The 54,349-nt window shown below is 58.9% G+C and carries 58 protein-coding genes, 1 tRNA gene, 1 pseudogene and 1 other annotated feature (1 of these 61 cut by a window edge); of the genes and pseudogenes, 34 read left to right on the forward strand and 26 right to left on the reverse strand.

Going from position 1 to position 54,349, the window contains the following annotated elements:
- Positions 1 to 308: 308 nt before the first annotated feature.
- From OKC27_RS02935 to OKC27_RS02955, 5 genes are all read right to left on the reverse strand, one after another.
- A complete protein-coding gene (locus OKC27_RS02935; protein WP_182939012.1) occupies positions 309 to 1,262 on the reverse strand; it encodes a recombination directionality factor in 954 nt (317 codons plus the stop codon).
- Positions 1,259 to 2,248 (reverse strand): YqaJ viral recombinase family nuclease, encoded by a 990-nt coding sequence (locus OKC27_RS02940; RefSeq protein WP_182939013.1) that lies wholly within the window; start codon positions 2,246 to 2,248, stop codon positions 1,259 to 1,261. The genes OKC27_RS02935 and OKC27_RS02940 overlap by 4 nt, the downstream gene beginning before the upstream one ends.
- 94 nt (positions 2,249 to 2,342) lie before the next feature.
- The gene (locus OKC27_RS02945) at positions 2,343 to 3,293 is read right to left on the reverse strand and encodes a DUF932 domain-containing protein (RefSeq protein ID WP_101617129.1); all 951 of its coding nucleotides are present in this window, start codon (positions 3,291 to 3,293) and stop codon (positions 2,343 to 2,345) included.
- A gap of 243 nt (positions 3,294 to 3,536) precedes the next feature.
- Positions 3,537 to 3,613 (reverse strand) — tRNA-Arg (locus OKC27_RS02950).
- 50 nt (positions 3,614 to 3,663) lie between these two features.
- Positions 3,664 to 4,818 carry a flagellar assembly protein FlgT gene (locus tag OKC27_RS02955; protein ID WP_182939014.1) on the reverse strand — a complete coding sequence of 385 codons (1,155 nt, stop codon included), beginning with the start codon at positions 4,816 to 4,818 and terminating at the stop codon, positions 3,664 to 3,666.
- A 207-nt stretch (positions 4,819 to 5,025) separates the two neighbouring features.
- Here OKC27_RS02955 and OKC27_RS02960 point away from each other — a divergent pair, with 207 nt between their 5' ends.
- Complete coding sequence (locus tag OKC27_RS02960; RefSeq protein ID WP_182939015.1) at positions 5,026 to 5,646, forward strand: FlgO family outer membrane protein; 621 nt, start codon at positions 5,026 to 5,028, stop codon at positions 5,644 to 5,646.
- Between the two features lie 10 nt (positions 5,647 to 5,656).
- Entirely contained in the window at positions 5,657 to 6,082 is a 426-nt protein-coding gene (locus OKC27_RS02965; protein WP_005338717.1) for an LPP20 family lipoprotein, read from the forward strand.
- 76 nt (positions 6,083 to 6,158) lie between these two features.
- Here the strand turns inward: OKC27_RS02965 and pheA are convergent, their stop codons facing one another.
- Positions 6,159 to 7,331: a prephenate dehydratase gene (gene pheA / locus OKC27_RS02970; protein WP_182939016.1), complete on the reverse strand. Its 1,173-nt coding sequence runs from the start codon at positions 7,329 to 7,331 to the stop codon at positions 6,159 to 6,161.
- On the opposite strand from pheA, the gene OKC27_RS02975 reads away from it, so the two are divergent.
- The 18 genes from OKC27_RS02975 (at position 7,330) to OKC27_RS03060 (ending at position 20,793) form a co-directional block, all read left to right on the forward strand.
- The gene (locus OKC27_RS02975; RefSeq protein ID WP_182939017.1) at positions 7,330 to 7,569 is read left to right on the forward strand and encodes a hypothetical protein; all 240 of its coding nucleotides are present in this window, start codon (positions 7,330 to 7,332) and stop codon (positions 7,567 to 7,569) included. The two genes, pheA and OKC27_RS02975, sit on opposite strands and share 2 nt — an antisense overlap.
- Positions 7,370 to 7,492: a sequence feature (Phe leader region), on the reverse strand. Its footprint overlaps the gene before it by 123 nt.
- A 94-nt stretch (positions 7,570 to 7,663) precedes the next feature.
- Positions 7,664 to 8,275: an HAD family hydrolase gene (locus tag OKC27_RS02980; protein WP_182939018.1), complete on the forward strand. Its 612-nt coding sequence runs from the start codon at positions 7,664 to 7,666 to the stop codon at positions 8,273 to 8,275.
- Positions 8,276 to 8,293: 18 nt separating this feature from the next.
- Positions 8,294 to 8,572, forward strand: coding sequence for a DUF6482 family protein (locus tag OKC27_RS02985; protein WP_182939019.1), 279 nt, complete (start codon positions 8,294 to 8,296; stop codon positions 8,570 to 8,572).
- A 79-nt stretch (positions 8,573 to 8,651) separates the two neighbouring features.
- A complete protein-coding gene (locus OKC27_RS02990) occupies positions 8,652 to 9,488 on the forward strand; it encodes a hypothetical protein (protein ID WP_182939020.1) in 837 nt (278 codons plus the stop codon).
- A gap of 103 nt (positions 9,489 to 9,591) precedes the next feature.
- A complete protein-coding gene (locus tag OKC27_RS02995) occupies positions 9,592 to 10,164 on the forward strand; it encodes a DUF3157 family protein (protein WP_182939021.1) in 573 nt (190 codons plus the stop codon).
- Between the two features lie 196 nt (positions 10,165 to 10,360).
- Positions 10,361 to 11,011 (forward strand): autotransporter outer membrane beta-barrel domain-containing protein, encoded by a 651-nt coding sequence (locus tag OKC27_RS03000; RefSeq protein WP_182939022.1) that lies wholly within the window; start codon positions 10,361 to 10,363, stop codon positions 11,009 to 11,011.
- A gap of 180 nt (positions 11,012 to 11,191) precedes the next feature.
- Positions 11,192 to 12,139, forward strand: a complete 948-nt coding sequence (locus tag OKC27_RS03005) for a YbgA family protein (protein WP_182939023.1) — start codon at positions 11,192 to 11,194, stop codon at positions 12,137 to 12,139.
- A gap of 146 nt (positions 12,140 to 12,285) precedes the next feature.
- Positions 12,286 to 13,173, forward strand: a complete 888-nt coding sequence (locus OKC27_RS03010) for a MerR family transcriptional regulator (RefSeq protein ID WP_270692953.1) — start codon at positions 12,286 to 12,288, stop codon at positions 13,171 to 13,173.
- Positions 13,170 to 14,591, forward strand: coding sequence for a deoxyribodipyrimidine photo-lyase (gene phrB, locus OKC27_RS03015; RefSeq protein ID WP_182939025.1), 1,422 nt, complete (start codon positions 13,170 to 13,172; stop codon positions 14,589 to 14,591). The genes OKC27_RS03010 and phrB overlap by 4 nt, the downstream gene beginning before the upstream one ends.
- A 1-nt stretch (position 14,592) precedes the next feature.
- The gene (locus tag OKC27_RS03020; protein WP_182939026.1) at positions 14,593 to 15,021 is read left to right on the forward strand and encodes a nuclear transport factor 2 family protein; all 429 of its coding nucleotides are present in this window, start codon (positions 14,593 to 14,595) and stop codon (positions 15,019 to 15,021) included.
- A complete protein-coding gene (locus tag OKC27_RS03025; RefSeq protein WP_182939027.1) occupies positions 15,018 to 15,752 on the forward strand; it encodes an SDR family NAD(P)-dependent oxidoreductase in 735 nt (244 codons plus the stop codon). The genes OKC27_RS03020 and OKC27_RS03025 overlap by 4 nt, the downstream gene beginning before the upstream one ends.
- Positions 15,749 to 17,008 carry an NAD(P)/FAD-dependent oxidoreductase gene (locus tag OKC27_RS03030; RefSeq protein ID WP_182939028.1) on the forward strand — a complete coding sequence of 420 codons (1,260 nt, stop codon included), beginning with the start codon at positions 15,749 to 15,751 and terminating at the stop codon, positions 17,006 to 17,008. Before OKC27_RS03025 ends, OKC27_RS03030 begins: the two co-directional genes overlap by 4 nt.
- Positions 17,005 to 17,787 (forward strand): DUF1365 domain-containing protein, encoded by a 783-nt coding sequence (locus OKC27_RS03035; RefSeq protein ID WP_182939029.1) that lies wholly within the window; start codon positions 17,005 to 17,007, stop codon positions 17,785 to 17,787. The genes OKC27_RS03030 and OKC27_RS03035 overlap by 4 nt, the downstream gene beginning before the upstream one ends.
- Positions 17,787 to 19,043: an SAM-dependent methyltransferase gene (locus tag OKC27_RS03040; protein ID WP_182939030.1), complete on the forward strand. Its 1,257-nt coding sequence runs from the start codon at positions 17,787 to 17,789 to the stop codon at positions 19,041 to 19,043. Before OKC27_RS03035 ends, OKC27_RS03040 begins: the two co-directional genes overlap by 1 nt.
- A gap of 2 nt (positions 19,044 to 19,045) precedes the next feature.
- Positions 19,046 to 19,522, forward strand: a complete 477-nt coding sequence (locus OKC27_RS03045) for a DUF2878 domain-containing protein (protein WP_182939031.1) — start codon at positions 19,046 to 19,048, stop codon at positions 19,520 to 19,522.
- Positions 19,522 to 19,695, forward strand: coding sequence for a TIGR02450 family Trp-rich protein (locus OKC27_RS03050; protein WP_182939713.1), 174 nt, complete (start codon positions 19,522 to 19,524; stop codon positions 19,693 to 19,695). Before OKC27_RS03045 ends, OKC27_RS03050 begins: the two co-directional genes overlap by 1 nt.
- Before the next feature lies 1 nt (position 19,696).
- Positions 19,697 to 20,239, forward strand: coding sequence for a chalcone isomerase family protein (locus OKC27_RS03055; RefSeq protein ID WP_182939032.1), 543 nt, complete (start codon positions 19,697 to 19,699; stop codon positions 20,237 to 20,239).
- A 14-nt stretch (positions 20,240 to 20,253) separates the two neighbouring features.
- Entirely contained in the window at positions 20,254 to 20,793 is a 540-nt protein-coding gene (locus tag OKC27_RS03060) for a DUF3833 domain-containing protein (protein WP_182939033.1), read from the forward strand.
- A gap of 73 nt (positions 20,794 to 20,866) precedes the next feature.
- On the opposite strand, the gene nqrM is transcribed toward OKC27_RS03060, so the two are convergent.
- The 9 genes from nqrM to OKC27_RS03105 form a co-directional block, all read right to left on the reverse strand.
- Complete coding sequence (gene nqrM / locus OKC27_RS03065) at positions 20,867 to 21,091, reverse strand: (Na+)-NQR maturation NqrM (RefSeq protein ID WP_005338668.1); 225 nt, start codon at positions 21,089 to 21,091, stop codon at positions 20,867 to 20,869.
- A 9-nt stretch (positions 21,092 to 21,100) separates the two neighbouring features.
- Positions 21,101 to 22,138, reverse strand: a complete 1,038-nt coding sequence (locus OKC27_RS03070; protein ID WP_270805921.1) for an FAD:protein FMN transferase — start codon at positions 22,136 to 22,138, stop codon at positions 21,101 to 21,103.
- A gap of 3 nt (positions 22,139 to 22,141) precedes the next feature.
- Positions 22,142 to 23,365, reverse strand: coding sequence for an NADH:ubiquinone reductase (Na(+)-transporting) subunit F (gene nqrF, locus OKC27_RS03075; protein ID WP_139707906.1), 1,224 nt, complete (start codon positions 23,363 to 23,365; stop codon positions 22,142 to 22,144).
- A 32-nt stretch (positions 23,366 to 23,397) separates the two neighbouring features.
- Positions 23,398 to 23,994 (reverse strand): NADH:ubiquinone reductase (Na(+)-transporting) subunit E, encoded by a 597-nt coding sequence (gene nqrE / locus OKC27_RS03080; protein ID WP_182939035.1) that lies wholly within the window; start codon positions 23,992 to 23,994, stop codon positions 23,398 to 23,400.
- Between the two features lie 3 nt (positions 23,995 to 23,997).
- Positions 23,998 to 24,630 (reverse strand): NADH:ubiquinone reductase (Na(+)-transporting) subunit D, encoded by a 633-nt coding sequence (locus OKC27_RS03085; RefSeq protein WP_139707908.1) that lies wholly within the window; start codon positions 24,628 to 24,630, stop codon positions 23,998 to 24,000.
- Complete coding sequence (locus OKC27_RS03090) at positions 24,623 to 25,411, reverse strand: Na(+)-translocating NADH-quinone reductase subunit C (RefSeq protein ID WP_182939036.1); 789 nt, start codon at positions 25,409 to 25,411, stop codon at positions 24,623 to 24,625. The genes OKC27_RS03085 and OKC27_RS03090 overlap by 8 nt, the downstream gene beginning before the upstream one ends.
- Positions 25,401 to 26,630, reverse strand: a complete 1,230-nt coding sequence (locus tag OKC27_RS03095) for an NADH:ubiquinone reductase (Na(+)-transporting) subunit B (protein ID WP_042058348.1) — start codon at positions 26,628 to 26,630, stop codon at positions 25,401 to 25,403. Before OKC27_RS03095 ends, OKC27_RS03090 begins: the two co-directional genes overlap by 11 nt.
- 3 nt (positions 26,631 to 26,633) lie before the next feature.
- The gene (locus tag OKC27_RS03100) at positions 26,634 to 27,977 is read right to left on the reverse strand and encodes a Na(+)-translocating NADH-quinone reductase subunit A (RefSeq protein ID WP_075114005.1); all 1,344 of its coding nucleotides are present in this window, start codon (positions 27,975 to 27,977) and stop codon (positions 26,634 to 26,636) included.
- A 434-nt stretch (positions 27,978 to 28,411) separates the two neighbouring features.
- Positions 28,412 to 28,726 (reverse strand): BolA family protein, encoded by a 315-nt coding sequence (locus tag OKC27_RS03105; RefSeq protein ID WP_182939037.1) that lies wholly within the window; start codon positions 28,724 to 28,726, stop codon positions 28,412 to 28,414.
- 204 nt (positions 28,727 to 28,930) lie between these two features.
- On the opposite strand from OKC27_RS03105, the gene OKC27_RS03110 reads away from it, so the two are divergent.
- From OKC27_RS03110 to OKC27_RS03130, 5 genes are all read left to right on the forward strand, one after another.
- A complete protein-coding gene (locus tag OKC27_RS03110) occupies positions 28,931 to 30,064 on the forward strand; it encodes a methyltransferase (protein ID WP_182939038.1) in 1,134 nt (377 codons plus the stop codon).
- A gap of 17 nt (positions 30,065 to 30,081) precedes the next feature.
- Positions 30,082 to 30,666: a YajG family lipoprotein gene (locus tag OKC27_RS03115; RefSeq protein ID WP_005349692.1), complete on the forward strand. Its 585-nt coding sequence runs from the start codon at positions 30,082 to 30,084 to the stop codon at positions 30,664 to 30,666.
- A 2-nt stretch (positions 30,667 to 30,668) separates the two neighbouring features.
- Positions 30,669 to 31,256, forward strand: coding sequence for a peptidylprolyl isomerase (locus OKC27_RS03120; RefSeq protein WP_042657198.1), 588 nt, complete (start codon positions 30,669 to 30,671; stop codon positions 31,254 to 31,256).
- A 173-nt stretch (positions 31,257 to 31,429) separates the two neighbouring features.
- Positions 31,430 to 32,809: an AmpG family muropeptide MFS transporter gene (locus OKC27_RS03125; protein WP_182939039.1), complete on the forward strand. Its 1,380-nt coding sequence runs from the start codon at positions 31,430 to 31,432 to the stop codon at positions 32,807 to 32,809.
- Positions 32,810 to 32,965: 156 nt separating this feature from the next.
- Entirely contained in the window at positions 32,966 to 33,796 is an 831-nt protein-coding gene (locus tag OKC27_RS03130; RefSeq protein ID WP_182939040.1) for a nucleoside-specific channel-forming Tsx family protein, read from the forward strand.
- A 108-nt stretch (positions 33,797 to 33,904) separates the two neighbouring features.
- Here the strand turns inward: OKC27_RS03130 and OKC27_RS03135 are convergent, their stop codons facing one another.
- Entirely contained in the window at positions 33,905 to 34,387 is a 483-nt protein-coding gene (locus OKC27_RS03135) for a YajQ family cyclic di-GMP-binding protein (RefSeq protein WP_182939041.1), read from the reverse strand.
- Between the two features lie 200 nt (positions 34,388 to 34,587).
- Here OKC27_RS03135 and OKC27_RS03140 point away from each other — a divergent pair, with 200 nt between their 5' ends.
- A complete protein-coding gene (locus tag OKC27_RS03140; RefSeq protein ID WP_182939042.1) occupies positions 34,588 to 35,541 on the forward strand; it encodes a ketopantoate reductase family protein in 954 nt (317 codons plus the stop codon).
- Positions 35,542 to 35,578: 37 nt separating this feature from the next.
- Complete coding sequence (locus tag OKC27_RS03145; protein WP_182939043.1) at positions 35,579 to 36,139, forward strand: DJ-1 family glyoxalase III; 561 nt, start codon at positions 35,579 to 35,581, stop codon at positions 36,137 to 36,139.
- Between the two features lie 111 nt (positions 36,140 to 36,250).
- On the opposite strand, the gene OKC27_RS03150 is transcribed toward OKC27_RS03145, so the two are convergent.
- A complete protein-coding gene (locus tag OKC27_RS03150) occupies positions 36,251 to 36,457 on the reverse strand; it encodes a hypothetical protein (protein ID WP_182939044.1) in 207 nt (68 codons plus the stop codon).
- Between the two features lie 131 nt (positions 36,458 to 36,588).
- On the opposite strand from OKC27_RS03150, the pseudogene dinB reads away from it, so the two are divergent.
- From dinB to rlmM, 6 genes and pseudogenes are all read left to right on the forward strand, one after another.
- A pseudogene (gene dinB / locus OKC27_RS03155) lies at positions 36,589 to 37,644 on the forward strand (DNA polymerase IV).
- Positions 37,645 to 37,710: 66 nt separating this feature from the next.
- Positions 37,711 to 39,852, forward strand: coding sequence for a methyl-accepting chemotaxis protein (locus OKC27_RS03160; protein WP_182939045.1), 2,142 nt, complete (start codon positions 37,711 to 37,713; stop codon positions 39,850 to 39,852).
- A gap of 283 nt (positions 39,853 to 40,135) precedes the next feature.
- On the forward strand, positions 40,136 to 41,056 hold the full coding sequence (locus OKC27_RS03165; protein ID WP_042058376.1) for a transcriptional regulator GcvA: 921 nt from the start codon (positions 40,136 to 40,138) through the stop codon (positions 41,054 to 41,056).
- Positions 41,049 to 41,678: an alpha/beta family hydrolase gene (locus OKC27_RS03170; RefSeq protein ID WP_182939046.1), complete on the forward strand. Its 630-nt coding sequence runs from the start codon at positions 41,049 to 41,051 to the stop codon at positions 41,676 to 41,678. Before OKC27_RS03165 ends, OKC27_RS03170 begins: the two co-directional genes overlap by 8 nt.
- 54 nt (positions 41,679 to 41,732) lie before the next feature.
- A complete protein-coding gene (locus OKC27_RS03175) occupies positions 41,733 to 42,119 on the forward strand; it encodes a DUF423 domain-containing protein (protein WP_182939047.1) in 387 nt (128 codons plus the stop codon).
- Positions 42,112 to 43,206 (forward strand): 23S rRNA (cytidine(2498)-2'-O)-methyltransferase RlmM, encoded by a 1,095-nt coding sequence (rlmM, locus tag OKC27_RS03180; protein ID WP_182939048.1) that lies wholly within the window; start codon positions 42,112 to 42,114, stop codon positions 43,204 to 43,206. Before OKC27_RS03175 ends, rlmM begins: the two co-directional genes overlap by 8 nt.
- Before the next feature lie 82 nt (positions 43,207 to 43,288).
- On the opposite strand, the gene OKC27_RS03185 is transcribed toward rlmM, so the two are convergent.
- The 7 genes from OKC27_RS03185 to queF all read right to left on the reverse strand — a co-directional run bounded on the left by OKC27_RS03185 (position 43,289) and on the right by queF (position 52,516).
- The gene (locus tag OKC27_RS03185) at positions 43,289 to 43,747 is read right to left on the reverse strand and encodes a hypothetical protein (protein ID WP_182939049.1); all 459 of its coding nucleotides are present in this window, start codon (positions 43,745 to 43,747) and stop codon (positions 43,289 to 43,291) included.
- 117 nt (positions 43,748 to 43,864) lie between these two features.
- On the reverse strand, positions 43,865 to 44,872 hold the full coding sequence (locus tag OKC27_RS03190) for an isocitrate dehydrogenase (RefSeq protein ID WP_182939050.1): 1,008 nt from the start codon (positions 44,870 to 44,872) through the stop codon (positions 43,865 to 43,867).
- A 159-nt stretch (positions 44,873 to 45,031) separates the two neighbouring features.
- Positions 45,032 to 45,832, reverse strand: a complete 801-nt coding sequence (gene xni / locus OKC27_RS03195) for a flap endonuclease Xni (RefSeq protein ID WP_182939051.1) — start codon at positions 45,830 to 45,832, stop codon at positions 45,032 to 45,034.
- Between the two features lie 139 nt (positions 45,833 to 45,971).
- Complete coding sequence (gene ppnN / locus OKC27_RS03200; RefSeq protein ID WP_182939052.1) at positions 45,972 to 47,327, reverse strand: nucleotide 5'-monophosphate nucleosidase PpnN; 1,356 nt, start codon at positions 47,325 to 47,327, stop codon at positions 45,972 to 45,974.
- Positions 47,328 to 47,475: 148 nt separating this feature from the next.
- Entirely contained in the window at positions 47,476 to 49,092 is a 1,617-nt protein-coding gene (locus OKC27_RS03205) for a GGDEF domain-containing protein (protein ID WP_270805922.1), read from the reverse strand.
- Between the two features lie 84 nt (positions 49,093 to 49,176).
- A complete protein-coding gene (locus tag OKC27_RS03210; protein ID WP_182939054.1) occupies positions 49,177 to 51,456 on the reverse strand; it encodes a tetratricopeptide repeat protein in 2,280 nt (759 codons plus the stop codon).
- Between the two features lie 211 nt (positions 51,457 to 51,667).
- Positions 51,668 to 52,516 (reverse strand): NADPH-dependent 7-cyano-7-deazaguanine reductase QueF, encoded by an 849-nt coding sequence (gene queF, locus OKC27_RS03215; RefSeq protein WP_182939055.1) that lies wholly within the window; start codon positions 52,514 to 52,516, stop codon positions 51,668 to 51,670.
- 204 nt (positions 52,517 to 52,720) lie between these two features.
- Here queF and syd point away from each other — a divergent pair, with 204 nt between their 5' ends.
- Entirely contained in the window at positions 52,721 to 53,269 is a 549-nt protein-coding gene (gene syd, locus OKC27_RS03220) for a SecY-interacting protein (RefSeq protein WP_182939056.1), read from the forward strand.
- 92 nt (positions 53,270 to 53,361) lie between these two features.
- Here syd and OKC27_RS03225 read toward each other — a convergent pair whose 3' ends face one another.
- Entirely contained in the window at positions 53,362 to 54,147 is a 786-nt protein-coding gene (locus OKC27_RS03225; RefSeq protein ID WP_139463048.1) for a Zn-ribbon-containing protein, read from the reverse strand.
- Between the two features lie 3 nt (positions 54,148 to 54,150).
- A protein-coding gene (locus OKC27_RS03230) for a DNA-binding protein (protein ID WP_182939057.1) crosses the window boundary here: on the reverse strand, positions 54,151 to 54,349 show its 3' portion. The gene runs 98 nt beyond the window's last position; only the last 199 of its 297 coding nucleotides appear in the window; its start codon lies off the right edge, out of view — the gene reads right to left on this strand; it ends in the stop codon at positions 54,151 to 54,153.

Here is a 54,349-nt window from a genome sequence, read left to right on the forward strand (position 1 = left end):
CGCTGCCTTGCAGGCGGCCAGTTCTGGCAGTGCAGCCGACTCCTGATATTTCGTGCAGTCGCCTTCTGAAAACGACAACCTTTTTCAGCTATTTCCCACCCTTTTCAGGTCAATAAGGTCTCTTTGAGGCTTTTGACCTGGGGTGTCAGTGTACCTTGATCTATTGACTCAAAACTAGCGATGGGGATAAGAACGGGGCTGTTTTGTGACAGACGCCCCGTCATGAGGTCGTAGCCAGATGTACCGCTACGAGTTGATTTGAAAGGGGTTATCGCGATTCCCGACTCTGAGCGTCGGGAATCGCGGGCTCAGGCGCGAGAGAGTGAAGGATCCGCGCCTTTGCCCAGCTTGTTGGTCAGGGGGGAGGAACGAGGGCGGAGACGTGCTGGCGTCGCTTCCGTTGCCATCGGCGGTGAGGCAGATTGTGCCTCTGTCGTCTCAGTCTCCGGGTAGAACTCCTCCAGCAACAGCGGCACCTCTTCATCCACCTCCTCGAACTGGCCGTTGCGCAGTAGCGCCCGTGCCACCGCTTCCATCTCGCTGATCGTCATCCCTGCCTCCTCGTCCTGCATCGCTTCCTGCCGTGCTTGACCGACCGCCTCGGTCAGCGTCAGCTCGTCGCGCAGGGTCAGGTCCACGTAGTAGACCGGGGTGCGGTAGGACTGGGTGGTGCTCTTGGCCCGCAGCCGCAACGTCAGCGGCAGATAGCGGGTCAGGCCGCCACTCACCGCCTCCAGGTACTTGAGCCGCGCCGCCAGAGTGCGCACCGAGTTGTAGCCGGTGGTGCGAAAGATAAAGCTGCCGAGTTCGTCCCCCTGTCCCTCCACAAACAGGTTCAGTCGCCCATACAGCTTGCAGCCCTGTTGCTGACCGTAGGGGCAGCGTTCCGGGCCGGGACAACCGACCTCTTCCATCCCCTGTGCGCCGACGCGTCTCGCCACCTCCCCATTGCCGACACACAGTGGCCGTCCGGTCTGCCGGTCGAAGGCGCTGTATTCGGCCCGCAGGTTCAGGTCGCTGTCGTTGAACAGCACTCGCACCGGAATGGCGCGGATCTTGGTCTGCTCCTGTCCTTGGCCACTCTTTTGCGATGAGTAGTGTTGGTGCAGGGGATGGAGCAACCATCCCCCTTTTTGTTGTATCTGGGTGGTGAGGGTGAAGCTGTCGTCCTTCTCCGGTACCCACTTATCCTGTTTTTGCACCAGCTTGCCGATGCAGATCCGCCCGATCACGGGCGGGGTTATCGCCAGTCCTTTGATCATGGTGTTTGCCTCAAGGGTTGAATGGTGAAACGGCGCACGCCGGGCACCGGTTTGACGTAACGGGTGAGCAGGTCGGGATGATCTTGCCCGAGCTTATCCAGATCCGGCGCCAGCCGGTCTTTGCTGCGCTTCCAGGTGATCTTGCCATCGGCAAACAGCCCGGCTGTCGCTTCACCCAAGGTCGCTTGCAGCCGCTGTTTGAGTTGTGACTCTTGTTGCTCGACAGCTTCCTTTTGCTGACGCAAGCGCAGTAGCTCCCCAAACAGCTGGTTGAACTCGGGAGAATCGGAGAGATCCACAGTCTGGCCATCGTCACGCGGAAACAGCCAGCTCAGGGCATTGGCGGCATCACTGGAGCCGTCAGGCTCAGGCTGCTGGTCTTGTTGCACCATCTGCCAGAACTGCGCTTCCCGCTCGGTGAGATCCTGGATCTTCTCCTCATCGCGCTCGATGCGGTAAATCCGAAAATCCTGGCCGCCGATCAGCACTGCTACCTCAGCCCAGGCATGGCCAGTGACGGCTAGTTGATGGAGTACCTGACACTGGTAAGCAACCGGCACACCTTCCTCCCACTGGGGGGCGCTGTGATAGCTGGCGGTCTTGATCTCCAGAATGCCCGGCCCATCGGGATGGCCGACCACCTCCCGATCGAGGTTGGCGAGCATGAAGGGTTGCTCGGGATGTTGCAGTACTGCATTGACTCGGCGTACACGAAAGCCGGTGCGTTTGGCATAGACCTGCGCCAGCACAGGTTCCAGCTCAATGCCCCACAGCACAGCTTCCTTATGGGAGATATCCTCCGGCTCCTTGCGGCCGGTCTTCTCCAGCCACAGGCTGAGCGGGCATTTGTAGGGGGATAGTCCCACTGCCACGGCGGCATCGGAGGAGCCAATGCCGAGTTTGCGGATAGCGAGCCACTGCTCGCGGGTTAATTGGGTAGTGGAGGCCAGCCGCAGGGCCTGGCCGTATTTGGATTTTGCTTTCATGACGACTCCTTGTTAACGGCATAAATGGCTACGCCCGGATTGGCTTGCGCCAGTCCGGGTGAGGTCGTTATGCGGTTTGAATGGGGAAGCGGAATTACTGCAGCAGAGTGAGTGCTTGGCTCAGGGCTTGGGATTTGAGTTGGGCGCCCTGACCAAACCAGGCGGAATCGAGCCGGTGATCTTGGCTGCGGGCACGGCGGTGGTGATCCACGTATTCGGTGACAGCATTGACCAACCCCCAGGCTGTATTGCGGGAGCTGGCAAGCTCTGAGCCCATACCTGCGCCCTGATAGAGCTCATGCAGCCGTTGTACCGGCCTTGTGAGAATGATGTTCTCCTCATCCCGCGGTTGCGCCAGCAGGTCGCTGAAAAAGCGCAGTGCCTCTTCGGGGGCCACGGGCCGCTGTGCCAGCGCCTTGGTCTGGACTTTGAACTCATCCCAATGGGAGAGTCCCAGTCCGAGCGACTCTTTGACGGCAGCGGCATCGAACTGAGTGGAGTGGGGCACCTTGATGGCACCGGTAGCACTCCGCAGTGCCATCTGCAGGGTGTTGTTGCAGACCACCCGCAGAGATGTGAACTGCGCCGTGGTGCAGAGCGTGCCGTCGCAGCTGGTCGCCAGCAGCAGATAGGACTTCACCAAATCACCGCCTGCTAGCTTGAGATCCTTACCGGTTTTGGCCAGTGCCCACAGCTTGCGGCCACCTTTGAGCGAGCCTGCAGTCTCCAGCTCAAAGCCACCGGCTTCTACCAAGTCTTGATAGAAGTGCAGTACCTCGTGAGGCTGTACCACGTTGTAGCGGCTTGAGACCACCGATAGGGGGGCAAGGGTATCGGAGCGATAAAGTACCTTGCTGTCGCTGTAGGGGCGGATATGGAGTGCATCGGAGGCGACGTTAAACATCACGTCGCTCTGCTCGATGGTCCAATCCATTCCGGCAGCCTGCAGCCAGATATCGAGAGATTGTTGCGGGGGCAAGACATTGCCAAGGCCATGCCAAGGGGTTTGGCCAGTGTAGGCCATTGTGTCGATCAGGTGAGCCATGGGAGATCTCCAATGAAAAAGGGACTGCATAGAGCAGTCCCTTGGGTAGGTTCATGGAGATAACATATATCTGTAAATTATTGTAATGATAATCATTTGGTATCTAAGGGCGCGTGAATAAGCACCTCTTATCGGTCACTTTTAGTGAGACAATGAACTTCGTTGGAGGGGTACGGAGAGGGGTACGGGGCCAAAAACGACCAAGGGGTTAGCACCGTGAAGATGCCAACCCCTTGTTTTATATGGTGCTCCCGACTGGAGTCGAACCAGTGGCCTGTCCCTTAGGAGGGGACCGCTCTATCCTACTGAGCTACGGGAGCTGTGTGGCGGACATTATACAAGAAGCAACTCCCTTTTAAACCCTTGATTCTTATTCCAATATTGCCAAATCCCCATTCTGGATGTTAAACGGCGAATATTTGTTCTGGCTGCTGATGATGGCGCCATCGTCAAATACCTGCACCACCTCGAACAGGCCGTCGGCCGGATTGCGCATCATGCGCGACTTGCCGTAGGGGTCGATGAAGTCGGCGTTGTGCTGGATGCGGAACTGGTCGCCGAGCTTGACGCCGTTGCGCCGCCCCAGATTGATGTAGGGGCCGCGTTCGTTCTGACCGACCACCCGAGCGGTGACCGGGGCGCAGGTAAGCTGGGCCACCAGATCCTGAGCGGCTTGTTGCAACTGGTAGTTGACCTCCTGGCCATAGCTCGATTGCCAGAACTGGCCGCTGCTGCTGCCCACCTGTTCCCGCTTGTCAAAGGTCCAGGTGGCGCGCCCTTCGTAAACCTTGCGGTTGATCAGGCTGCCGTTGATGCCGTCGAACAGGTAGAGCTGCATGCGAAAGTTGCGCACGGGATCCTCATACCAGCTGGTCAGCTGATTGCCCTGCGGCTCGATGGAGAGATCGTCGATGCTGCCGAGCACTAGATACTGGCTGTCGGTGCGCAGGCTGAGCGCCTTGATCTCCTCGAGGGCGCTGCGATCCCCCTGCTGCAGATGGAGCGGATCGATGCGCAGGTTTTCATCCAGCCACTGGCGCACCGCGACCCCTTGCGGCGCATTGGCGAGAGTTTCGAATAGCCGCCGCGAGAGGTTTTCCGGCATGTCGTCCATGGCGCCATAGCTGGCCTGATCCGGATAGCGCAGCCGTAACCTGACCAGTGTCAAATCCTTGGCGAAGTGCTGGGTCTGGCAGATCTGGCGCTCGGCCTGAATGTCGGCCACCAGGGTGATGTACATGCGACCGTTGCGCACCTCTTCTCGCTTGAGGCGGTATTGGCGAATGTCGCCGCCGGAGCGGATCTGGATCTGCTCGGAGCGCAGGCTGCCATTTTCCAGACGCTGGACGCTGGAAACGGCCGCGCCGCTGGCCAGCAGTGCCTGACGCAGGGCATCGCGGGTCGCCTGCTCGCGGGCGTAGACTTCATCACCCCCCAAAATGGCGGCGCTGCCCTGCGCTTCGATCAGTTCGGCACGGGCGCTCAGGCTGGCCAGCAGCAGGGTCAACAGCAGCGGTAATTTCATAACAGATACCTTGAGTTGGCGGGCAGGCGCGCCATTTTGGAGGAAATGGCGCCCGCTGGCCGACATGGATCACAACACTTACCGGGTGGCAGCGCACGCTGGCGCTGACAATGACCATTAAAAAGCAAGAATCATGCCTCATTCCCGGCTCAAGCTTTGTCCGGCGCGTCCGATAATAAGTCAGGTGCAGATACAGGAAAGGTATCCATGAACAAACTCATCACGGCGTTGGCGTTCGCCCTGGCATTGGCCGGGTGCGGCTCCGACCCTATCAATCGGGATCAGGGTGACCCCCGCCAGGCGGCGCAGGGGATGGAGCTCAACTGGCTGGTGGCGCGTATGACCGATCAGCTGATGGAGCGCAAATCTCTGACCACCCTGACCGAACCCATAGCAGTGGCTTCCTTTGTCGATCTCGATACCCTGCAGGATACCAACTGGATGGGACAGCAGATTGAGGAAAGCTTTATCTACGAGCTCAACCGCCGCGGCGAGGTGGTGGTGGACTTCAAGCTGACCGGCAGCATCAAGGTGACGCCGCAGGGGGATTTCGTGCTGAGCCGCAACTACAAGGATCTCTCCTCCCGTTTGCCCATCTCTCGCATTCTGGTCGGCACTTTCAGCCGCAACAGCAAGGGGATCCTGGTCAACGCCCGTGTTATCGACATGCGCACCAAGATGGTGGAGACCACGGCCCAGAGCCTGCTCCCGCAACAATATCTGTTCGGTGCCAACAACTCGTTTGGCCGGGCATCGATCAATCGCGGTTATCTGATGCGTGACAGTCAGGCCAGACCGGGTGGCCATCTGGTCAACCTGACCCCGTGAGGAGCGAATCATGAAAATCCTGTTTGGTTGCCTGTTGGCACTCTTGCTCACCGGTTGCAGCGGTAACCGGGTGGTGGATTACACCCAGGGTGGCAAGCCCGATGATTTTCCGGTGCTCAAGGCGGTGGGGTATGCGGTGATCGACATCCAGCCCGGCCCCTCCCAGTCTGAGAAGATGTTGCAAGCCATTCGCGCCTCCAAGATGGATGCCTATCGCGAGCTGGCCGAGCAGCTCAATGGCCAGCAGGTGCGCGGCCAGAGTAGCTACCGCGATCTGACCCAGACCTCCAACTCGCTGGATGTGTCTGTGGCGGGCGTGGTGCGCGGTGCGCGGGTGGTTGCCTCCTATCCGCGCGGTAACACCTATGCCACCGAGATGGAGCTCGATACCCGCGCCCTCTACAACATCAACCAGTTGATGGCCGGTCAGTTCTGAGTTGATAGGCAGGGCCTGAAACAGGCATCAAAACAAAAGGCGAGCAGAGTGCTCGCCTTTTGTCGTTGTGGGCTGGTTAACTCCCCATCAGCACCGGCGGTACTGCGGTGGGTTTCACATCCTCGCTCGGGTAGCAGCCCAGCACCTTGATATAGCGGGTGATCTTGGTCAGCTCCACCAGTGCGGCCTGCATCGCCGGGGTCTGCAGGTTGGCGGAGACATCGAGATAAAACATCTCTTCCCACGGGTTGCCCTGCACCGGACGGGACTCCAGTTTGGTCATGTTGATCTCGTGGCTGCGCAGCACCAGCAGCGCCTCGACCAGCGAGCCCGGCTTCTGGGAGGTGGACATGATGAGGGTGGTCTTGGCCGGGATCTGCGGCGCCACGTCGATGGGCTTGCGCGCCACCACGATAAAGCGGCTGTAGTTCTCTTTCTGGTTGGCCAGCTGCTCGGCCAGCACGTCCAGACCATACAGCTCGCCACCGGCGGCGCTGCCGATAGCGGCGGCCTCTGCGCTCGCCAGCTCCTTCACCTTCATCATGGCGCTGGAGGAGGAGTCGCAGATCTCGTGACGGGCCTCTTCCAGCTTGCTCAGATAGTGGGAGCACTGCTGGAACACCTGCGGGTGGGCATAGAAGGTCTTGATGCGGCTTAACTCGGTCGGTACGGCGGTGAGGATGCAGTGCTCGATGGGGTAGGTAAGCTCGCCAACGATGGAGAGGCTGGTGTGCTGCATCACGTCATAGACTTCGTTGATGGAGCCCGAGCTGGTGTTCTCGATGGGCAGCACGCCAAAGGCGGCGCGGCCCGACTCCACCGCATCCAGCACTTCACGGAAATTCTGGCAGTTCACCTCGATCACCTGATCCTTGTAGCGCGCCAGATATTTGCGGGCGGCAAGGCTGGAGTAGGAACCGCGCGGCCCCAGATAGGCGACGCTGGTCATCGGCTCCTGCTGCTCCGGGTTGAGCAGGCTCTGCAGATAGGCCTGCTGGGAGAGCACAGAGTCTTCGATGATGGTGTGGTAGATGCGGGTGATGTACTGGGCATCCAGCCCCAGCACGCGCCCTTTCTGGATCAGGGCGACCAGCAGCTCCTGCTCCCGCTGGTGGTCGCGGATGGGGCGCGGGTTGGCCTGTTTGGCTCGGGCCACCTCGATGCTGAGGGTCTTGCGTTTCGCCAGCAGGGCAAGCAGCTCCTGATCCAACCGGGTGATGTCTTGTCTGATCTCGTCGAGCGTTGCCATGATTGTTCCCTATCCAAGTAATCGATTGATATTAATGCAAAAAAAAGCCTCCGCTAGGGGGAGGCTCGATTCGTCTTTGCTTTCTGGTCACACGACGACAGGCCTTCCCTCAAGCGGGCCGGATAAACGAGAAAGCAAAGAAGAATGTTGGCTGCATGGTCAAAATCCTGATGGTAACGCCCTAACCATTAAGGGATTTGCCGGTCTGATGCAAGTAAAACTTGCCCACGGACGGTGATGGGGGCAGGGTATCCGGTTAAGAAAATGGCGTATGAATGAAGTTCTATTGACGCTGTTTTGACGGCAACCACGCAGTGGAGGAGGTAAAGACGATGACGATTATTTTCGATCTGGGACGGGTGGTGGTGAGCTGGGATCCGGTCGGCATAGTGCGTTCGGTGCGTGGCCCGCAAGGGGCCGAACAGTTGGCGGAACAGCTCTTTAACCACCCGGACTGGCTGGAGGTAGACAGAGGTACCATGTCGCTCCACACCATGGCCCGCGAAGCACAAACGCGCACCGGCCTCTCCGCGGCACAGAATCTGGCCATTTTGCAGGCAGTTCCCGCCTCCCTGCTGCCAGATCCCGCTATGCTAACCCTGATAGCCGAGCTGCACGGGGCGGGGCACACCCTGTATGCCCTCTCCAACATGGGTCATGCCAGTATCGACTGGCTGGAGCAGCATCAGGATTTCTGGCGCTTCTTCAGCGGCAAGGTGGTCTCGGCGCGGGTGCGGATGATGAAGCCGGAGCCGGATATCTATCGCTATCTGCTGGTGTCGTTCGATCTGAAACCGGCAGAGTGCCTCTTCATCGATGACAGTCCCGCCAACATTGCGGCCGCCGAGGCCCTCGGCATCAGGGGGATCGTCTTCACCGATGCGGCAAGTTGCCGTCAGCAGTTGGGTGAGCTGGGCTGTTTGCCCGCCACCGGCAAGGGGTGATGCCCCTGTGGGAGCACTATGGAGCATGGCCGGTTTCGCAACTGGTTGAGTCACTATCCCGAAGCGACCCTGATTATCGCCTGCAAGGATGGCAGCGGTTATCAGCTCTGCATCGAGGCGGAAGGAGAGTGCCTCTGCCTGACCGACAGCGAGGGAGGGCGCCTGACCTTTACCTCGCTGGATCAGGCGCAGGGTTTCTTGCGAGCCCATCTGGTTCATCAGGCAAGATTGCGAATTTATGACGCCCAAAATGAAGATTTAGCAGCAGAATCACAGGAAATAATCATCAAGTTTTAATTTTAACCAGACTCTTTAAGGGTCTATTCAGCTTGTTTCCCGCACAATACTGCACCTGTTCATCATTCGGAGCTGTTTAATGGGTGCCAATGTTGTTGTACTGAATCAGGGATATGATCACTCTTTTCAAGCCAGGGAACAGCTGCTGATTGAGCGACTGGCAAGTTTTGACGAGCTGATTGTCTCTTTTTCGGGACGGTTGGAATCCTGCTACAGCATCGATCTTTGCCGTGCCAGCGGCGTCAAGATCCGCGCCATCACCCTCGATAACCCGACCCGCAGCCGCAGCGAAGTGGCCCGTGCCCGCCGTTATTGCCAGCGTTATGACATCGAGCACTGGATCGTCAAGAGCGACGAGATCGTCTTCTGTGATCGCCTGCCAAATATGGAGGGGCTGATCGACCCGGTTCGCCGCATTGGTGAGCATGTGCAGAGCCGTCCCGAGTGGGCCCACCTGCCCTTGCTGATCCCGGCTGCGGTGGAGGAGCGGGATGACTATCTGGCCCAGTTCGGCTCACTGCCTGCCAATACCATCTGGTTTTTTGCCGACAACGGGGTGATGAGCCGCGATTTTCGCTATGGCTTCAACAAGCGTCAGCTCGGCCGCTGGGGCAAGGGGAGCAACGGTTGCCTGAGCAATCGCTTCACCAATCCACGGCTGCTCAAGCAGCGCTATCTGCGGATGGTGGATCAGGCAGAGCAGATACTGGCCGACATGGGACTGGACGAGGCGCAGGTCTTTTTCCATACCCTGTGCGACTGCTCCACCATCCTGGCCCGGGTGAGTCTGCCCGAGCATCAGCGTGCCCAGGCCTTTGATATGCAATCGGATATTTTGTCTGCTCTCAAGGGAACCGAGTTCGATCTGGTGACCCTGGATATGGCGCAGAAAGAGCGGCACGATCTCGCCATCTAGCTTGCGGGAGGAGCGGGGGGCAAGAACGTGAGTGCTGTCATAGGCAAGGGGTCACGGGACTGTTTATACTGTCGCCCTTTCATCCGTTACCGAGCTTCGCCCTATGAAACCCTTGTCCCGTCTGCTGGTTGCCCTGTGTCTCACTCCCGTGCTGGCACAGGCGGCTCCTCTCTCTCAGGTAACACTGCCCGATGGCCGGCAGGTTCAACTCAACGATGACTTCACCTGGGAGTATCTGGTGGTCAAACCGGCAGACCCCGTGCAGAGCGTGGCTGCCAAGGAGAACTCGGGGGCCGTGGTGGCGGTCGCTGCCCCGGTGCTGACCGATCAGGCCAAGGCCAATCCGGAACTGCTCGCCCAGATGGCACGCGACGGTGTGGTGGTCAAGCTGGACAAGATCGAGGGATCTGACCCGCTGGCGCTGACCTTTATGGTGAGCAATACCGGCAGCCGCAATGTGGTCGGGGTGCGTGGCATGGTGACCCTGTTCAGTGCTGACGGGGTGCAGCTGAGCCGTCAGGAGGCCCGTTTCTGGGTCGCCGAGAACCGCCTGCCGGAGACCTATCTGCGCAAGGGGCAAGCCCGTCCATCGCTCGCCCTCGAGATCCCCCGTCCCGCCGGATTGACCGGTCAGCCGCTGGTGCGGGTCGAAATTGACGAGGTGGTCTTCCGCTGATTTTTTCGCAGATCCGGCCCATGCAAACTGTGTGGGCCGGCAACTTGTTGCCGCTGACACCTCCAGCAATATCTGCTTACATCTGACATGGTTTTGCAACAGCTTGCCGCTCGGCAAGCAGGGAACCTCGCCGCACAATGACTCCATACCTGCTCGTAGCCAGTAGCCACGGGCCCAATCACATGGAGTTATCATCATGAAAAAAGCAACCGTCTCTCTTCTGGTTCTGGCCGGGTTTGCCTCTACTTCCGCCATGGCGCAGGATGCCTTCAGCTACGCCAAGGGTGGCCTGACCTGGGCACACACCAAATCCGACTATCTGAGCCACAACAAGTTTCTGTTCCCCCGTGATGCCAGCAGTGAGGGGACTCGCGATTTTGGCGGTGTAACGCTGGATCTCTCCAAATCGTTCGCCAACAACTTCTACGGCCGTCTGCTCTCCGAGGGCACCTCTGCCCAGCACGGCAATGACAGCATGGGGATTGGCAGTCTGGGTATCGGTGTGTTTACCCCGCTCAGCACCGGCCTGAACCTCTACGGTGAAACCGGTCTGATGGGTTACACCATGGAGCGTGAGCGAGCCTATGACTTCAGGGGTTGGGATACTGTGCTCCGTAAGAGCAGTGGCAGCATGTACGGTGAAGTGGGCCTGCGCTACGACATCGGCGATATCGAGCTCTCCACCGCTTATCGTTACGCCAACATGACCGACGATATGCACGACTTCAAGGTGGGCGGTGCCTACAAGCTCAACCAGAATTGGGCACTGACTGCCGATTACACCTATCGCAACTGGGATCTGCAAAAAGGTTCCATCTCCAGCCTGGGTGTGAAGTACAGCTTCTAATTTTCCTTCCCGTAGTCCGTAGTGTCTTGATTTTTACCCATGGCGTTCGCCATGGGTTTTTTCTTTTTCCGGTGATCCCTTTTTTCTCCTTGTGTCGTATCAGTCGCAAATAGTTATACAACTTTCATTTTTTTGTATAACTGCTATAACTGAATCAAGACTTATACAAGGAGTGTCATCATGTACAAGATTAAAGTCGGTATCAGTGCCTGCCTGCTGGGCCAAGAGGTGCGTTTCGATGGGGGCCACAAGCGCTCCAGCTTCTGCGAACGGGATCTTGGCGCTCACTTTGACTATCACCCCGTCTGTCCCGAGATGGCCATCGGTCTAGGGGCGCCTCGCGCCGCCATCCGGCTGGTCAAGCGCCACGGCGAGATCCGCGCCGAGGCGAGCAACGGCAGCTTCGATGTCACCGAAAAGCTGATTGCCTTCAGCGAGCAGAAGGTACGTCAGCTCGACTTTATCTCCGGTTATATCCTCTGTGCCAAATCACCCAGCTGCGGTATGGAGCGGGTCAAGGTCTATGGCGCCAACAACGAGGGGAGCGCCAAGGAGGGGATTGGCCTCTTTGCCAAGGCGTTGATGGAGGCCAACCCCCTGTTGCCGGTGGAAGAGGATGGCCGCCTGTGCGACCCCATCCTGCGGGAGAACTTTGTGCTGCGGGTCTTCGCTTACCACGACTGGCAGCAGCTCTGCGCCCGCGGCATTACCGCCTCTGCGCTGATCCGCTTCCACTCTCGCTACAAGTATCTGGTGCTCTCCCATGCCACCACCCACTACCGCATCCTCGGCAAGCTGCTCGGCAATCTGGGCAAGTCCACCAATTTGCAGGAGGTGGCCGACAACTACATCAAGGGATTGATGACGGCGCTGACCCTGCGAGCCAACCGCCGCAGCCACACCAATGTGCTGATGCACCTGCAGGGCTACTTCAAGCGAGTGCTGACCCCGGCCCAGAAGCAGGAGCTTGCCGATACCATCGACAAGTACCGCACCGGCATCTTCCCCTTGCTGGTGCCGCTCACCCTGATCCGTCACTACCTGCGCGAGTACCCCAACCCCTATCTCGCCGAGCAGGTTTATCTCAATCCCCATCCCGATACGCTCAAATTGCGCTACGGGCTCTGAGAATGCTGTTTTGTGCGGTCGAGCAGGTCTATCTCGACCTTCACCCCGATACGCTCAAATTGCGTTACGGGCTCTGAATCCGTTCTGTTGCCCCGGCGCATGATTTGCGCCGGGGAGCCTTACCCCTCTGTTTGATGGACGTTGTCATGTCTGATTTATCGCAAGAAGTTGCTCCTCTCGCTGATGAGGGGATCTACCCCATTCGCGAGGTCTCCCGCCTCACCGGCGTCAACGCCGTGACCCTGCGAGCCTGGCAGCGCCGCTACGGGTTGGTACAACCGGCTCGCACTGAAAAGGGCCACCGCCTCTACAGCGAGCAGGATATTCGCCAGATCGGCGAGATCCTGAGCTGGCTGGAGCGGGGGGTGAGTATCGGGCAGGTGAAGGGACTCTTGAGTGAACCCCATTCTGAGCCAGTGAGCGATCACTGGCAGCAGACCCTGGAGCAGTTCAGTCAGGCGTTGCTCGCCTTCAACCAGCGCAAGGCGGAGGCCGAGCTCAACGATCTGCTGGCGAGCTACCCGTTCGAGCTGGTACGCAGCCGTGTACTGCAACCGCTGGTGGAGCGGCTGCTCGGGCTGTGGCGCGAGCGGCCCGATGGCGATCTGCTGCAACAGGTGTGGCTGGGCTGGCTCCATACCCGCTTCGCCCGCCACCTGATCGAGCAGGAGAAGGGCGTGCCGGTCACGTTGGCGAGCTGGGGACAGGTCGGCCCGCTCGATCTGGTGTGGGCCGCTTACGAGCTGATCGGTCAGGGCTATGAGGTGCAACTGCTGGGCGCGGTTGAGCCGCGCCATGCCAGCCTGCTGGAAGGACGCGCCGCCACCCCCTGGCTGGTGCTGCTGGGGGCCGGGCTTGGCAAGCAGGAGCAGGCCGCCGACTGGCCCGCAGGTACGCGCCTGTTTGGCGAGCTGGGGCGCCTCTACGATGATGAGTGGCTTAAAGCCCACGGCTGGCAGGCGAGCCTTGCCGAGCTGATGGTGGACGTGACTGCTGTGGCTGGTGCCAGCGGACGCGGGAGGAAAAAGTCATGAAGCTGGTTTGGTTGCGCAATGATCTGCGCCTTGCCGACAACCCGGCCTTGCGGCATGCCTGCGCTGATGATGAGCCGGTGGCCGCGCTCTTTATCGTCTCCCCCACCCAGTGGCGGCAGCACAAGATGGCCCCCATCCGTCAGCGCTTTATGTTGGCGCAGGTGGATGAATTGGGCCGTGAGCTGGCGGCGCTCGGCATCCCGCTCCATCTGCTGCGAGTGGAGACCTTTGCCGAGGTGCCCGCTGCGTTGGCTGATTTAAGCCGGGAGCTGGGGGTGACCCAGCTCTACGCCAATCAGGCCATCGAGATCGACGAGCAGCGTCGCGACCACGCCGTCAGCGCCGCACTGGCAGAGCAGGCGGTGAGTTGTCACTGGCTCAACGGCTGCTGCGTGTTGCCGCCGGGGCGGGTGCTGACCGGGTCGGGGGAGATGTTCAAGGTCTTCACCCCTTTCAGCCGTGCCTGGCTCAAGGCCCTCGATGAAGATGGTTTTGTCATTCACCGCGCCCCTGCGCCCCGTGGTGAGCCCTTGCCGTGGCAGCCGCTGGCCGAGCGGGAGTGGGTCGATGAGGCGCTCGGCGAGCTGACGGCTGATCCTCGCTGGCCTGTGGGGGAGGCGGAGGCAAGCCGCCGTCTGAATGATTTTCTGGAGCAGGCGGTGCTCGATTATGGCGAGACCCGGGATTTTCCTGCCATCGCGGGCACGTCCGTGCTCTCCCCCTATCTGGCTGCGGGCATTATCAGCCCCCGTCAGTGTGTGGCTGCGCTCCAGCAGCGGCTTGGCTATCGGCCCCAGTCGAAGGCCCTGCCCGGTTTTGTCTGGATCAATGAGCTGGTCTGGCGCGAGTTCTATCGCCACCTGCTGGTACTGATCCCGACCCTCTCCATGAATCGCCCGTTCAAACCCGAGACGGCGGCCTTGCCGTGGAGCTGGGATCCGGATGCCTTCGCTGCCTGGTGCGAGGGCCGTACCGGCTACCCTATCGTCGATGCGGCGATGCGTTGTCTCAACGCCACCGGCTGGATGCACAACCGGCTGCGAATGATAGTGGCGAGCTTTCTCACCAAGGATCTCCACATCCACTGGCGGCTCGGGGAGGACTACTTCATGAGTCAGCTGATTGATGGCGATCTGGCTGCCAACAATGGCGGCTGGCAGTGGGCGGCGGGCACAGGTGCCGATGCGGCACCCTATTTCCGGGTGTTCAACCCCACCACTCAGGGGCAACGATTTGATCCACAAGGGGAGTTCATCCGTACCTGGGTAACTGAACTGGCCGATATTCCCGCCGCTTATGTGCATCAGCCACACGACGTGCTGCGGCTCAAGGGGCGACAGGATTATCCGGCACCCATGGTGGATCACGCCGTTGCACGGGTGAGAGCCATCGAGATGTTTCGCGCTCTGGAGAAATAGGATGAACGAGCCGCTGGCACGCTTTATTGGCCTCTATCAGCAATTGGACAAACAGCAGTTGCACCGCTTGCCCGATGTCTATGCCGAACAGGTAGTCTTCACCGATCCGGCTCACCGCATCGAGGGGTTGGCGGCCCTTGGCGACTATTTTGCTGCCCTCTATCAGCGCCTCGCCTACTGCCGTTTCGTCATCACCAGTCAGCAGCAGCAAGGGCCGCAGGCTTGGCTCGGCTGGACTATGACCTTCTCCCACCCCAGATTGCGCGGTGGTGAGCCGGTGACGGTGGAGGGGGCCACCCGCCTCGAGTTCGACGCGGCAGGCAAGGTGTGCCAGCACCGGGACTATTTTGACCTGGGCGCCATGCTCTACGAGCAGTTGCCGCTGCTCGGGCCCGTGGTGCGCACTATCAAGGGGAGGCTCGGCGCATGAGCGGCCGGGTGCTTATTACCGGGGCGACCTCCGGTATAGGTCGTCAACTGGCGCTAGATTACCGGCGTGCTGGCTGGCAGGTGTGGGGCTGCGGCCGCGATGGCGAACGGCTGCAGGAGTTGGGGCTTCATGGCGTCACGCCGCTGCAGTTCGATGCCCGGGATGTGGCCGCAATGAACGGGATAGCCGCTACGCTGCCGCCGCTGGATCTGCTGATCCTCAACGCAGGCAACTGCGAGTACATGGATGTCGGCGAGGGGTTTGACAGCGAGCTGTTTGCCCGGGTGATCGAAACCAACCTGACCGCCACCGGCCATGCGCTGGCCGCCTTCTTGCCACTGCTAGGGGCGGGATCACGGCTTGCCATCGTCAGCTCATCGGTGAGCTGGCTGCCGCTGCCGCGAGCCGAGGCGTATGGCGCCTCCAAGGCGGCCCTCGACTATCTGGCGGATACCTTGCGTCTGGATTTTGCCAGCAAAGGGATCGGCGTGACCCTGATCCGCCCCGGCTTTGTCCAGACGCCGCTCACCGCCAAAAATGATTTTCCCATGCCCTGTCTGGTGACGGTGGAGCAAGCCTCCCGCGCCATCATGGACGGGCTGACCGCTGGTCGTCACCAGATCCACTTTCCCCGCCGTTTCATCTGGTTGTTGCGCCTGCTTGGTGCGCTGCCGGTGGGGCTCTGGCTGCGCCTTGGCCGCGCACTCGTATCGAAAGGAAGCCATTCATGAAGAAAAAGATCGCCATCGTCGGTTCAGGGATCTCGGGACTCACCGCCGGTTTTCTGCTCCACAAACTCCATGACATAACCCTGTTCGAGGCGGCGCCGACCCTGGGCGGTCATACCGCCACCGTCGATGTGGATCTGGCTGGCCGCAGCTATGCCATCGACACCGGCTTTATCGTCTTCAACGATCGCACCTACCCCAACTTCTTGAAGTTGCTGGCGCGGATCGGCATGGCACGGCAACCGGCTGAGATGAGCTTCTCGGTGAAGAGCCCGGAAGGGCTGGAGTATAACGGCCACAACCTCGATACCCTGTTTGCCCAGCGCAGCAATCTGCTGAGCCCCCGTTTCTATGGCTTCGTCGCCGAGATCTTGCGGTTCAACCGGGAGGCGCGGGCCTGGCTGGCGGATGGTCAACATCAGGATTCAGGCCCCGAGCTGACCCTGGGGGACTTTCTGCTGGCGGGGGAGTTTAGCGACTACTTCGCCCGCCACTACATCTTGCCGATGGGGGCGGCGATCTGGTCATCAACGCTGGCCGATATGCGCGCCTTCCCTCTTGGCTTCTTCCTGCGCTTTTTTGCCAACCACGGCCTGCTCGATGTGGCCAACCGGCCCCAGTGGTACGTGATTCCGGGTGGCTCGCGGGAATATATCGGCCCCCTTACGGTGGGTTGGCAGTCGCAGATCCGCCTCGCCTGTCCGGTGCAGAGCGTGCGGCGGGTCGCGGATGGCGTGGTGATCCAGAGCAGCTACGGCGAGGAGCGGTTTGACGAGGTGATCTTCGCCTGCCACAGCGATCAGGCGCTAGCGCTGCTGGCGGATCCCGGCGAGCGGGAGCAGGCTATTCTCGGCGACATGCCCTATCAGGCCAACGATGTCTGGCTCCACACCGATGCGCGCTGCCTGCCGACCCGTCGCAAGGCATGGGCCAGCTGGAACTATCAGCTCGATGGCAACGACGAGGCACGGCCGCTGGTGAGCTACAACATGAACATCCTGCAGGGTGTGAACTCGCCAGAGCCCTTCTGCGTCAGCCTCAACCCCAAGGGCAAGGTGGATGAGAGCAAGGTGCTGCGTCGCTTCGTCTACCACCATCCGGTGTTTAATCAGGCCTCCATCGCCGCTCAGCAGCGGCGTGCGGAGATCTGCGGCCAGCAGCACACCCACTTCTGCGGCGCCTACTGGTACAACGGCTTCCATGAGGATGGGGTGCGCAGCGCGCTGGACGTCGCCAGGCGCTTCGGAGCCGAGCTATGAGCGACGCCACCGTGGCCACTCAACATGAGCGTGCCGACGAACTGGCTGGCGTCACCAGCGCCATCTGGCAGGGTTCAGTGCGCCACCGCCGTTTTGCACCGCGGGCTCACTCCTTCTCATACAGCCTCTTTATGCTGGGGCTGGATCTCGATGAACTGCCGCAGCTCGATCAGGGGCGCTGGTTCGGGGTTGAGCGGGCAGGGCTGCTCTCGTTTCACCGCCATGACTATCTCAAGGGGAGTGAGGGAAGCCTCAAGCAGGCGGTGTGGCAGAAGGTGAGCGAGCTGGGTGGTGATGCCGAACCCGAGGGGCGGGTGCTGCTGCTCGGCAATGTCCGTTGTCTGGGGTTCTACTTCAGCCCGGTCAACTTCTACTTCTGCTACCGGCAGGGGGAGGCGCGCTATCTGCTGGCGGAGGTGTCGAACACCCCCTGGAACGAGCGTCACTACTACCTGCTGGATCTGGCGGCGCTGGCGCCCCATGACAAGGATTTTCACGTATCCCCCTTTATGGGGCTGGCGATGCGTTACCACTGGCGCATCAGGCCGCCCGCGCAGGAGACACTGATCCATATCGAGAGTCATCCCGTATCCGGTGAAGCCAAGCTGTTTGACGCCACCCTGGCGCTCACGCGCGAACCCTTGTCGCGCAAGGGGCTGGTGGCCCTGCTGGCCCGCTGGCCCTGGATGACCATGAAGGTGCTGCTCGGGATCTACTGGCAGGCCCTGCGTCTTTTTATCAAACGAACACCGATATTTACCCATCCGGAGAGCCGCTAATGGAACTTGCTCAATCTACCCTCTCAGCCTCATTCATCGATAAAAGTGCAAGGCAATTGCTGCTCAAACTGCTGGGGCGTCTCGAACATGGCCAGCTGCTGCTGCGGGATGGTGGTGAGCGCCACAGCTTTGGCGTCGCGGGCACCGGTCTGCATGCCGAACTGGTGGTGCAGGATCCAGCCTTCTATCGCCGTCTGTTGCTGGGGGGCAGCATTGCCGCCGGAGAAACCTGGGTGGAGGGGCTCTGGACCAGCCCGGATCCGGTGGCGCTGGTACGGCTGCTGGCTCGCAACCTGACGCTGCTCGACTCCCTTGAGCGGCGCCTCGGCTGGCTCAGTTTTCCCTTCAACAAGGTGCGCCACTGGCTCAATCGCAATACTCTGACCGGCTCGCGCTCCAACATCGCCGCCCACTACGATCTCGGCAATACCCTCTATCAGAGTTTTCTCGACAGCCATATGCAGTACTCGAGCGCCATCTATCCGAGCGCCGAGGCCACTCTGGAAGAGGGGCAGCAGGCCAAGCTGCGCACCATCTGCGAGCGGCTGGAACTGGGGCCTGACGATCATCTGCTGGAAATTGGTACCGGCTGGGGTGGCCTCGCGGTCTATGCCGCCCGCCACTACGGCTGCCGGGTGACTACCACTACTATCTCCCGAGCCCAGCATGACTATGCCAAAGAGTGGATTGCGCGGGAGGGGCTGGGGGATCGCATCACCTTGCTGCTGGAGGATTACCGCAAGCTGGAGGGCACTTATGACAAGCTGGTCTCCATCGAGATGATCGAGGCGGTGGGTCACGCCTTCCTGCCCGACTATTTCCGCCAGTTGTCACGGCTGCTCAAGCCCGGTGGTCGCCTGCTCATCCAGGCCATCACCATCGCCGATCAGCGCCATGCCCAGTATCTGCGCGGGGTTGATTTCATCCAGCGCTACATCTTCCCCGGTGGCTGCCTGCCCAGCGTTTCCCAGATGGCGGGACTGCTGGCGCGGGAAACCGACATGCAGCTGGTGCGATTGCACGATCACGGCCATCACTATGCCCGCACGTTGGCTCACTGGTGCGAGCGTTTTCTGGGACTGGCGCCCGAGCTGCCCAAGCTCGGTTATAGCCAGGATTTCATCCGGTTGTGGCACTTCTACTTCGCCTATTGCGAGGGGGGATTCTGGGAGCGCAGCATCAGTCTGGTACAGTTGGAGGCTGCCAAGCCGGGCCCCACTGGCTGGTCGGGTGATGTGCCAGTAAGCGGTCACTGACCATGTGGCAGTGGGCTCACCTGCTGGGATTCAACCTCTACTGGTTGCTGGCGGTGAAGTGGCAGCAGCCTGGCCCGCTGCTGGCAATGTTGCTGCTGCACTTTCTTTTCTCACCCAGCCGCCAGCGTGACTGGCGGCTGCTTCCCATCGCGGTGGCTGGCTGTCTGCTGGATGCGCTGCTCTGGCAGCTCGGTTTGTTCCAGTTCCCGTCCGGTTTTCCCTTTTGGCTGGTACTGCTCTGGCTCGGTTTTGCCCTGACGCTGGGTCACGGCATGCGCTGGCTGCTGCGCTTGCCCCGCTGGCAGCAGGCGCTGTTTGGCGTGTTTGGCGGTGCCTCCTCCTATGTGGCGGGGGCCGCCATGGGGGCAGTACACTTACCTTGGGACATCTGGATCAGCACGGCGCTGCTGGCAGTGATCTGGATGTGGTGGTTGCCCGTACTCCTGTGGGTAATGGTCAAGCTGGAGGGTGAGTCATGATGAACGCCTTTTCGACCGACTCGTTGCTTTTTTCCAAATGGACCAAAGAGAGCCAGCACGAGCTCGCTGACCGCTTCTATCTGGTGGTTGCCTGCCAGCGGAACGCGAAAGGGGAGCTAATGCAGGTGGTGATGCAGGATATCAACACCCTGCAGGAACAGGAGATGGACTGACATGAACTGGAAGACCCCAACCACTGGCATATGGGGTGGAATTAACCCGCTACTACTGGCGTTTACGCTCTTTGCTGCAACCGCTGTGCACGCTTCTGCCGCACCTTGGCAGCAGCTGCGCCCGGTCGGGCAGGGGGAGATGAACTGGCTCTGGTTCAAGCTCTATGATGCCACCCTCTACAGTGCGAGCGGGCACTATCAGCCCGGTCACTATCCACAGGCTCTGACCCTCACCTATGCCAGATCCATCGAGCGGGAAGATCTGCTGAGCGCTACTGCCGCCGAGTGGCAGCGGCTCGGTCTTGGCACTGACTCCGAACGTCAGCGCTGGCTCGGCCAGCTCGCTGCACTCTGGCCCGATGTGCAGGCAGGCGACAAGCTCACCTTCTATGTCGACAAGGGTGGGGCAGGCCACTTCTGGTGGCAGGAGAAGCCGCTGGGCACTTTGGCGGATCCGCAATTCTCGGCCGCTTTTCTCGCCATCTGGCTGGCTGACAACAGCCGCGATCCCGCCCTGACCCGCAGCCTGCGCGGCCAACCCTGAACATGGAGTGTCTGATGTCTTTCTATCGTGCATACCGCTGGTTGCTGCTGCTCCCCTTTTTGCTGCTGAGCGGCTGTGGTGCCAGTCTCGATGACTATCGGGGGCAGGGACCAAACTGGGATCTCGCCCGTTTCTTCAACGGCAAGCTGGTGGCTCACGGCTTGGTGACCGACCGCAGCGGCGAAGTGACCAGTCGCTTTCGGGTCGAGATGGTGGGTCGTTGGAAGGATGGCAAGGGAGAGCTGTTCGAACAGTTCTACTTTGACGATGGCCGCCAGCAGACCCGCACTTGGTATCTGAGCAAGGGTGATGATGGTCACTGGCGCGGTACCGCTTCCGATGTGGTGGGGGAGGCGGTGGGTAAAACCCAAGGCTTTGCCCTCAACTGGCGCTACCAGCTCGATCTGGCGCTGCCGGATGGCGAGGTGGTGCGGGTGAGCTTCGATGACTGGATGTATCTGCTGGATGAGGATCGCCTGATCAATCGCGCCGCCATCAGCAAGTTCGGCATCCATCTGGGGGAGGTGATCCTCTATATCGAACGTCAGCCCTGACCACAGTAGCAAGATAACGGCCAGTAAAAAGCGCGCCGATGGCGCGCTTTTGTTTACCGAAAAGCCAGGGTCATCAGATGATGCGGTTCTCTTCCAGCATTTTGCGACGGGCCTCTTCCTTGGCCATCTTCTTCTTGCGGTTGTCGCAGGGTTCCGGACAATCGCACTCTTTCTCGATGCCAACGCTACCCAGGCCGCCACAGGAGCCGGAGATGGTCTTCTTCTGGAAGATGTAACCGATAGCCATGGCGGCTATCACCAGCATGAATACCCCGAAGGTGATCAGAAAAATCTGCATCTGTACCTCTTACTTCTTGACCAGATAGGGCTTGAAGGCATCGGAGTAGGCCTCTTCAAAGCCGTTGTCCGTCTTGGTGATCACGAAGATCGCCAGGCCTCGCTCGTTGGCATAGGCCAGGCTCTTCTCGGTCCCCATTACCATAAATACGGTAGCCAGCCCGTCTGCAGTCATGCAGGAGGGGTGGATCACGGTGACCGACACCAGACGGTGCTGGATCGGCTTGCCGCTGCGCGGATCTATGGTGTGGGAAAAGCGCTGACCATCCAGTTCATAGTAGTTGCGGTAATCGCCTGAGGTGGCCACCCCGTTGTCACCGGGAATAATCACCTCTTGCACCGTTCCGGTGCCCGCGGTGGGCTTCTCGATGGCGACGCGCCAGGGGTGACCCTTGCCGTTGACGCCATTGATCCGTAGCTCGCCGCCAATCTCGACCAGATAGTTGCGCGCGCCCAGGGACTCCAGATACTCGGCCACCTTGTCCACACCAAAGCCCTTGGCGATGGCGGAGAGATCGACGTAGAGATCCGGAATGTCTTTTTGCAGGGTGTCGGCATCCACCGAGGTCACTACGTGCAGGTTACCCAGGCCGGTCTTCTGGCGAGTCTGGGTGATCAGCTCGTCGGAAGGGATCTTAGTCGGCTTCTTGTCCGGGCCAAAGCCCCACAGATTGACCAAGGGGCCGACGGTGACGTCCAGCGCCCCCTGGCTCTCACGGCCAATGTGAATGGCCTCTGTGACGACCCGCGCGGTGTCACGGGACACCACGATCGGCGTAGCACTGCGATGCTGGTTGAAGCGCGACAGTTCTGAATTGGGGCGATAGGTCGACATCTGATCGTTGACCCGCTCCAGCAAGACATCGACCTCGGCTTGCAATTTGGCCGGATCGCTGATGGCGCTGTCCGCCACCTTGATGGAGTAGTAAGTGCCCATGGTGCTACCGGTGATGTGGATCTCCGGTTTGGATTGGACCGTTTCCTGACCGCACCCAGTCAAGAAAAAGGCTAGCCCGAAGACTAGCCAGGTTTTTACAACACTGTGCATGGATTAACCACCAAAGTCATCCAACAGGATGTTTTCGTCTTCAACGCCCAGATCTTTGAGCATATTGATGACGGCAGCGTTCATCACCGGAGGTCCACACATGTAGAACTCGCAATCTTCCGGTGCCTCGTGGTTCTTGAGATAGTTCTCGTAGAGCACGTTGTGGATGAAGCCGGTGTAGCCGTCCCAGTTGTCTTCCGGTTGCGGATCAGACAGGGCGACGTTCCAGGTGAAGTTCTCGTTCTCGGCGGCGAGCATGTCAAAGTCTTCGACATAGAACATTTCACGCTTGGAACGGGCACCGTACCAGAAGCTGATCTTGCGCTTGGACTTCAGGCGACGCAGCTGGTCGAAGATATGGGAACGCATCGGCGCCATACCCGCACCACCACCGATGAATACCATTTCGGCATCGGTGTCCTTGGCGAAGAACTCACCGAACGGACCGGAGATGGTCACCTTGTCGCCAGCCTTGAGGCTGAAGATGTAGGAGGACATCTGTCCCGGAGGGGCAGTCCAGTTGCTCGGGGGCGGTGTAGCGATACGCACGTTCAGCATGATGATGCCGAACTCTTCCGGATAGTTGGCCATGGAGTAGGCACGGATGATCGGCTCATCGACCTTGGACTCCAGTTCAAAGATCTTGAAGCGATCCCAGTCACCGCGATACTCCTCGGGAATATCGAAGTTCTTGTAGTGCACGTGGTGAGCCGGGGCTTCAATCTGGATATAACCACCGGCGCGGAACGGTACGCTCTCGCCATCGGGGATCTGCAGCTTGAGCTCCTTGATGAAGGTGGCCTTGTTATCGTTGGAGATAACAGTACATTCCCACTTCTTCACCCCGAAGATCTCTTCCGGCAGTTCGATATCCATGTCGGAGCGAACGGTAACCTGACAGGCCAGACGCTCGCCATGACGGGCTTCGCCCTTGCTGATGTGATCCAGTTCGGTCGGCAGAATGTCGCCGCCACCGGATTTCACCCGTACCTTGCACTGGCCGCAGGAGCCACCGCCGCCACAGGCGGAGGAGACGAAGATACCGCTGCCAGCCAGCACGCCGAGCAGCTTGCCACCGGCCGGGCTGGTCACAGCCTTGGCCGGGTCACCATTGATGCTGATTGTCACGTCGCCCGCGGTCACCAGCTTGGACTTGGCGAACAGAATGACTGCCACCAGTGCCAGCAGGATCACGGTAAACATGACCACACCCAAAATAATTTCCATCTATCGTTCCTTTCTGATTGCAGGAAAGCCGATTACAGGGAGATACCAGAGAAGGACATGAAGCCCAGCGCCATCAGGCCGGCGGTGATGAAGGTGATGCCCAGACCGCGCAGGCCTTCCGGAACATCGGAGTACTTCATCTTCTCGCGGATACCTGCCAGCGCAACGATCGCCAGCATCCAGCCTGCCCCTGAACCCACACCGTAGACCACAGACTCCATGAAGTTGTAGTCACGCTGCACCATGAAGGAGACGCCACCGAAGATGGCACAGTTCACGGTGATGAGCGGCAGGAAGATACCCAGCGCGTTGTAGAGTGCCGGGAAGTACTTGTCCAGCGCCATCTCCAGGATCTGTACCAGTGCTGCAATCACACCGATGAAGGTGATGAAGCTCAGGAAGCTCAGATCCAGACCGGATACCAGAGCGCCATCTTTAAGCACGTAGTTGTAGATCAGGTTGTTGGTAGGAACCGCGATGGTCTGCACCACAATAACGGCAATACCCAGACCCATGGAGGTCTTTACCTTCTTGGACACCGCCAGGAAGGTACACATCCCCAGAAAGAAGGAGAGTGCCAGGTTTTCGATGAAGATCGATTTAATCAACAGACTCAGATAGTGTTCCATACCTTAATCCTTCGCCTCCACCTGCTTGGGATCCTTGGTGCGTACGCCCCAAATGATCAGACCAATGATGAAGAATGCACTCGGCGGCAGCAGCAGCAGGCCGTTCGGGACATACCAGCCACCGTTGTTGACCAGCGGCAGCAGCTCGATGCCGAACCAGGTGCCGGAGCCCAAGATCTCACGCACGGTTGCCACGCTCAGCAGAATGGCGCCATAGCCCAGACCGTTGCCGATACCATCCAGGAAGGAGGGCAGCGGGGCACTCTTCATGGCGTACGCTTCGGCGCGGCCCATCACGATACAGTTGGTGATGATCAGACCCACGAAGACCGACAGTTGCTTGGAGATGTCATAGGCATATGCCTTGAGCACCTGGTCAACCACGATAACCAGTGAGGCGATGATCGCCATTTGCACGATGATCCGGACGCTGTTCGGGATCTGGTTGCGGATCAGGGAGATGAACAGGTTTGAGAAGGCGGTGACCGCCATGACCGCGAGGGTCATTACAAACGCAGTTTTCATCTGGCTGGTAACCGCCAGCGCGGAACAGACACCCAGCACCTGCAGTGCGATGGGGTTGTTGCCGAGCACAGGCGTCAACAGCAACTTCTTCATTTCGCTCTTGTCAGCCATTGTTGATTTCTCCTGCACGAACCTTGGCCAGGAAAGGACCGAAGCCCTTGGGACCCATCCAGAAGTCGAAGGTATGCTGTACGCCGTTACCGGTCAGGGTAGCGCCGGACAGGCCGTCGATATCATGCTCGGAACCTTCCGGAGCATGGCCCTTGATGACGCGCAGCGCCGGCATGCCATTCTGGTCGAACAGTTTCTTGTCCTTGAACAGCGCCTGCCAGGCTGGGTTTTCGATCTCGCCACCCAGACCCGGGGTTTCACCGTGGTCGTAGTAGGTGATGCCCTTGATGGTCTGGCCATCAGCGGCAACGGCGACGAAGGCATACATGGTTGACCACAGACCCTGGCCATAAATGGGCAGAATGATGTTGTCTACCTTGCCTTCGGCATCTTTGGCGAAGAACACGGGAACCAGTTTGGAGATCTGGCGCAGGCTGGCCTTGTCGTCAGCGGCGGCAAGACGGAGGCTGCGAGCCGGATCTTTCGCTGCCAGCTTGGTGTCGAAGTTGTCGGCATCACCGTCAACAAATTCACCAGTGGTCAGGTCCACCAGACGGGCTTCGATCTTCTCGCCGTACAGTTTGGCCAGGTCGCGCTTGGCCACATCGCTCACATCCACACCGGCTACGGCGAGAATGTTGCTCTGCTTGTCGAGCGCCTTGTTTTCCTGCTGGGTAGAACGCAGGCCCACGGCGGCAACGGATACCACGATGGAACAGGCCAGACAGAGGCCGGTAACCACGCTGACGGTGCCGAGGGTTGAATCTTTATTAAACGCCACGTGCAATCCTCCGCTTGATGTTTGCCTGAGCGACGAAGTGGTCAAACAGGGGAGCAAACAGGTTCGCAAACAGAATGGCCAGCATCATGCCTTCCGGGAACGCAGGGTTGACCACGCGAACCAGCACGACCATCACGCCGATCAGGGCGCCATACCACCACTTGCCTTTGTTGGTAAAGGCGGCAGAGACTGGGTCGGTTGCCATGAAGGCCATACCGAAGGCGAAGCCACCCAGTACCAGATGCCAGTGCCACGGCATGTTGAACATGGGGTTGGTATCGGAACCGATGACGTTGAACAGCAGGGAGGTGGCGATCATACCGATCATCACGCCGGCGATGATGCGCCAGGAGGCGATGCGCATGTAGACGATCATGGCTGCACCCAGCAGGATCATCAGGGTAGAGACTTCACCGATGGAACCCGGCAGGTTACCCAGGAAAGCGTCCATCCAGCTGATAGCCTGACCGGTTGCACCGTTGATCAGCGACATCTGGCCGCCTTGGGCCCACTGGCTCAAAGCAGTCGCGCCGGAGAAGCCATCAACGGCCACCCATACGGCGTCACCGGAGATCTGGCCCGGGTAGGCGAAGAACAGGAACGCACGACCAGCAAGCGCCGGGTTCAGGAAGTTCTTGCCGGTACCACCGAACACCTCTTTGGCCATCACCACACCGAAGGTGATACCCAGCGCAGCTTGCCACAGGGGCAGCTCGGGCGGCACGATCAGGGCAAACAGGATGGAGGTGACGAAGAAGCCTTCGTTGATCTCGTGTTTGCGCACCATGGCGAACAGTACTTCCCAGAAGCCACCGACCAGGAATGCGGTCAGGTAGATCGGGAAGAAGTGGGTGGCGCCAATCAGCATCTTGCTGCCGATACCGGCGACAGCCGGATCGAGGGAGGCACCCAGCATGGTAGCCAGCGCATATTGCCAGCTGCTGGCACCAGCAGCCGAGCCCATGTGGGCAATGGCGGCAATCGCCTGGTTACCCACGTTGAACATGCCCCAGAACATGGCCGGGAACACGGCCAGCCACACCATGATCATCATGCGCTTCAGATCGAGCGCATCACGAACGTGGGAGGCGTTGCGGGTAACGGTACCCGGGGTGTAGAACAGGGTGTACGCCGCTTCGAACAGGGCGTAGTACTTGGCGTACTTTCCACCCGGTTCGAAGTGGTGTTCCATATTTTCAAGAAGTTGCTTGAAACTCATCGCTTAACCTTCCAGTTCAATCTTGGTCAGGCACTCACGCAAGATCGGGCCGTACTCTGTCTTGCCGGGGCAGACAAAGGTACAGAGCGCCAAATCTTCCTCATCCAGCTCCAGGCAGCCCAGTGCTTGCGCACCGTCGCTATCGCCGGAGACCATGTCCCGCAGCAGCAGGGTTGGCAGGATGTCGAGTGGCATCACCCGCTCATAGTTGCCGATAGGCACCATGGAACGGTCACTACCGTTGGTAGTGGTGGTGAAGTTGATCAGCTTGCCCTTCATCAGATGAGAGAGGGTGGTCCGGGTGATAGAGAACTTGTTGGCACTGGGGTTGATCCAGCCCAAGAACTCTTTCTCGCGACCTTCACCCAGCACGCAAACCTGATTGTGGTAGCGACCCAGGTAGTCGTGAACCCCTTCGGCTTTGGCACCACTCAGGATAGAACCGGAGATGATACGGTTTTCGTCGGCACGCAGCTCGTTGTTGGTGAGCTGGCTGATGCAGGCGCCCAGGCGGGTACGCAGCAGACGCGGCTTGAGCACGTTCGGGCCAGCCAATGCGATCACCTTGTCGGTGCAGATCTCACCGGTGGTGAACAGCTTGCCTAGAGCGATCACATCCTGATAGTTGATGTGCCACTGCACCTTGGTGCTGCTGACCGGATCCAGGAAGTGGATATGGGTACCCGGCAGACCGGCAGGGTGCGGACCGACAAAGATCTCTTCCTTGACCTGGGTCAGCGGAGAGTGGGGCAGGCTGCCTTCGCCTTTACAGACGTAAACGGTGCCGTCGGTCAGGCGGGTCAATACGGCCAGGCCATCGAGGAAGGCCTGTGGCTGTTCCTTGATGATCAGCTCGGCATCGGCTGCCAGCGGGTTGGTGTCCATTGCGGTCACAAAGATGGCGCGCGGGGCTGTGCCTACCGCGGGGACTTTGCTGAACGGACGGGTACGAAACGCAGTCCACTGACCTGATGCGACCAGGATCTCTTGCACCTTGCTGCGCTCGAGCTTGGCCAGCTCGGCAGAGGCAAAATGCTCAAATGTCACCTGTTCATCGGAACCGTCGAGGTCGATGACCACGGACTGGAGAACACGTTTGGCACCACGGTTGATTTCTGAAACCACACCGGTGGCAGGAGCTGTGAATTTAACGCCCGGATTCTTCTTGTCTTCAAAAAGATCCTGACCTTTGATGACGCGATCACCTACTTTGACGAACATAGTAGGTCGCATCCCCACAAACTCCTCGCCCAGTGTCGCAACACGGGTGATGGCGGGGCCATCGTAGATTACTTGCTCTGGCGCACCCAGCACGGGGATGTCCAGTCCTCTTTTGATTGTAATCATACTCAATTGCACTACCGTTACGGGAGAGGTTGGTTAGCGCCGAGAAATACATCACGACGGGTGGTTGAATGAGTCGATGTTGTGGCTGTGCCAGGTGGTCAGGCTCAACAATTATTCAACATGCAAGCTCACTCAAAAGCGCTTGACTTTACCACTTAAGGTGCATTTTCTGCCATGCCAAATGGGCAAAATCCCCGTGCCATCACAAAATTAACCTGCAATGAATAAGCCCCCGACACCTTGTAAGTCGTGGTTTTAAAGGTTTTTTTATTTTGCTACCTCAATGGGGGTATTTGCTGTTGTTTTAACTGTCAACAACAAGCCTCGATGCTGAAAAATACCCCCTTGGATGTAGTCTTTTCGGGGCCAATGGGGAAAGTTTGTTTCATTTTTGTTGGCAGATGCGCAATGAGAATGGTGTGGTGCCGCCCGGTTCAGGAGAGTGACGGTTTGCCAACGCAGCTCGGGGTACGCGGGGCATGGCCTTTTTCCTGCCACTCGCTTGTCGTGTAGGTATGCAGCGCCAGTGCATGAATTGCGCCGGCCAGCTCGTCGGCCAGCACGGCATTGACCTGACGATGACGAGCCAGCAGCCGCTGCCCTGCAAATTGCTCGCTGACGATCACCACCTTGAAGTGGCTCTCTGAGCCGGGTTCCACACGGTGCATGTGGCTCTCGTTGATCACCTCCAGCACGGTGGGGGAGAGGGCGGCGGTCAGCTTTGCTTCAATCAGTTGTTGGAGGGTCATCGGATCGGCTTCCAGAGTGAATGTCGGGCCATTCTATCGGCAGTCGTGCGATCGAATAAGCCCCCGTAAGGGGGAAATCACCGGTCAGTTGCCCCCTTGATGCGCATCGAACTGGTGAAATTCCTGCTCCTCGCTAGAATAGCGCCACTTTGCGTCGCCCCTGGCGCCTGTATACACGAATCAAGCCGAGGTTGGACTCTTCCTATGCAAACCCTTCTCGACACTCCCCATTGCCAGCTCACACTCTACCGCTATCCGCGCCAGAGTCAGGAGACGCTGCAAGCCTGGGATGCGGCTGACGAATATCTGATCAACACCCTGGCGGAGTCCCCCCTCGAGCAGGCGGGCCCCGTCATCATCATGAATGACGGCTTTGGCGCGCTGGCCGCCTATCTGCATCCTCACTCCCCCTGCTGCGTCACCGACTCCTACATCAGCGAGCGGGCGACCCTGGCCAATCTGGCTGAAAACGGGTTGGATGCAGGCGGGATTACCTTGCAGGATGCGCTGGCACCGCTGCCCGATGCCCCTGCGCTGGTGGTGATCAAGGTCTCCAAATATCAGGCACTGCTGGAACAGCAACTGCTGGCATTGCGGGATGTAGTGACACCTGCGACCTGGGTCATTGCCGCTGGCAAGGCGAAGGATATTCATACTTCCACGCTCAAGCTGTTCGAGAAGTATCTGGGGCCGACCCGTACCTCGCTGGCCTGGAAAAAGGCGCGTCTCATTCACTGCGAGCCGCAGGCAGAACGTCCCGCGTTGGCCCATCCCTTCCCGACCGTGTGGCCGCTGGAGGGCACTGACATGCTCATCCACAACCATGCCAACGTCTTCTCGCGCACCAGTCTCGATATCGGTGCCCGCTTTATGCTGGACAACCTGCCCATTCACAGTGCCCGCAAGGTGATCGATCTGGGCTGTGGCAACGGGGTGCTGGGGTTGTCGCTGCTTGCCAAAGACAGCGAGGTGGAGGTGACCTTTATCGATGAATCCTATATGGCGGTCGCCTCGGCACAGCTCAACGTCGAGCACAATCTGCCCGATGCACTGCCGCGCGCCCGCTTTATGGTCAATAACTGTCTCGACGGGGTGGCGGTCGGCTCGGCGGATCGGATCCTCTGCAATCCCCCCTTCCATCAGTTGCAGGCGATCACCGATCATATCGCCTGGCAGATGTTCAGCGATGCGCACCGGGTGTTGCCTCAAGGGGGTGAACTCTGGATAGTAGGCAACCGTCATCTGGACTATCACAACAAACTCAAGCGCTTGTTTGCCAACGCACAAGTCGTTGCGTCGAACAGCAAATTCGTTATTTTGAAAGCCATCAAACGCTAAAGCCAAAGGAAACCATGATGAAAAAGTCACTCTTGCTGCTGGCCGCCCTGATGCTGGGCGGGTGTGCCACTCATTGGCCGGAGACGGCGCTACTCAATCCGCAGGTGATCCCCGCCAACCAGCAATACTACTCTGGCAATCGCATCACCATGGAAGGGGTAGACAAGCGTGAGGCTGCCTACGTCTTCTCCATAAAACATAAAGAGAAAGCGCCGGTGCTGGTCAACAGTGAGCGTCCGCTCAACCTGCTGATGGCCGAGCGGCTGGCCGAAGGGCTGCGTAGCCAGGGTCTGGAAGTGGGCAACAGTGGCACCACCAACCTGACGCTGGTGATCTCCAATGCAGCAGTCAATGTGGAAGAGAAGACCTTTACCTATGTCACCAAGTCTCGCGTCAGCCTGCAGGTGATCGCAGATTTCCAGGGCAACCGTCTGACCAAGCAGTTCAACATGTCCTCCAGCAAGGAGAGCCCGAGCGAGCCAAGCATGGCCGATCTGGAGTCTACACTGAACCTGCAACTGGGTAGCGTGCTGCAGCAGATCATGGCGGATGATGCGCTGCGCGGTTACCTGAAAGGTCAACCGAACGGTGCAGGGGTCTGATGATGAAAAAACTCTGGTTGCTGGCCATGCTGATCGCCCCGCTGGCGTTCGCGGGCCCTAAAGTCAGAATGGAGACCAACCACGGCAATATCGTGGTGGAGCTGGCCTCCAAGCAGGCGCCCCAGACGGTGAAGAATTTCCTGCGCTACGTGGCTGATGGCAGCTATGATGGCAGCATCTTCCACCGGGTAATCCAGGACTTCGTGGTGCAGGGGGGTGGCTACAACCAGCAGTTCCAGCAACTGCCGACTTATGAGCCTGTGGTCAACGAGTCGCGTGGTGGTTTGCCCAACAAGCGTGGCACCATCGCCATGGCTCGCACCCAGGCGGTCGACAGCGCGACTCGCCAGTTCTACTTCAATCTGGTCGACAACAATAACCTCAACGCCGGTGGCGCCGCGGGTTATACCGTGTTCGGTCAGGTGGTGCAGGGGATGGAGGTGCTGGACAAGCTGGCTCAGGTACAGACCGGTTACAGCTCCATTCTGCGTGCCAACGATGTGCCGACCAGCCCCATCATTCTGAAGAAGGTGGTGTTGCTGGCAGAAACCCCGGCGGACAAGAAAGTCGACAAGAAAGCGGGCAAGTAACCCTCGCCGGACGTGGTTCGTCACCGCGCGCTCGTCACACACTATGCAAGGCACATCCCGCTTGGAATGTGCCTTTTCTCTATCCGGGCTTCTTTTGGCCTATCTCTTTGCTCGCCTTGGCTATCTGCCATCAACCTGCCAAAATGACGCACTTTTCCAAAGTCGTCAGGTAGTTGAACATGATCCGCAAACCAAGCTGGAGAGAGTCCCTCGCCGTCTATCTCGAATTTCGGGTGTTTATTCTCTTTGCCATGGGTTTTTCATCGGGTCTGCCGCTGCTACTGGTGTTCGGTACCCTCTCATTCTGGTTGCGTGAGGCCGATGTCAGCCTGACCGATATCGGTTACATGAGCTGGGTGGCGCTCGCCTATGGATTTAAATGGTTGTGGTCGCCGCTGGTGGATCGCATGCCGCTGCCGTTGCTCTCCACGCTGCTGGGGCGTCGTCGCAGCTGGATGTTGTTCTCCCAGTTGCTGATCGCCGCCGCGCTGGTCGGCATGGCGTTCTGCGATCCCAAGACCGAGCTGGCCCAGCTGGCGCTGTTTGCCCTGCTGGTGGCCTTTGCCTCGGCCACGCAGGATATCGTCATCGATGCCTATCGCATCGAATCCGCCCCCGAGCGGCTGCAGGCGGCGATGGCGGCCTCCTACATGACCGGCTACCGGCTGGCGATGATCATGGCGGGTGCCGGTGCGCTGGCGTTGGCGGCCTGGTTTGGCAGCAACAGCGGTTATGACTATCGTGGCTGGCAGATTACCTATCTGGTGATGGCGGGCTTGATGTCACTCGGGGTCATCACCACCCTGTTCTGCCATGAACCGGATATCGATCTGGCCGGGCAGGGCAAGCAGCAGGCCGAGCGCAAGGCGTTGCTACTGGAACAGGGGTGGCCTGCGCCGCTGGCCAGTGCCGGAGCCTGGGGCTATGAGGCGGTCTGGTGTCCGTTTGCCGACTTCTTCCGCCGCTATGGCGGATCGGCGCTGCTGATCCTGGCGTTGATCGCCTGCTATCGGGTTGCCGATGTGGTGATGGGGGTGATGTCCAACAGCTTCTATGTGGATATGCAGTTCAGCAAGACTGAAGTGGCCACCATCACCAAGGTGTTTGGCGTCATTATGACGCTGGTGGGGGCTGCGCTGGGGGGCGTGCTGGTGATGCGCTTTGGCACGCTGCGCATTCTATTTTTGGGGGCGCTGCTCACCGCCAGCACCAACTTGCTGTTTGCCCTGCTCCATCAGGTTGGTCACAACCTGGAGTTGCTGACCCTGATCATCTCGCTGGATAACCTCAGTGCCGGCATTGCGACCGCGGCGTTTGTGACTTATCTCTCCAGCCTGACCAATGTGGCATTCTCGGCGACTCAGTACGCGCTGTTCAGCTCGGTGATGTTGCTGTTGCCCAAATTGCTGGCCGGTTTTTCCGGGCAGGTCGTGGAGCAGATTGGCTACAGCGCCTTCTTTGTCGGAACCAGTTTATTGGGCTTGCCTGTGTTGTTGTTGATTGTGCTGGTAGCCAGAAAGGGGAGTGAGTTGCTCTCAGCGGCTGACAAATAGCAAGCGTTTGCGTAGAATCGGGGGTGATTAGATTCACACTTCCGGATAAAGTTCCCGAGAAGTTGTTTCTCCCCTGATTTTATTTGATTAGAATTCCTCTCGCTCCTTGTGGGCAGGCTACGGAAAACCTCAACTAACGCACAAGAGACCAATAAAATGGCCAAATTTACCAAGACTCTGATCGCTGCCGGTCTGCTGGCTGCTGCCGCTACTCCGGCCTTTGCTGCTGATTACAGCGGTGATATCCACAAGAATGACTACAAGTGGATGCAGTTCAACGTGATGCATACCATTGACCAACGTCCTATCTTCACCAATGACGGTAGCTACAACGATACCTATTTTGAGATGGAGTTCGGTGGTCGTTCCGGTATCTTTGATCTCTATGGTTATGTCGACGTTTTCGATATTTTCGACACCAAGCACAGTGACAAGCATGGTGGTGATAACCTCTACATGAAGTTTGCTCCCCGTGTATCTCTGGATGCGCTGACTGGTCAGGATTTGTCCTTTGGCCCAGTACAAGAAGTTTATCTGTCTACCCTGTTCAACATCGGTGGTTCCCAAGGCTTGAACGAAGCGTTGGTGGGGGTCGGTGCTGATGTGATGGTGCCATGGTTTGGCAAAGTAGGTATGAACCTGTACAAGCGCCACATGAACGAAGCATTTAATGACTTCACAACCGGTGAGGAAGGCCCGACTGGTTGGGACGGCCAGCAGTTCTCCATGAACTGGTTCAAACCCTTCTATACCTTCTCCAACGGTAGTTTCGTCTCTTATCAAGGTTATCTGGATTACACTTGGGGCATGGAAAATACTACCCATTCTGATGGTCTGGGCACCTTCCACGGTATTTACTGGCACTCCGACCGTTACGCTGTTGGCTATGGTCTGAAGTACTTCAATGAAATCTACGGTATTGACAACAACGATTTCAGTAAATCTACTGGTTTCGGTCACTACTTCTCTGTTACCTACAAGTTCTAATAAAACTTGGGGTACAAAAAAACCGGAGTATCTGCTCCGGTTTTTTTATGGCCGCGATTTAGATAGCGTGGCGCGAGTCATTGAGTGCGCCACGGCTGAGTGGACAAATTAGTCGCGGAAGTTCTGGAACTGCATCGGTTGACCCAGTTCGGCGCCACGGACCAGTGCCATGGTCTCTTGCAGATCGTCACGCTTCTTGCCGGTGACACGTACTTCATCACCTTGGATGGCGACCTGTACCTTGATCTTGGAGTCCTTGATCAGCTTGACCAGCTTCTTGGCGATCTCTTTCTCGATCCCCTGCTTGAACTTGACGGTCAGGTGGAAGCGCTTGCCGGAGTGAACGGAGTCACCCACTTCCATGGAGCTGTTTTCGATGTTGCGCTTGAGCAGGGCAGCGCGCAGCATTTCGACCATCTGCTTGAGCTGGAAATCGGCATCGGCTTCCAGTTTTACCTCTTCCTTGTTCAACTCGAAGCTGGCTTCTACCCCACGAAAATCGAAACGGGTGGCCAGTTCACGATTGGCGTTGTCGACTGCGTTCAACACCTCGTTCATTTTGACTTCAGAGACAATATCGAATGACGGCATAGCCGGAGCTCCTCATGTTGCGTTATCGGGGGGCAAATCTACCAGAAAACGGGCAAATTTGCTGATTTTGATAGGGCTGCTCTGCTAGAATCCCCTGCGCACAGGATGGGTGGACCCGTTAGCGTCCACCAGCGAGTTCTTCACTTATCTCCGGTAACAGGTTGAGAGGATTGCAACCCTTACCCTGACAGAGTCACACCATGCCAAGCGGATTAAAAAATTCCCGACAGCCCGTTATGCCACCTGTGATCCCGCAGTGGTCACTGTTGGGTTGTGGCGCCCTCGGCGGCGTTTTTGCCTCCCTGCTGACCCAGAGCGGTCAATCCACCCGAGTCTTGTTGCGCGAACACCATAAGTCCACGCTCCATCCGGGGTTCGATTTCACCTCGCTGGAGGGGCAGGTACAACTGCTCAATATCGAGCGTGGATTTGTCAGCAAACCTGGCAAGATAAAGCGACTGCTGGTGATGACCAAGGCCAGTCAGGTGGTTGCCGCACTGGCGCCGCTGGTGGGCAAACTGGATGCTGGCGTGCCGATCGTGCTGCTGCACAACGGGATGGGCATTGCCGAGCAGGTGGTCGAGATGTTCCCGCACAACCCGGTGATTGCTGGCGTCACCAGCCATGGCGCCATGCAGGGTGGCCATTTCGTCTTCCGTCATACTGGCAAGGGCGAAACCTGGCTTGGCCCGATCAATGAAGCCGCCAAGGCCCACGCCGCGCTCGCGGATGAGCTGGCGCTGGCGCTTGGTCAGGCTGGTTGGGATGAGCAGGTATTGGTACGTCAGTGGCAAAAGCTGGCTATCAACTGTGCCATCAATCCCCTGACGGCCCTCTACAAGCTGAAAAATGGCGAGTTGGCGGGCCCCCGTTTTGCTGATGCCCAGCGGCAGATCTGCGTGGAAGTGGCGGATGTGATGTGCGCCGAAGGCATTACTACCACGGCAGAAGAGTTGCAGCGCCGAGTGATGACGGTGGTGGAACTGACCGCTGACAATTACTCCTCCATGTATCAGGATATGGAGCTGGGACGAGAGACCGAGATTGAGGCCATTACCGGTTTCCTGCTGGCCAAGGCTGCCCAGCATGGCATCGCCGTGCCGGTCAATCAGGGTCTCTATCAGGCGATAAAAGAGAAGAGTCAGGCCGCCTGACCCTTTACATGGCAGAGCAAGCAGCAAGGAGGCGGGAGTGAGTGTACTGGTGCTGGTGGCCCCCGGGTCGGAAGAGATAGAGACGGTCGCCATTGTCGATACCTTGGTGCGTGCCAGCATTGAGGTGGTGCTGGCCTCTTGTTGCCCAGCCGGATCCCGGCAGGTGAAGGCATCGCGCGGGGTACAGCTGGTGGCCGATTGTCATATCGACGAGCTGACCCGTCGGGACTTTGAAGCCATCGTGGTACCCGGCGGTCTGCCCGGCAGTGAAGTGATCCGCGATACTCAGCTGGCCATCGATCTGCTCAAAGAGCATGCTGCTCTTGGTCGCTGGCGCGCTGCTATCTGCGCCGCCCCCGTAGTGGTGTTGCAACATCATGGCCTGCTGGATGGTGCCATCGTCACTAGCCATCCCGGCTTTCAGTCCCGATTACCGACATCGCAGTTGTCACATGAGCGGGTAGTAAGGGATGAGGCTCATCGCCTTATCACCAGTCAGGGGCCGGGCAGCGCCATCGAGTTTGCGCTCGAACTGGTCCGGGTTCTGCGCGGGGATGAAGTGGTGGCCGCCGTCGCTGGCCCTATGGTGCTGCCTTGAGCGCACTCTGCTGCTGAATCCAGCTAGCCATATGTTGAAAAACGGGCCCCGATCAGCTTGATCGGGGCCCGTTTGTTATCTGCCGTTGCCGGCCACGCCATCTTGTCCGGCTCAGTAGTCGTACTGTTTGCACTCCTTCTTGCGAAACTCTTCGCGCCAGCGTGACAACTCTTGCTTTGTGCCGAGCTTGTCCCCTTTCTTGATGGCCTGCTCCAGTATCTCAATCCGGTCGTACAGCCAGCGGCACTCTGCCGTCGGGTTGTTCTTGCCGATGCCGGTCAGCGGCAGCAACCCGAGTCCCAGCCAAAGATATTTCATCCCGAACGCTCCTTGTCATTGTGGTAGAAAAGGTCTCCTTGGAGTCTACCATTTTAGCCGCAACGAGAGAGATAGAGCTGCAGTTATCCTTGGGGTAAGATGATGCCATGTCTGTTTATTTATACAGTGGTATGCGCAAGATCATCCATATCGACATGGACTGCTTTTTTGCCGCGGTAGAGATGCGGGACAACCCGGCGCTGCGGGAGGTGCCGCTCGCCATAGGGGGAGCCTCAGAGCGGCGCGGTGTTATCTCGACTTGCAACTACGTGGCGCGCCGGTTCGGGGTGCGTTCCGCCATGCCGAGTGCACTGGCGAAAAAGCTCTGCCCGCCGCTGGTACTGATCCCGGGGCGGATGGCGGTGTACAAGGATATCTCCCGTCAGCTCAGGGCCATTTTCCTGCGCTATACCGATCAGGTTGAACCGTTGTCGCTGGATGAAGCCTATCTCGACGTGACCCACAGTCGCTGTTGTGGTGGCAGTGCCACCCTGATGGCGCAAGAGATCCGGCAAGCCATCGTCACCGAACTGGGATTGACCGCTTCGGCGGGTGTGGCGCCCAACAAGTTTCTCGCCAAGATCGCCTCGGAGCAGCGCAAACCCGATGGTCTGTTTGTCATTCGCCCCGACTAGGTGGCCGAATTTGTCTGCCAGTTGCCCCTCGGCAAACTGCCCGGGGTGGGCCGCAAGACCGCCGAGCGGCTGGAGGCGCAGGGGCTCTACACCTGCGAGGATGCGCGAACCTTGTCGGCACAAGAGCTGTGCAGTCGTTTTGGCAAGCTGGGCGAGATGCTGACGACCCGGATCTGGGGGCTGGATGAACAGCCGGTGCAGGCGCAGCGGATCCGCAAAACCATCGGGGTGGAAACCACGCTGGCGAGCGATCTCTGTGACGAAGCCGCCTGTCTGACGGTATTGCAGCAACTGTTGCCGGAGCTGGAGCGGCGATTCCAGCTGGCGTGTCCTGCCGGGCAAGTGATGGGTCAGGGAATCAAGCTCAAGTTTGCCGATTTCCATCAGACCACCGTTTATCGCAGTCAGGGTGGTTATCAGCCAGCCTTGTTTGCCCCGCTGCTCAAGGAGGGATTGCAACGGGCACAGGGGCGTTCGGTACGTCTGCTGGGGCTGGTGGTGGGTCTGCCAAAAGAGGGGGAAGTTAACCAGCTATCGCTGGATTTGCTGTGAGAGAGTTAAGTTTTTGTTTATAAAGTCGATACTCTACCCATATCTGCATGAAGTAGGAATATTGGCATGAATGCTCTTTCTGTCCAGGGTCGGATTACCCTGATCACCGGTTGCTGTCTGCTGGTCACCGCCGCCGCTCTGGTTGCCTCCTCGATTTACAACGCGAACAAGATGCAAACGCAGGTGCGACAAGCCACTCTGCATGAGGCGCAGCAGTCAGCCGAAAACTGGATGAAGGCGATGGGCTCGGAGCAGGCGGCCAAGGTGACCAGCTATCTCGATGAAGCCTATTTTCGTGCCAGCTTGCTGGCCGAGAGCGTTCTGTTCCAGCGCAAGAATGGGGCCGAAAACTTTGTCCCGTCAGAGGCGCTGCGCAGCGCCATCAATCAGCAACTGCACGATGCCGTTGCCTCATCGACCAATCTGCTCGGCGTCTATACGGTGTTCGAACCCGATCAGCTGGATGGGGAAGACAGTAACTATGAGGGCTCGACCGCGCTCGGCGCCAACGACAAGGGGCGCTTCTCCAGTTATTGGGCGTATGACAACGGCAAGCTGGTGCCCGAGGTGCAGAATGAAGATGTGCTTGCTGACGACAGCCCGACCGAGGCCGGTGGTGTTGAAAACGAGTGGTATCGCTGCAGCATTCGCACCCGGGCACTCTGCCTGCTGGAACCCTATCTGGACGATGTCGGCGACAAGAAAGTCTTGATTACCTCAGTCTCAGTACCTTTGCTGGAGCAGGGAACATTACTGGGGGTAGCTGGCGTTGATATCTCCCTGACGACCTTGCAGGATCTGGTCTCTACCATGGACAAGGAGCTCTATGACGGCAAAGGCAGAATCTTGCTGGTCAGTCATGAGGGGCGCGTGGCGGGTGCCGATGAGTTTGATGTGACCTTGGGGCGGGAGCTGGATCAGATGTATCAAGGGCTGGCCAGCGAGCTGAAAGGCTGGCTCAATCAGGGTCAGGAACAGACGCGCTGGAGCCGCGATGGCGCCCTGTTGCAGAGCTTTGTGCCGGTCTCCATGCGTGGTACCGATCGTAAATGGGGCATCTACATTGAATTACCACGGGCCGTAGTGTTGGCCTCGGCCCAGCAACTGCAGGATGATCTGGCCAGTGAGGCCAATCGCAGCGTGGTCTCGCAACTCTCTATCGGAGTGCTGATCTCGCTGGTGGCCCTGAGCTTTATCTGGTGGATGGCGCGCCAGATCGTGGCACCTATTCGCGCCGTGGTTGCTCGCCTCAAGGATATTGCCAGCGGCGAGGGGGATTTGACCCAGCGCATCGAGATCCAGCGGCAAGACGAGATTGGCGAGCTGGCCAAGTGGTTCAACAGCTTCCTCAACAAGCTGCAATCGACCATCAGCCAGGTGATTGATACCGTTGCCGGCACCCGCAACAGTGCTGAGCGGGCGGCGCAGGTGGCCGAGCGCACCAGCAGCGGCATGCAGGACCAGTATCAGGAGATCGATCTGGTGGCGACGGCGTTTGAAGAGCTGAGCGCCACGGCGATGCAGGTCTCCGGCAATGCCAGCTTGGCGGTGGCGGCCGCCAACACCACCGATGCCGCGGCGCAAGAGGGCAAATATGTGGTGGCTGACACCCAAGAGGCGATGCGCAAGCTGATGACCATCATCAACGATGCCCAGCCGGTGGTGGAGCGGCTCTCGGCCAACAGTGGCAACATCAATGACATTCTCACCGTTATTCAGGGGATTGCCGAACAGACCAACTTGCTGGCGCTGAACGCGGCCATTGAAGCGGCGCGGGCCGGTGAGCAGGGGCGTGGCTTTGCCGTGGTGGCCGATGAGGTGCGCAATCTGGCCGGTCGTACCCAGAATGCCATCGTCGAGATCCAGACCCTGATCAGCCAGCTGCAGTCCGGTACTGGCGCCGTGGTCAAGGCGATCCGCGATGGTCATGGCCAGGCTGACGAGACGCTCGCCAAGGTGGATCTCTCGGTGCAGGTGCTGGAGCAGATCATCCAGTCGGTCTCCACCATCCATCAGATGAACGAGCAGATTGCCCGAGCGGCGCAGGAGCAGAGCCGGGTGGCGGACGAGATCAACCGTAACGTCAGCAACATTCGCGATGTGAGCCACACCATTCGGGCCGAAGCGGCGACCTCCGCCGAAAATGGTCGCGAGCTCTCCGCTCTCGCTGACAAACAGCAGCAACTGGTGGGGCAGTTCAAGGTATAGCGAGATCAAAAAAGGCGCCATCCAGCTGGAGGCGCCAAACACATTCAGATGACAGACTGGGTCAAATCGAGAAGATTTGAGCCCCTCTTCCCGCAGAGGAAGAAACACAACACCACAATCACAGTCGAAAGACTCACGAAAAACACATGTAAACCAACATGTAGTAGAAAATGTGAGCCATATGACGACTGATTGCTGGGCGAATTATGTTTATTCACTGGTCGACCCGCAACCGACAAATTATAATGCGCCCCATTAGAAAAACTCATCGTCGGCTGGTGTCATGTCTCGTCGTTTACCTCCGCTCAATGCCCTTAAGGCGTTTGAAGCAGCGGCTCGTCACTTAAGCTTTACCCGCGCAGCAGAAGAGTTGTTTGTGACTCAGGCTGCCATCAGTCACCAGATCAAGGCGCTGGAGGAGTATCTTGGCATCAAGCTGTTCCGCCGTAAAAACCGCTCCTTGTTGCTGACCGAAGAGGGGCAGGGCTATTTCCTGGATATCAAGGATATCTTTGCCTCCATCTCTGAGGCGACCGACAAGCTGCTGGCCCGCAGTGCCAAGGGGGCGTTGACCGTCAGTCTGCAGCCGAGTTTCGCCATCCAGTGGCTGGTGCCGCGCTTGGTCAAGTTCAGCGAACGCCACCCCGATATCGATGTGCGGATCAAGGCGGTCGATCTCGACGAAGGGTCGCTCACCGACGACGTAGATGTTGCCATCTACTACGGGCGTGGCAACTGGCCGGGTCTGCGTTGCGACAAGCTGCATACCGAATACCTGATCCCGGTCTGCTCCCCCTTGCTGTTGACCGGGCCAAAACCGCTGCGTACGCCGCAAGATTTGACTCTTCATACCCTGCTGCACGATACCTCCCGCCGTGACTGGAAGGCCTGGTTCCGCCAGCTCGATATCGATGCACCCAACGTCAATCAGGGGCCCATCTTCAGCCACTCCACCATGGTAATCCAGGCGGCGATCCATGGTCAGGGGGTGGCGCTTGGCCACAGCGTGCTGGCGCAACCCGAGATTGAGGCCGGCCGTCTTATCTGCCCGTTCGAGCAGGTGTTGGTGAGCAAAAATGCCTTCTATCTGGTGTGCCAGGAGCAACAGTCGGATCAGGGCAAGATCGTAGCCTTCCGCGACTGGATGCTGGAGCTGGTAGAGCAGGAAGAGGCGCGTCGCAGGGCAAGGCTCGCCGATGCCTGAGGTGATCCGCGAGGGGGCAATTGATGCCCCCGTTCGCATTTTGCTGGCCCACGGTGCGGGCGCCGGGATGGAACACGCCTTTCTTGCCGAGTTGTCACGCCTGCTGGCTGGCCCCGACATCGAAGTGGTGCGCTTCAACTTCCCCTATATGGCCAAACGGGCTTTGGATGGCATACGCAGGCCGCCTGATCGGCAGCCTGTATTGCTTGAACACTGGCATGAAATGATCCGCGAGTTTGCCCATCCACGGCTGTTTCTGGCGGGCAAGTCGATGGGCGGGCGGATGGCGGCGGAACTGTATAGTGAAGGCGAGGGTGAGATGAATGCTGCAGGATTGCTCATTCTCGGGTATCCTTTCCACCCTCCGGTCAAGCCCGACAGTTGGCGAGGCGAGGTACTCAAGCATATTGCAGTGCCAACCCTGCTGTTGCAGGGGGAGCGCGACACCTTCGGTAGTCGCGCCGAACTGGCCGATTTCCCCTTCTCACCCGCCGTATCGGTCCATTGGTTGACCGATGGTGATCATGGTTTCAAACCGCGTAAAGCCAGTGGCGTGAGTGAGCAGGAGAATATGCAGCATGCGGCGGCGGCTATCAGCCATTTTGTGGCCCGGCACGGATAGCTAGAGTGGACTGGCCTTGTTGTTGCCAGCCGTGATGAGAGAGGGAGAGTGAGGATGCAGATCCATCGACATTGGCTGATACTGGCCGGTCTCTTCGGGTTGACGGCCACCATGTTGGGGGCGTATGGCGCTCATGGATTGGCGGCGACCGGCATTACGCCCGAGCGTCTGGCGGCGTTCAATACCGCCGTGCAGTATCAGTTTTTTCACGCATTGGCCCTGCTGGCTCTGGGTTGGTGTGGTGTGCGCAGCAAGGTGATCCACCTGGCTGGCACCGCCTTTGTGCTGGGGATCATCGGATTCTCCGGCAGTATTTACGCCATGGTGCTGCTTGGCAGCAAGGGGCTGGGGCTGATTACCCCGGCTGGTGGCCTCTGTTTTATGTTGGGATGGGCGGCTTTGATTTGGGCCGGCTGTCGTCTTGGAGGAAAAAATGAATAATCTGCTGCTTTATTGCCGCCCCGGTTTTGAGAAAGAGGCGGCTGCAGAGATCACCGAGCGTGCCGGTAACATGCAGTGCTACGGTTTCGCCCGGGTCAAGGACGACAGCGGTTATGTGATCTTCGAACTGTATGACGAGGAGCAGGCGGACCTGCTGGCTCGCAAGCTGCCGTTCCGGGAGCTCATCTTCATCCGTCAGATGCTGGTGGTGACCCATGAGCTGAAGGCGCTGGATGTCGCGGACAGGATCACTCCCATCATCGAGGCGGTTCGCGAATACACCATTTGCGGCGATCTGCGTGTCGAAACCGCGGATACCAACGAAGCGAAAGAGCTGTCGGCCTTCTGCCGCAAGTTCACCGTGCCGCTGCGTCAGGCGCTGCGCAGCAACGAGATCCTGACCAAGAAGGAGACGCCAAACCGTCCGGTGTTCCACGCCTTCTTCATGGCCAATGATCACGTGTTGCTGGGCTACTCCTATTCGTTCAACAACTCCGGATTCCACATGGGGATCCCGCGCCTGCGCTTCCCGGCCGATGCGCCGAGCCGCTCCAGCCTCAAGCTGGAGGAGGCGTTTTACGTGTTCGTGCCGCGGGAAGAGTGGGATGTGCGTCTCTGCTCAGGCATGAAGGCGGTGGATCTGGGCGCCTGCCCGGGTGGCTGGACCTATCAGCTGGTGCGTCGTGGCATGATGGTTACAGCGGTCGACAACGGCATGATGGCCCAATCCCTGATGGATACCGGTCAGGTCAAGCATATCCGGGATGACGGTTTCGTCTGGCGTCCGAGCAAGAAGAACACCTACTGGCTGGTGTGCGACATGGTCGATAAACCGGCGCGGGTCGTTCACATGATTGCGGACTGGTTCCGTGAGGGCGACTGCCAGGAGGCGATGTTCAACCTCAAGCTGCCGATGAAGAAGCGTTATGCGGAATCGGTACACAACATCGAAGTGCTGCGCGAGATGCTCAAGGAGATCGACAACGCGTTCGTGATCCAGGCCAAGCAGCTCTATCACGATCGAGAAGAGATCACCGTGCATGTTTACAACAAGTACTGGGTCTCCAAACTCGAGCCCAAGGCGTGATGTAGCCGTTCAGCCCGAACGATAATTACCAAGGCCGACAGGGAAACCTGTCGGCCTTTTGCTATGCGGCTGCCGGAAAATATCAGAAACGGTAATCGAGGCGCAGGGAGGATTCGTCGTCGGTCACCTTGATCTCTATCTGCAGCGGGAAGGTTTTGTCGACCGGATTGAACTGCATTTTGATGCCATCCCCTCTCAATCTGATTGCCGTATGCAGTCCACCGGCTTTGAATTTGACCTTGGGTCTGAAGCGTTCAATCGACAGACTGATGCTCTTTTCCGGGGTCAGATTGAGCTGCGGGTAGGAGGTGATCTTTTGATTACCAAAGTTGTCGGTGGAGACTTCAATCCCAAACGACAGGGGTTTGGGTGCCTTGAGCAGGTCGTTGGTATCCAGGCTTGAACGCCATACCTCGGTGGCAGTCCGTTTTTCCTGCTGTGGCAGTTTGGCGATTTGGGTTGATTGGGCCTGTTCGAAGGCACTGGCAGTGCCACAAACCAGCATCAGACCCGACACCAGATAGCACCCGTATCCCTTCATGAAAAACACTCCCTGTTCTTCTTCTCTATTGAACATAGTTGCTGTTCGGGGAGTGGCAAAGGATTCGGAAATATAAAAAAGGGAGCCGAAGCTCCCTTTTAAAATCAATGAATTAACTCACATACGATCGATGATGGCCTGGGTGAATTCGCTGGTGGAAGCCGTGCCACCCAGATCGCGGGTGACCCGATCACCGGATTCGATGGTAGCTCGCACCGCTTCGCGGATCCGCTCTGCTTTATCCTGCATGCCGAGGTACTCCAGCATCTGAATGGAGGCGAGGATCACCGAGGTCGGGTTGGCGATATTCTTGCCTGCGATATCCGGTGCCGAGCCGTGCACCGCTTCGAAGATGGCGGCGCCATCGCCGATGTTGGCGCCGGGCGCCATACCAAGGCCGCCAACCAGACCGGCGCAAAGATCCGAAAGGATATCGCCGAACAGGTTGGTGGTGACCATGACATCGAAACGCTCCGGGTACATCACCAGGTTCATGCAGGCGGCATCGACGATCATCTCTTCGCTCTGGATATCTGGGTAGTGGCTGGCGATTTCACGGGCTACTTCGAGGAACAGGCCGGAGGTCGACTTGAGGATGTTAGCCTTGTGGATGATGGTGACCTTCTTGCGCCCTTCCTGACGAGCCAGCTCGAAGGCAAACTTGACGATGCGCTCGGCCCCTTCACGAGTGATGATGCTCATCGCCTCGGCACTCTTGTTGTCATCGCTGCGCTTTTGGCCTGCACCCGAGTACATCCCTTCGGTGTTTTCACGCACCGTGATGATGTCGATATTGTCGTAACGGCTCTTGGTGCCCTTGAAGGAGATGACCGGACGCACGTTGGCGTAGAGGTTGAATTTCTTGCGCAGGGAGACGTTGATGGAGGTAAAACCGCCGCCGACCGGCGTGGTCAATGGCCCTTTCAGGCTCACCTTGTTCTTCTCAATCAGATCCAGGGTAGCCTGGGGCAGCAGCTCGCCATGCTTCTCGAGGGCAACCAAGCCTGCATCAGCATATTCGTATTCGAAATCGCAGCCCGCATGGGTCAGGATCTGGATGGCTGATTCAATGATGCTGGGGCCGATGCCGTCGCCGGGGATCACGGTAATTTTTCTTTTGGACATGAGAGGGTTCCACTTCCAAGGTATAGGGGAGGATGGGGCTGCTTTATAGCATTTACTCAGCAAACCAACCACATTCCTTTACATTCTACTCACTTTCATCAACAGCGAGGGTGAGTCTCGTCATGGTTCGCACCCTTACCTGCATTTTTGTTCGGCCATTTAGTCCGGCTGGGGCGGGTAGCGGATGTCCCGCAGGTTGAATCCCAGCACAATATCACGCTGCAAGCGCACCAGCCGCTGGGCCAGCAGGGCTTCATCCTGATGCTGGCGCAGCTTGAGCAATGGCTTGGCGGCATCCTCTTGAAGGCAGGCCTCGAGCATGGCCGCCAGATTGCCATATTGCTGCAGCAGCTGGGTAGCGGTCTTGGGGCCGATACCCGGTACCCCCTTGATATTGGAACCGCTGATACCGGTCAGGGCCCAGAAGTCGACCAGCTGAGCGGGCATTACCCCATATTGCTGCTGGACGAAGGCGGCATCCAGCCAGCGTTTGTTGAAGTAGTCGCGTACCCGGATCTGCGGGCAGATGAGCTGACAGAACCCTTTGTCGGTGGAGATGATGGTTGCCTGATGGCCGTGGCTGGCGATGCCGCAGGCTAGAGTGGCGATGAGATCATCCGCCTCATCGGTCTCGGAGAGCAGGGCATCGACACCGCACTCCCAGAAAGCATCCTGCAGGGTCGCCAGCCCTTCACGCAGCTCGGGGGGCATGGGCGTGCGCCCCTCCTTGTAGGCTGGATAGACCTCCTTGCGCCAGCTGTGCACCTCGCCGTCAAAGACCGCGATGACATGGGTCGGTTCGCTATTGGCCAGCAGCTTGCGGCAGGTATTGATGAGGTTGGCGCGGGTGGCGACCAGCGCTTGGGCAGGGGTCAGTGCCTGCTGGGCCTGTACCGCGTGCAGACGGCGAATGAGGTTGAGGGCATCGATGATGAGCAGGTGTGGCCGGATAGTTGACATGGGGCACTCTTGGCGGTCGGGACGCCCCATTGTAACAAACCACTCGCCTGATGGGGGATTGATGGTATGCGGGAAGGCATAGCACCAATAAAGAGGGGCGCCGATGCACCCCTCTGTCGATGATGTGGCTGTCTGTACCCTAGCGGACGATTTCGTAGCAGGGCACATATTGGCTGCCCGGCAGCTTCATCCGCTGCTGCTTGACGAAGCTCTCCAGCAGCTTGTCCATCAGGTGCATCAGCTCCTCGTCGCCGTGTAGCTTGAAGGGGCCTTTCTTCTCGATGGCGCGAATGCCCCCTTCCTTGACGTTGCCAGCCACGATGCCGGAGAAGGCGCGGCGCAGGTTGGCAGCCAGCAGTTGCGGCGGCTGGTTGCGGTGCAGATCCAGACTGGCCATGCTGGCGTGATCCGGCTCGAACGGGAGCTGGAACTCCGGCTCAATCTTGAGGGACCAGTTGAATGAGTAGGCATCGCCGACCGATTTGCGATATTCGCGAATCTTCGGCATCGCCTCTTTCATTACCCGGGCCACTTCCGGCGCATCGCCGACGATGATCCGGTAGAGCCGGGTGGCTGGCTCGCCCAGGGTCGCCTTGATGAAGTCATCGATGGCACGGAAGTAGTCGGCGCTCTCTTTCGGGCCGGTCAGAATGATCGGCATCGGCTGTCGTTCATTGGCCGGGTTCATCATGATGCCGAGCAGATAGAGCAGCTCTTCGGCGGTGCCGACCCCGCCCGGGAAGATGATGATGCCGTGGCCCAGACGCACGAAGGCTTCCAGCCGCTTCTCGATATCCGGCAGGATCACCAGCTCGTTGACGATGGGATTGGGCGGTTCGGCCGCGATGATGGAGGGTTCGGTGAGGCCGATGTAGCGCCCGTTTCGTACCCGCTGCTTGGCATGGCCGACGGCGGCCCCCTTCATTGGGCCCTCCATGGCGCCCGGGCCGCAACCGGTACAGATGTTCAGCTCACGCAAGCCCAGTTCGCTACCCACCGCACGGGTGTACTGGTATTCGATCTCGTTGATGGAGTGGCCACCCCAGCAGACGATCAGGTTGGGATCGGCGCCGGGCAGGATCACCTTGGCGTTGCGCAGAATGGCGAACACCACGTTGGAGATATGGGTGGAGTTGGTCAGATTGACCTGGCGGTTGGACTCGAGCTGATTGGAGACATAGAGAATGTCGCGTAGCACCGAGAAGAGGTGCTCCTGAATGCCGCGAATGATCTCGCCATCGACAAAGGCGTGCTCGGGGGCATTGAACAGTTCCAGCTTGACCCCGCGCTCGCGCCGGATCACATGAATATCAAACGATTTGAAGCGCTCCAGGATCTCCTTGGAGCTGTCGGTATGGCTACCGGAGTTGAGCACTGCCAGCGAGCAGTTGCGAAACAGTTGATAGATATCGCTGGAGGCAGTCTGCTTGAGGCGATCCACCTCAAGCTGTGACAGCAAATCCATGCTGCCGACGGGATTGATGTGCGTAATCATAGGTTCCCCTTTACTCACTTGTTATCGTTGTGTTTTTCCCTGGGGAGAAAAGGGGACGCCATGTAGCATCCCCTGAGATCGATAGTAGTGGTAACAGAGGGGGGAGGGAAATAGGGTGACGACTGTTCGCTGTTTTTTTAGCCGGTTGTCAGGCCAGTGTCACTTGATCCCGACCGGTGTTCTTGGCGTGGTAGAGCGCCTTATCCGCCCGCTCGAACACATCGGACGGGTTATCCCCATCCTTGAACAGGGTGGCGCCGATGGAGATGGTGATCTCCACCTTGGCATCGCGAAAACGGAACGGGATGCTCTTGATGGTCTGGCGCAGGGTCTCCAGCGGCTTCTGGAATTTGTCCGGGTTGATGTTGGGCAGCAACACCACGAACTCTTCCCCGCCGAAACGGGCGATGAAGTCAGTGTCACGCAGGGCACTCTGCAGCGCCTTGGCGACCACTTTCAGCGCCTTGTCACCCGCCATATGGCCGTAGTTGTCATTGATGTTCTTGAAGTGATCGATGTCGATGATCGCCATGCAGAGCGGAGTGCGGTAGCGCAGCCAACGTTTGTACTCCTGCTCCAGCCGTTCATCGAGGGCGGCCCGGTTGTGTACCTGGGTCAGGCTGTCGAGGAACAGCTTGTGCTTCTGAATGGTCAACCGCTTCTTATACTCGGCGGTCTCCTCCTTCATCAACCGCAGCTTGGACTCCATGGTGGATAGGCGGGTGAGCAGGTGACGCTCTCGCGCCGCTGTGCTCTCGCGCTCTTGCAGCAGCAGGTTGATGGCGCCCATGTGGCCTGAGATGGTTCGCTTGAGCGCATCGAGGGAGTTATAGCTGGCCAGGGATTGATCGATGGCCTGCAACTCGCTGACCAGCGCCTCGCGGGTCTCTCTGGTTTCGTTTTGCAGCGCGCGCCCCTCGTCGAGGGATTCGGTAAACCCGACATGCACCGCGGACAGGCTCTCGTTGAGGGAGCTGAGGAAGGCGCGGGAGGCTTTGCGCTCCTCACGGGTACCTTCGATGATGAGCTCAATCACCTGCAGGCAGGTTTCCGCCAGCAGGGCCGGGTTGATCCCGATCAGCAACTGGCGGCGGATGTCGCCCAGACTCTCGCCGATGGCACCGGCAAAGTCGAGTTCGGTGATGAGCCGCTGCAGCTCGTCGGCGATGCGAGCGTGATCCTTGAGATCAAACGGGTCGACATCGGGCTGGCCATCGTGGCTGGTGGGGGCATTTTCTGGCTGAGCTGCGCCTGCCGGTGCCAGCAGAGGCTGGCTGGGCAGCAGCTGGATCTTGATCGCCTGCTGGTAGAACTCCAGCAGTTTGATTACCTTCTTTTGCTGATCGGCAATGCCGTAACCGGCGGGACTTGCCAGAAACTCCTTGAGGGATTTGCGGGTCTCTTCCGGGAAGCCCTTGATGGTTTTCAGCTGTCTGGAGCCAAGATCGATGGCGGTTTGGGTCAGGGTGATCGACTCTTCCAGCGCATTGCTGTGCTGCTGCAACAGTTTTTCGATGGCCTGCAGATCCTCATCCAGCGCGGTAAAGGCCGGATTGTTATCTAGTTTCTGCTTGAGTTTGGCGAATCGATTATCCAGCTCGCGGTCGAAGCCACGGCAGGAGAGCATCAACTTGTTGATAAACTGGATGCCGCGGGCACGCTCTGCATCGGAGAACGAGAGAACGCCGTCGAGTTCCAGCTGTTTTTGCTGAAGGGATTCCCTGAGCCTGGCCAATTGTCCTGCTACGGCAGCGATGTCATTCATTATCAGGTCGCCCTGTTGTCATTATTGTTTTTGGTGTTGGATAGCAACAGTGGTCGAACCGGGTTTCGAGCCTCGCCCTGTTATCTACATTTCCGGGTGGTCATCGGCAGCCGGCTTCCTTGCAAGGCTGGGCCAATTAACCCATTGCTTTTCATGAGAAGAATTGACTTTTACCAGCCCCTTGTCAATTGCCATCAAGCCGCATTGCCACACATCCCCATTAAAAAATGCGGCCTGTTGGCAATCGATGGCGGCGAGCTCCAACCAGGCGTTTTGCTGGCATTTTTCACTGAGCTGAATGGCTCCCGACAGGGCGAGATAGCAGAGGTCAAACAGGCCATTGTGATCGAGCGCGGTCGCCGCCTTCGGCAGGAAGGGGTGACTGACAATCCCGAGGCTGATCTGGCGATCCAGCGGATAGCTGCAAGGGAAGGCGGCGATGGCGGTCAGCAGGTCTCCCGCCAGTTGATGTAGGTTGGTCACGTGGCGCTGTGGCACCACATAGAGCATGTGTCCTTCACGCAAGTCATAGATACGGCCATCTTGCGGGGTCAGGGTGTCCATATAGGCACCGAAGGCCTGCTCGATTTCTCTGCTGGCCTGATAGCCGTGGCGCTCCAGCGTGTTGACCAGAAAGGGCACCCGGAACAGCAGATAGTGCAGCTTGTCATCGAACTCGCTGGAGGGCTGTTCACTGAGGTACCAGCGATCCGATTTCAGCTGGCGCTTTGCCATCTCCCGCGGCCAGCGGTTCATCAGCCGCTGCCAGTTGGCCAGCCCCGAGCGTGGCTCGATCAGCAGGGCCTCATTGGTCCGTTTCAGTTGCAGGCGGGCAGTACGCAGCTTGAGCCAGAGGGTGAAGAAGAGGTAGATAAAGAGCGCCAGCAGCAGGCTGGTGGTGATGCTCGACCAGAGATAGCGCTCCTGCTGATGCTGGCTGTTGTTAAGTCGCTGCTCCAGCTCCTTGATATGTTGCACCCGCTCGACCTGGACATAGTTGTCACGGATCGCCGCCTGCTCCATGGCCTGCTCCTGCTGGCGCACCTCTTCGCCAAGACGGTGGAAGCGCTTGTAGCTGTCGAGGGCCTGACGCAGATACCCCTTCTGCTCGTAGGCAAGCGACAACAGGCGGAATACCTCGTACTGACGGCGGGTATCGCCGAGCTGATTGGCCAGTGCGCGGGCGTTCTCCAACTGCAGGATGGCGATGGCGGCCTCCTGCTTCTTCAGATAGAGCTCGCCGAGCAGCAGCAGGGTATCGATCAGCGGCTCTTTGGCATCGCTCAGTTCGTGAGACTGACGGGCCGCATTGAGGTAGTTGCTGGCCAGCGAGAGGTTGCCGCTTTGCAGGTAGGTTTTGCCGATTTCATATTTGAGCAGGGAGGCTTGTGGTCGGTTGCTCCCCTCATCGAGCAGATCCAGCGCATTGAAGAAGTAGACCAGCGCCATATTGAGGTCGCCCTGCTCGCGGTTGAGTCGCGCCAGCACCATCAGGGAGTCGCACAGCAGGGAAGGGTTGCCGATGGAGTGGAAGTAGTTGGCCGCCTCATTGGCATACTGCAGCGCTTTCTGGGGCTCCTGCTCCTGCTGATAGAGTTTGACTATCTGGTTCGACAGCAGGCCGAGAAAGAGCGGGTCGTTGAGGCTTTTGGCCTGTTGCTGGGCATCGATATATTCCCCCAGTGCCAGCTGTGGCTGCTGCAGCGCGCGATAGAGGTCGCCGCTGATGGCGCTGACCCAGGCACTGGCGAGGGGATTGGGGGTCTTGGCGGCCCAGATCCGCGCATCTGCCAAGTGGGCCTTGGCATCATCGAAGTGCTGGTTCTCGATGTCGTAGCTGGTGCGTTGCAGGCGGCCATAAATCTGGAGCTGGCTCTGCTTGAGCGTGGGGACGGCCAACTGTTCGTCCAGTTGATCCATCAGGGCGCGGCTGGTGCTCTGGTTATCCGGTTTGAGGGCCTGACTGCGGATCTTGAGATAGAGGCCGTGGGCCTTGAGTTCCGGTTGCCGCTCTTTGTCTGCCAGCGCCATCGCCTTGTCGAGCGCTTGCTGGGTGGCCTGATATTGACCCAGTTGCAGCAGACACTCCCCTTTGAGCAGATGGGCGCCTATGGTCTGGGCCGCCGTGCTGTAACTCAGGATGGGCTCGCGATAACCGAACTCCTGGCGATTGCTGATGATTTGCTGGGGATTATTGGCTGCGCGCGTCAGGAAGGCTGTGGTGATCTGGACGCATCTGGCAGGATCGGTCAGTACCATCGATTGCGCTTGTTGCAGATCGATAGAGAGTTGCTCCTTGTCCAGATCCAGATTCGGAGCTGACAGGGAGGACATCATCATGGCCAGAAAAAACAGTTGATTCATTGGATTAAGGACGGCGCAGAGGTGTTGGCATGTTATCCAAGCCCCCCCCTGCGAGTCCAGCGTTTACTGTGGTTTGCTGGTGGCCGGCAAGTGGGTTTCGTCTGGATTTTATTATCCAGCACCCTTATCCCTGCTGCGTAAAGCATCGATTGAAACCTTTTTTGCCAGTCATGGAGGGCAGTGCGACTGCCCTCTTTGCTGCAGCTCGACTTTATTGGCGGATTAGACGCAGGTTGGCGGGCACGGTTTCGAAATTGGAGCGGAACGGGTTGATGTCGAGGCCGCCGCGACGGGTATAGCGGGCATAGACGGTCAACTGCTCTGGCTGGCAATAGTGCTTGAGGTCGATAAAGATCCGCTCGATGCACTGCTCGTGGAACTCGTTGTGCTGGCGGAACGAGATGAGATAGCGCAGCAGCTTCTCCCGATCGAGTTTCGATCCCTTGTAGCGGATCACTACAGAGCCCCAGTCGGGCTGGCTGGTCACCAGACAGTTGGATTTGAGCAGGTGGCTGTGCAGGGTCTCCTCGACCAGCTCGCTACCGGCTGCCCCTCGCAGCAGGGACGCATCAAACTCGTAATTGTCTACCTCGATATCCTGCTCGTCGATGCACTCGCCGGGCAGCTGGGCAATCTGGTGCGGCGCCTTGTCGAGGGGGAACAGGGTCACCTTGACGGTCTCCCCCGCACAGGCGCGCAGATCCCTGGTCAGCATGGCGGCGACTGCCTCGATAGAGTCGCAACGGGTCTGGTTGAAGGAGTTGAGGTAGAGCTTGAAAGATTTGGATTCGATCAGGTTCGCACTGGTGGCCGGGATGGTCACTTCACCCACCGCCACCATCGGTTTGCCCCTGGCGTTGAGCCAGGAGAGCTCATAGAGGGTCCAGACATCGCAACCGCTAAAGGGCAGATCATCGCCCAGCTGGAGATCATCCCGGTTCAGGCTACGTGGAACCGGCTGCAGCAGGGAGGGGGAGTACTGGCTGATGTAATCGGATTGCTGGCCCAGGCTCAGGCCGGTCAGGGCGCTGGCCCCGGCGTATCTATCTTGTTTGCTCACAGGGTTGCTCACGTAATGTGCTCATGATGAGTGGAATGAAACGGGCCATTGCAGGGCCGGATGGTTGCAGCCGTTTGGCTTGGGCGTCGGCCTCTCTGTATCCCGGGTTCTGTTTCCCGGGTCGCAAGGTCGGCTGGCAACCTTGTCTGTTACCGGGTTTGGTGGTGCAATAGCGGACTTTGCCAGCAATTGTGGGGATTTTCGATGTCGGATCAAGTTTTGTCTGCCCTGGAGCACTTTTTTGCCCGCTGGCAACGGGATGGCGAGGCCAGACGAGGCCTGCCTCTGTGCGAGTGGGAGGCGGACTGGCGTTCCCCCTGCCAGCTTGGTGAGCCCGCCGATGGTCGGGTGGCCTGGCGTCCTCACCATCGCCCCGAACCCGCCGATTTTACGGCCATGGCCGATGCCCTTGAGCTGACAATTCATCCCAGCGCTATCGCCCTGTTTGGGCACTGGTTCAGTCGCCCTATCCCCTGCCTTTTCAAGGGGCTGCGCCTTGAACTGATCTTGCCGTGGAACGACGCGGATCTCGACCTGCTCAAGGAGAACCTCATTGGCCATCTGCTGATGTTGCGCAAGCTAAAACGAACCCCCTCCATCTTTATTGCCACCACCCGCAACGAGATGACGCTCATCTCGCTGGATAACGAGAGTGGTCGGGTGTGGCTGGAGTGGCTCGATTCCGGCCGCCGTCTGACGCTGGCTCCCTCCCTACCGGCGTTTCTGGAGCGGCTGGAGACGTTGCCGCAATAGCACCTGTTCGAGCCAAGGTTACTCATCGGAACGAAAAGCGCCTTGCCATGCGGCAAGGCTCTTTTTTATGGCATCGCGTACAGGGAACGCGCTTAATCCTTGAAATCCCAGGAGAGGTTGGAGACCAGACGGCAGCTGTCGCACTTGAAGTCGAAGATCTCGTGCAGCGGCGCTGCCAGTGCCCACTCACCGCCACAGCTGGGGCAGGGGCGCGCCTTCTCCTCGGCAGCGCTCAGCCCGCCCACCCGGTAGAGGTAGTAGTAGGTGGGGATGCCGCTCAGCACTTCCAGTCGCTTGGCCAGATCGCTGCCGCGCCGGTAGAGGCGGCTGCCCACTTCGCCGATTTCGTGCAGCGCCGCGTGTTCTGCGATGGAGCCGTTCATCTGTAACTGATCACACGCCTCCCAATCCTCCTGCCACTTGATGATCTGTTTCTGATCGCCGTTGGCGACAGCGGGCAGTTGGTAGAGCGGAATGGGGGCGAAGTGGTCGCCACAGCGCAGCGGCGAGCAGGTGTGCAGGAAGCTGGTGTAGAGCAGCATCCAGCTGGGGCGCTCGCCCTGCTGGCCGCAAGGATCTGTGCTGTCGGAGAGCAGATCCGCCCCCTGCAGCTGGAGTTTGGGCGCCAGCAGCCCGGCCTGATTGAGCTGCTGTTCGGCCAGTTTGACCTGCTCGCTCTGGTTGTCGGGGTGCAGGCTATCCTGCTCCGGGCAGACTACCCGACTGACGAAATAGCCGTCGTGCATGCTGGTGGGGAACTCCCGCCCGAGGATCTGGCCCTGATAACGCAGCATGTCGAGGTAGTTGACGATGGCCCGCTCGGCGTCGCCAAGGGAGGTATCGCGGTAACACTCAAAGCAGAGTTCGACGATATACATGGTTCAGCCTTGCCCCTGCTGGAGGAGCAGGTCGGTCAGGCGATCCACCTTCTGTTCGATGCGTGCGAGCTGTTCGGCGAGTTGCTGCAGGGTGAGCTCCGGCGCTGGCTGGGGCACGGCCTCTGGCAGGAGCTCGCTCTCGGCGGTCGCGATGGGCTGCTGCTTCCACTGGCTCAGCACTTTCAGCAGCTCGGCCATCGGC

It is taken from the genome of Aeromonas sp. QDB62 (assembly GCF_027705695.1).
GTDB lineage: Bacteria > Pseudomonadota > Gammaproteobacteria > Enterobacterales > Aeromonadaceae > Aeromonas > Aeromonas allosaccharophila.

Excerpts from the sequence above, each read along its gene's own strand:
- OKC27_RS03060 (WP_182939033.1), top strand. The coding sequence starts at position 20,254 with ATGTCTTTCTATCGTGCATACCGCTGGTTGCTGCTGCTCCCCTTTTTG.
- OKC27_RS03225 (WP_139463048.1), bottom strand. The coding sequence starts at position 54,147 with ATGTATATCGTCGAACTCTGCTTTGAGTGTTACCGCGATACCTCCCTT.
- OKC27_RS03140 (WP_182939042.1), top strand. The coding sequence starts at position 34,588 with ATGCCAAGCGGATTAAAAAATTCCCGACAGCCCGTTATGCCACCTGTG.
- OKC27_RS03030 (WP_182939028.1), top strand. The coding sequence starts at position 15,749 with ATGAAGAAAAAGATCGCCATCGTCGGTTCAGGGATCTCGGGACTCACC.
- OKC27_RS03025 (WP_182939027.1), top strand. The coding sequence starts at position 15,018 with ATGAGCGGCCGGGTGCTTATTACCGGGGCGACCTCCGGTATAGGTCGT.
- OKC27_RS02935 (WP_182939012.1), bottom strand. The coding sequence starts at position 1,262 with ATGATCAAAGGACTGGCGATAACCCCGCCCGTGATCGGGCGGATCTGC.
- OKC27_RS03035 (WP_182939029.1), top strand. The coding sequence starts at position 17,005 with ATGAGCGACGCCACCGTGGCCACTCAACATGAGCGTGCCGACGAACTG.
- OKC27_RS03150 (WP_182939044.1), bottom strand. The coding sequence starts at position 36,457 with ATGAAATATCTTTGGCTGGGACTCGGGTTGCTGCCGCTGACCGGCATC.
- OKC27_RS02995 (WP_182939021.1), top strand. The coding sequence starts at position 9,592 with ATGAAACCCTTGTCCCGTCTGCTGGTTGCCCTGTGTCTCACTCCCGTG.
- OKC27_RS02985 (WP_182939019.1), top strand. The coding sequence starts at position 8,294 with ATGGAGCATGGCCGGTTTCGCAACTGGTTGAGTCACTATCCCGAAGCG.
- OKC27_RS03050 (WP_182939713.1), top strand. The coding sequence starts at position 19,522 with ATGAACGCCTTTTCGACCGACTCGTTGCTTTTTTCCAAATGGACCAAA.
- syd (WP_182939056.1), top strand. The coding sequence starts at position 52,721 with ATGTCGGATCAAGTTTTGTCTGCCCTGGAGCACTTTTTTGCCCGCTGG.
- OKC27_RS03175 (WP_182939047.1), top strand. The coding sequence starts at position 41,733 with ATGCAGATCCATCGACATTGGCTGATACTGGCCGGTCTCTTCGGGTTG.
- ppnN (WP_182939052.1), bottom strand. The coding sequence starts at position 47,327 with ATGATTACGCACATCAATCCCGTCGGCAGCATGGATTTGCTGTCACAG.
- OKC27_RS03130 (WP_182939040.1), top strand. The coding sequence starts at position 32,966 with ATGGCCAAATTTACCAAGACTCTGATCGCTGCCGGTCTGCTGGCTGCT.
- phrB (WP_182939025.1), top strand. The coding sequence starts at position 13,170 with ATGAAGCTGGTTTGGTTGCGCAATGATCTGCGCCTTGCCGACAACCCG.
- OKC27_RS03020 (WP_182939026.1), top strand. The coding sequence starts at position 14,593 with ATGAACGAGCCGCTGGCACGCTTTATTGGCCTCTATCAGCAATTGGAC.
- OKC27_RS02940 (WP_182939013.1), bottom strand. The coding sequence starts at position 2,248 with ATGAAAGCAAAATCCAAATACGGCCAGGCCCTGCGGCTGGCCTCCACT.
- rlmM (WP_182939048.1), top strand. The coding sequence starts at position 42,112 with ATGAATAATCTGCTGCTTTATTGCCGCCCCGGTTTTGAGAAAGAGGCG.
- OKC27_RS02965 (WP_005338717.1), top strand. The coding sequence starts at position 5,657 with ATGAAAATCCTGTTTGGTTGCCTGTTGGCACTCTTGCTCACCGGTTGC.
- OKC27_RS03185 (WP_182939049.1), bottom strand. The coding sequence starts at position 43,747 with ATGAAGGGATACGGGTGCTATCTGGTGTCGGGTCTGATGCTGGTTTGT.
- OKC27_RS03085 (WP_139707908.1), bottom strand. The coding sequence starts at position 24,630 with ATGGCTGACAAGAGCGAAATGAAGAAGTTGCTGTTGACGCCTGTGCTC.
- OKC27_RS03115 (WP_005349692.1), top strand. The coding sequence starts at position 30,082 with ATGAAAAAGTCACTCTTGCTGCTGGCCGCCCTGATGCTGGGCGGGTGT.
- OKC27_RS02955 (WP_182939014.1), bottom strand. The coding sequence starts at position 4,818 with ATGAAATTACCGCTGCTGTTGACCCTGCTGCTGGCCAGCCTGAGCGCC.
- xni (WP_182939051.1), bottom strand. The coding sequence starts at position 45,832 with ATGTCAACTATCCGGCCACACCTGCTCATCATCGATGCCCTCAACCTC.
- OKC27_RS02945 (WP_101617129.1), bottom strand. The coding sequence starts at position 3,293 with ATGGCTCACCTGATCGACACAATGGCCTACACTGGCCAAACCCCTTGG.
- OKC27_RS03170 (WP_182939046.1), top strand. The coding sequence starts at position 41,049 with ATGCCTGAGGTGATCCGCGAGGGGGCAATTGATGCCCCCGTTCGCATT.
- OKC27_RS03110 (WP_182939038.1), top strand. The coding sequence starts at position 28,931 with ATGCAAACCCTTCTCGACACTCCCCATTGCCAGCTCACACTCTACCGC.
- OKC27_RS03100 (WP_075114005.1), bottom strand. The coding sequence starts at position 27,977 with ATGATTACAATCAAAAGAGGACTGGACATCCCCGTGCTGGGTGCGCCA.
- OKC27_RS03105 (WP_182939037.1), bottom strand. The coding sequence starts at position 28,726 with ATGACCCTCCAACAACTGATTGAAGCAAAGCTGACCGCCGCCCTCTCC.
- nqrM (WP_005338668.1), bottom strand. The coding sequence starts at position 21,091 with ATGCAGATTTTTCTGATCACCTTCGGGGTATTCATGCTGGTGATAGCC.
- OKC27_RS02980 (WP_182939018.1), top strand. The coding sequence starts at position 7,664 with ATGACGATTATTTTCGATCTGGGACGGGTGGTGGTGAGCTGGGATCCG.
- OKC27_RS03205 (WP_270805922.1), bottom strand. The coding sequence starts at position 49,092 with ATGAATGACATCGCTGCCGTAGCAGGACAATTGGCCAGGCTCAGGGAA.
- pheA (WP_182939016.1), bottom strand. The coding sequence starts at position 7,331 with ATGGCAACGCTCGACGAGATCAGACAAGACATCACCCGGTTGGATCAG.
- OKC27_RS02960 (WP_182939015.1), top strand. The coding sequence starts at position 5,026 with ATGAACAAACTCATCACGGCGTTGGCGTTCGCCCTGGCATTGGCCGGG.
- OKC27_RS03000 (WP_182939022.1), top strand. The coding sequence starts at position 10,361 with ATGAAAAAAGCAACCGTCTCTCTTCTGGTTCTGGCCGGGTTTGCCTCT.
- OKC27_RS03040 (WP_182939030.1), top strand. The coding sequence starts at position 17,787 with ATGGAACTTGCTCAATCTACCCTCTCAGCCTCATTCATCGATAAAAGT.
- OKC27_RS03190 (WP_182939050.1), bottom strand. The coding sequence starts at position 44,872 with ATGTCCAAAAGAAAAATTACCGTGATCCCCGGCGACGGCATCGGCCCC.
- nqrF (WP_139707906.1), bottom strand. The coding sequence starts at position 23,365 with ATGGAAATTATTTTGGGTGTGGTCATGTTTACCGTGATCCTGCTGGCA.
- nqrE (WP_182939035.1), bottom strand. The coding sequence starts at position 23,994 with ATGGAACACTATCTGAGTCTGTTGATTAAATCGATCTTCATCGAAAAC.
- OKC27_RS03120 (WP_042657198.1), top strand. The coding sequence starts at position 30,669 with ATGAAAAAACTCTGGTTGCTGGCCATGCTGATCGCCCCGCTGGCGTTC.
- OKC27_RS02975 (WP_182939017.1), top strand. The coding sequence starts at position 7,330 with ATGATTGTTCCCTATCCAAGTAATCGATTGATATTAATGCAAAAAAAA.
- OKC27_RS03045 (WP_182939031.1), top strand. The coding sequence starts at position 19,046 with ATGTGGCAGTGGGCTCACCTGCTGGGATTCAACCTCTACTGGTTGCTG.
- OKC27_RS03095 (WP_042058348.1), bottom strand. The coding sequence starts at position 26,630 with ATGAGTTTCAAGCAACTTCTTGAAAATATGGAACACCACTTCGAACCG.
- OKC27_RS03055 (WP_182939032.1), top strand. The coding sequence starts at position 19,697 with ATGAACTGGAAGACCCCAACCACTGGCATATGGGGTGGAATTAACCCG.
- OKC27_RS02990 (WP_182939020.1), top strand. The coding sequence starts at position 8,652 with ATGGGTGCCAATGTTGTTGTACTGAATCAGGGATATGATCACTCTTTT.
- OKC27_RS03010 (WP_270692953.1), top strand. The coding sequence starts at position 12,286 with ATGTCTGATTTATCGCAAGAAGTTGCTCCTCTCGCTGATGAGGGGATC.
- OKC27_RS03210 (WP_182939054.1), bottom strand. The coding sequence starts at position 51,456 with ATGAATCAACTGTTTTTTCTGGCCATGATGATGTCCTCCCTGTCAGCT.
- OKC27_RS03160 (WP_182939045.1), top strand. The coding sequence starts at position 37,711 with ATGAATGCTCTTTCTGTCCAGGGTCGGATTACCCTGATCACCGGTTGC.
- OKC27_RS03165 (WP_042058376.1), top strand. The coding sequence starts at position 40,136 with ATGTCTCGTCGTTTACCTCCGCTCAATGCCCTTAAGGCGTTTGAAGCA.
- OKC27_RS03135 (WP_182939041.1), bottom strand. The coding sequence starts at position 34,387 with ATGCCGTCATTCGATATTGTCTCTGAAGTCAAAATGAACGAGGTGTTG.
- OKC27_RS03070 (WP_270805921.1), bottom strand. The coding sequence starts at position 22,138 with ATGCACAGTGTTGTAAAAACCTGGCTAGTCTTCGGGCTAGCCTTTTTC.
- OKC27_RS03005 (WP_182939023.1), top strand. The coding sequence starts at position 11,192 with ATGTACAAGATTAAAGTCGGTATCAGTGCCTGCCTGCTGGGCCAAGAG.